The organism is Acinetobacter sp. UBA2581, from assembly GCF_002339435.1.
Classification (GTDB): domain Bacteria; phylum Pseudomonadota; class Gammaproteobacteria; order Pseudomonadales; family Moraxellaceae; genus Acinetobacter; species Acinetobacter variabilis.
On the sequence record NZ_DDLD01000097.1, the window covers coordinates 1 to 54626 of the forward strand.

General features: G+C 42.0%; 48 protein-coding genes and 5 pseudogenes. 21 read left to right on the plus strand and 32 right to left on the minus strand.

All coding sequences use genetic code 11. From position 1 onward, the window contains the following. The first annotated feature begins 237 nt into the window (after positions 1–237). On the plus strand, positions 238–402 hold the full coding sequence (locus tag B3Q46_RS12205) for a hypothetical protein (RefSeq protein ID WP_004784140.1): 165 nt from the start codon (positions 238–240) through the stop codon (positions 400–402). Between the two features lie 677 nt (positions 403–1079). Here the strand turns inward: B3Q46_RS12205 and B3Q46_RS12210 are convergent. Together B3Q46_RS12210 and B3Q46_RS16455 are read right to left on the minus strand one after the other, a co-directional pair. Beyond that, on the minus strand, positions 1080–1265 hold the full coding sequence (locus tag B3Q46_RS12210) for a hypothetical protein (RefSeq protein WP_004784145.1): 186 nt from the start codon (positions 1263–1265) through the stop codon (positions 1080–1082). Between the two features lie 247 nt (positions 1266–1512). After that, on the minus strand, positions 1513–1653 hold the full coding sequence (locus B3Q46_RS16455; protein WP_004784147.1) for a hypothetical protein: 141 nt from the start codon (positions 1651–1653) through the stop codon (positions 1513–1515). A gap of 479 nt (positions 1654–2132) precedes the next feature. Here B3Q46_RS16455 and B3Q46_RS12215 point away from each other — a divergent pair, with 479 nt between their 5' ends. After that, entirely contained in the window at positions 2133–2915 is a 783-nt protein-coding gene (locus B3Q46_RS12215; protein ID WP_004784150.1) for an rRNA large subunit pseudouridine synthase E, read from the plus strand. Positions 2916–2923: 8 nt separating this feature from the next. Here B3Q46_RS12215 and B3Q46_RS12220 read toward each other — a convergent pair. Then, positions 2924–4285, minus strand: a pseudogene (locus B3Q46_RS12220) (heavy metal sensor histidine kinase). After that, positions 4282–4953 (minus strand): annotated as a pseudogene (locus B3Q46_RS12225) (heavy metal response regulator transcription factor). Before B3Q46_RS12225 ends, B3Q46_RS12220 begins: the two co-directional pseudogenes overlap by 4 nt. Before the next feature lie 174 nt (positions 4954–5127). Here B3Q46_RS12225 and B3Q46_RS12230 point away from each other — a divergent pair. The 3 genes from B3Q46_RS12230 to paaI all read left to right on the plus strand — a co-directional run bounded on the left by B3Q46_RS12230 (position 5128) and on the right by paaI (position 6563). Further along, a complete protein-coding gene (locus B3Q46_RS12230; protein WP_004784161.1) occupies positions 5128–5571 on the plus strand; it encodes a GlcG/HbpS family heme-binding protein in 444 nt (147 codons plus the stop codon). A gap of 31 nt (positions 5572–5602) precedes the next feature. Beyond that, positions 5603–6001, plus strand: coding sequence for a hydroxyisourate hydrolase (gene uraH / locus B3Q46_RS12235; RefSeq protein ID WP_004784162.1), 399 nt, complete (start codon positions 5603–5605; stop codon positions 5999–6001). A 169-nt stretch (positions 6002–6170) separates the two neighbouring features. Further along, positions 6171–6563 (plus strand): hydroxyphenylacetyl-CoA thioesterase PaaI, encoded by a 393-nt coding sequence (gene paaI, locus B3Q46_RS12240; protein WP_004784165.1) that lies wholly within the window; start codon positions 6171–6173, stop codon positions 6561–6563. Between the two features lie 66 nt (positions 6564–6629). Here the strand turns inward: paaI and B3Q46_RS12245 are convergent, their stop codons facing one another. Further along, entirely contained in the window at positions 6630–8333 is a 1704-nt protein-coding gene (locus B3Q46_RS12245) for a M61 family metallopeptidase (protein WP_004784167.1), read from the minus strand. Positions 8334–8508: 175 nt separating this feature from the next. On the opposite strand from B3Q46_RS12245, the gene B3Q46_RS12250 reads away from it, so the two are divergent. The 3 genes from B3Q46_RS12250 to slyD all read left to right on the plus strand — a co-directional run bounded on the left by B3Q46_RS12250 (position 8509) and on the right by slyD (position 11942). Then, complete coding sequence (locus B3Q46_RS12250; RefSeq protein ID WP_004784169.1) at positions 8509–9822, plus strand: D-alanyl-D-alanine carboxypeptidase PBP6B; 1314 nt, start codon at positions 8509–8511, stop codon at positions 9820–9822. Between the two features lie 214 nt (positions 9823–10036). Further along, the gene (locus B3Q46_RS12255) at positions 10037–11323 is read left to right on the plus strand and encodes an NAD(P)/FAD-dependent oxidoreductase (RefSeq protein WP_004784170.1); all 1287 of its coding nucleotides are present in this window, start codon (positions 10037–10039) and stop codon (positions 11321–11323) included. Between the two features lie 136 nt (positions 11324–11459). Continuing rightward, positions 11460–11942 carry a peptidylprolyl isomerase gene (gene slyD / locus B3Q46_RS12260; RefSeq protein WP_004784172.1) on the plus strand — a complete coding sequence of 161 codons (483 nt, stop codon included), beginning with the start codon at positions 11460–11462 and terminating at the stop codon, positions 11940–11942. A gap of 139 nt (positions 11943–12081) precedes the next feature. Here the strand turns inward: slyD and B3Q46_RS12265 are convergent, their stop codons facing one another. The 5 genes and pseudogenes from B3Q46_RS12265 to B3Q46_RS12285 all read right to left on the minus strand — a co-directional run bounded on the left by B3Q46_RS12265 (position 12082) and on the right by B3Q46_RS12285 (position 16856). Continuing rightward, complete coding sequence (locus B3Q46_RS12265; protein WP_004784174.1) at positions 12082–12855, minus strand: M48 family metallopeptidase; 774 nt, start codon at positions 12853–12855, stop codon at positions 12082–12084. Positions 12856–12967: 112 nt separating this feature from the next. After that, positions 12968–13276 (minus strand): hypothetical protein, encoded by a 309-nt coding sequence (locus tag B3Q46_RS12270; protein WP_286716041.1) that lies wholly within the window; start codon positions 13274–13276, stop codon positions 12968–12970. Positions 13277–13369: 93 nt separating this feature from the next. After that, a pseudogene (locus B3Q46_RS12275) lies at positions 13370–14160 on the minus strand (M48 family metallopeptidase). A 130-nt stretch (positions 14161–14290) separates the two neighbouring features. After that, positions 14291–15610, minus strand: a complete 1320-nt coding sequence (locus B3Q46_RS12280; RefSeq protein WP_004784184.1) for an adenylosuccinate synthase — start codon at positions 15608–15610, stop codon at positions 14291–14293. Between the two features lie 79 nt (positions 15611–15689). After that, positions 15690–16856, minus strand: a complete 1167-nt coding sequence (locus B3Q46_RS12285) for an ATP phosphoribosyltransferase regulatory subunit (protein ID WP_004784187.1) — start codon at positions 16854–16856, stop codon at positions 15690–15692. Positions 16857–17329: 473 nt separating this feature from the next. On the opposite strand from B3Q46_RS12285, the pseudogene B3Q46_RS12290 reads away from it, so the two are divergent. After that, positions 17330–18076 (plus strand): annotated as a pseudogene (locus tag B3Q46_RS12290) (AzlC family ABC transporter permease). Beyond that, positions 18073–18372: an AzlD family protein gene (locus tag B3Q46_RS12295; RefSeq protein ID WP_262736262.1), complete on the plus strand. Its 300-nt coding sequence runs from the start codon at positions 18073–18075 to the stop codon at positions 18370–18372. Before B3Q46_RS12290 ends, B3Q46_RS12295 begins: the two are co-directional and overlap by 4 nt. Positions 18373–18408: 36 nt before the next feature. Here B3Q46_RS12295 and B3Q46_RS12300 read toward each other — a convergent pair whose 3' ends face one another. Then, complete coding sequence (locus B3Q46_RS12300; protein WP_004784195.1) at positions 18409–18705, minus strand: hypothetical protein; 297 nt, start codon at positions 18703–18705, stop codon at positions 18409–18411. A 179-nt stretch (positions 18706–18884) separates the two neighbouring features. Next, a complete protein-coding gene (locus B3Q46_RS12305; protein WP_034170713.1) occupies positions 18885–19913 on the minus strand; it encodes a type I glyceraldehyde-3-phosphate dehydrogenase in 1029 nt (342 codons plus the stop codon). Positions 19914–20322: 409 nt separating this feature from the next. On the opposite strand from B3Q46_RS12305, the gene alaS reads away from it, so the two are divergent. The 3 genes from alaS to csrA all read left to right on the plus strand — a co-directional run bounded on the left by alaS (position 20323) and on the right by csrA (position 24867). Beyond that, positions 20323–23016: an alanine--tRNA ligase gene (alaS, locus tag B3Q46_RS12310; RefSeq protein WP_171064812.1), complete on the plus strand. Its 2694-nt coding sequence runs from the start codon at positions 20323–20325 to the stop codon at positions 23014–23016. A gap of 64 nt (positions 23017–23080) precedes the next feature. Next, positions 23081–24361, plus strand: coding sequence for an aspartate kinase (locus tag B3Q46_RS12315; RefSeq protein ID WP_004784201.1), 1281 nt, complete (start codon positions 23081–23083; stop codon positions 24359–24361). A 248-nt stretch (positions 24362–24609) separates the two neighbouring features. Beyond that, a complete protein-coding gene (csrA, locus tag B3Q46_RS12320; protein ID WP_004784202.1) occupies positions 24610–24867 on the plus strand; it encodes a carbon storage regulator CsrA in 258 nt (85 codons plus the stop codon). A gap of 79 nt (positions 24868–24946) precedes the next feature. Here the strand turns inward: csrA and rnhB are convergent, their stop codons facing one another. The 6 genes from rnhB to yaaA form a co-directional block, all read right to left on the minus strand. Then, positions 24947–25537 (minus strand): ribonuclease HII, encoded by a 591-nt coding sequence (gene rnhB / locus B3Q46_RS12325; RefSeq protein ID WP_004784204.1) that lies wholly within the window; start codon positions 25535–25537, stop codon positions 24947–24949. Positions 25538–25594: 57 nt separating this feature from the next. Further along, positions 25595–25975 carry a hypothetical protein gene (locus B3Q46_RS12330; RefSeq protein ID WP_004784206.1) on the minus strand — a complete coding sequence of 127 codons (381 nt, stop codon included), beginning with the start codon at positions 25973–25975 and terminating at the stop codon, positions 25595–25597. Positions 25976–26158: 183 nt separating this feature from the next. Next, entirely contained in the window at positions 26159–26503 is a 345-nt protein-coding gene (locus B3Q46_RS12335) for a hypothetical protein (RefSeq protein ID WP_004784208.1), read from the minus strand. A 79-nt stretch (positions 26504–26582) separates the two neighbouring features. After that, on the minus strand, positions 26583–27584 hold the full coding sequence (locus tag B3Q46_RS12340) for an adenosine deaminase (protein WP_004784210.1): 1002 nt from the start codon (positions 27582–27584) through the stop codon (positions 26583–26585). A gap of 77 nt (positions 27585–27661) precedes the next feature. Next, positions 27662–28984 (minus strand): NCS2 family permease, encoded by a 1323-nt coding sequence (locus B3Q46_RS12345; RefSeq protein ID WP_004784213.1) that lies wholly within the window; start codon positions 28982–28984, stop codon positions 27662–27664. A 1108-nt stretch (positions 28985–30092) separates the two neighbouring features. Beyond that, positions 30093–30875 (minus strand): peroxide stress protein YaaA, encoded by a 783-nt coding sequence (yaaA, locus tag B3Q46_RS12350; protein WP_004784218.1) that lies wholly within the window; start codon positions 30873–30875, stop codon positions 30093–30095. 122 nt (positions 30876–30997) lie between these two features. Here yaaA and B3Q46_RS12355 point away from each other — a divergent pair, with 122 nt between their 5' ends. Next, positions 30998–31630 carry an alpha/beta hydrolase gene (locus B3Q46_RS12355; RefSeq protein WP_034590098.1) on the plus strand — a complete coding sequence of 211 codons (633 nt, stop codon included), beginning with the start codon at positions 30998–31000 and terminating at the stop codon, positions 31628–31630. 32 nt (positions 31631–31662) lie between these two features. Here B3Q46_RS12355 and B3Q46_RS12360 read toward each other — a convergent pair whose 3' ends face one another. The 5 genes from B3Q46_RS12360 to pheA form a co-directional block, all read right to left on the minus strand. Next, positions 31663–32208, minus strand: a complete 546-nt coding sequence (locus B3Q46_RS12360; protein WP_004784222.1) for a GNAT family N-acetyltransferase — start codon at positions 32206–32208, stop codon at positions 31663–31665. Beyond that, positions 32196–32561, minus strand: a complete 366-nt coding sequence (locus B3Q46_RS12365) for a hypothetical protein (protein ID WP_004784223.1) — start codon at positions 32559–32561, stop codon at positions 32196–32198. Before B3Q46_RS12365 ends, B3Q46_RS12360 begins: the two co-directional genes overlap by 13 nt. Before the next feature lie 100 nt (positions 32562–32661). Then, complete coding sequence (locus B3Q46_RS12370; protein ID WP_004784225.1) at positions 32662–34908, minus strand: bifunctional prephenate dehydrogenase/3-phosphoshikimate 1-carboxyvinyltransferase; 2247 nt, start codon at positions 34906–34908, stop codon at positions 32662–32664. Between the two features lie 3 nt (positions 34909–34911). Next, positions 34912–36003 carry a histidinol-phosphate transaminase gene (gene hisC / locus B3Q46_RS12375; protein ID WP_004784227.1) on the minus strand — a complete coding sequence of 364 codons (1092 nt, stop codon included), beginning with the start codon at positions 36001–36003 and terminating at the stop codon, positions 34912–34914. 66 nt (positions 36004–36069) lie between these two features. Continuing rightward, positions 36070–37179: a prephenate dehydratase gene (pheA, locus tag B3Q46_RS12380; RefSeq protein WP_004784230.1), complete on the minus strand. Its 1110-nt coding sequence runs from the start codon at positions 37177–37179 to the stop codon at positions 36070–36072. 487 nt (positions 37180–37666) lie between these two features. On the opposite strand from pheA, the gene B3Q46_RS12385 reads away from it, so the two are divergent. Then, the gene (locus B3Q46_RS12385; protein ID WP_004784232.1) at positions 37667–38185 is read left to right on the plus strand and encodes a DJ-1/PfpI family protein; all 519 of its coding nucleotides are present in this window, start codon (positions 37667–37669) and stop codon (positions 38183–38185) included. 83 nt (positions 38186–38268) lie between these two features. Here the strand turns inward: B3Q46_RS12385 and B3Q46_RS12390 are convergent, their stop codons facing one another. Together B3Q46_RS12390 and B3Q46_RS12395 are read right to left on the minus strand one after the other, a co-directional pair. Continuing rightward, positions 38269–39411, minus strand: coding sequence for an acyl-CoA dehydrogenase family protein (locus tag B3Q46_RS12390; protein ID WP_004784233.1), 1143 nt, complete (start codon positions 39409–39411; stop codon positions 38269–38271). A gap of 165 nt (positions 39412–39576) precedes the next feature. Further along, positions 39577–40920 carry a dicarboxylate/amino acid:cation symporter gene (locus B3Q46_RS12395; protein ID WP_004784235.1) on the minus strand — a complete coding sequence of 448 codons (1344 nt, stop codon included), beginning with the start codon at positions 40918–40920 and terminating at the stop codon, positions 39577–39579. A gap of 414 nt (positions 40921–41334) precedes the next feature. On the opposite strand from B3Q46_RS12395, the gene B3Q46_RS12400 reads away from it, so the two are divergent. Next, on the plus strand, positions 41335–42336 hold the full coding sequence (locus B3Q46_RS12400) for a glycosyl transferase family protein (protein WP_004784237.1): 1002 nt from the start codon (positions 41335–41337) through the stop codon (positions 42334–42336). A gap of 60 nt (positions 42337–42396) precedes the next feature. Here B3Q46_RS12400 and B3Q46_RS12405 read toward each other — a convergent pair whose 3' ends face one another. Both B3Q46_RS12405 and B3Q46_RS12410 read right to left on the minus strand, forming a co-directional pair. Beyond that, a complete protein-coding gene (locus B3Q46_RS12405; protein WP_004784238.1) occupies positions 42397–42669 on the minus strand; it encodes a YeaC family protein in 273 nt (90 codons plus the stop codon). Positions 42670–42671: 2 nt separating this feature from the next. Further along, positions 42672–43610 carry an NAD(+) kinase gene (locus B3Q46_RS12410; protein WP_004784240.1) on the minus strand — a complete coding sequence of 313 codons (939 nt, stop codon included), beginning with the start codon at positions 43608–43610 and terminating at the stop codon, positions 42672–42674. 191 nt (positions 43611–43801) lie between these two features. Here B3Q46_RS12410 and mrcB point away from each other — a divergent pair, with 191 nt between their 5' ends. Together mrcB and B3Q46_RS12420 are read left to right on the plus strand one after the other, a co-directional pair. Further along, positions 43802–46192: a penicillin-binding protein 1B gene (gene mrcB / locus B3Q46_RS12415; protein WP_004784242.1), complete on the plus strand. Its 2391-nt coding sequence runs from the start codon at positions 43802–43804 to the stop codon at positions 46190–46192. Positions 46193–46206: 14 nt separating this feature from the next. Continuing rightward, positions 46207–46755, plus strand: a complete 549-nt coding sequence (locus B3Q46_RS12420) for a hypothetical protein (protein WP_004784244.1) — start codon at positions 46207–46209, stop codon at positions 46753–46755. A 41-nt stretch (positions 46756–46796) separates the two neighbouring features. Here B3Q46_RS12420 and B3Q46_RS12425 read toward each other — a convergent pair whose 3' ends face one another. After that, positions 46797–47696, minus strand: coding sequence for an NUDIX domain-containing protein (locus B3Q46_RS12425; RefSeq protein ID WP_286716054.1), 900 nt, complete (start codon positions 47694–47696; stop codon positions 46797–46799). Positions 47697–47834: 138 nt separating this feature from the next. Between B3Q46_RS12425 and hemP the strand changes: the two genes are divergently transcribed. After that, entirely contained in the window at positions 47835–48005 is a 171-nt protein-coding gene (hemP, locus tag B3Q46_RS12430) for a hemin uptake protein HemP (RefSeq protein ID WP_004784247.1), read from the plus strand. Positions 48006–48093: 88 nt separating this feature from the next. Here hemP and B3Q46_RS12435 read toward each other — a convergent pair whose 3' ends face one another. The 4 genes from B3Q46_RS12435 to B3Q46_RS12450 all read right to left on the minus strand — a co-directional run bounded on the left by B3Q46_RS12435 (position 48094) and on the right by B3Q46_RS12450 (position 52439). Next, positions 48094–49416, minus strand: coding sequence for a sensor histidine kinase (locus B3Q46_RS12435; protein ID WP_004784249.1), 1323 nt, complete (start codon positions 49414–49416; stop codon positions 48094–48096). Then, positions 49413–50084 carry a response regulator transcription factor gene (locus B3Q46_RS12440; protein WP_104425906.1) on the minus strand — a complete coding sequence of 224 codons (672 nt, stop codon included), beginning with the start codon at positions 50082–50084 and terminating at the stop codon, positions 49413–49415. Before B3Q46_RS12440 ends, B3Q46_RS12435 begins: the two co-directional genes overlap by 4 nt. A gap of 136 nt (positions 50085–50220) precedes the next feature. Next, the gene (locus B3Q46_RS12445) at positions 50221–50586 is read right to left on the minus strand and encodes a NirD/YgiW/YdeI family stress tolerance protein (RefSeq protein ID WP_004784252.1); all 366 of its coding nucleotides are present in this window, start codon (positions 50584–50586) and stop codon (positions 50221–50223) included. Positions 50587–50681: 95 nt separating this feature from the next. Further along, entirely contained in the window at positions 50682–52439 is a 1758-nt protein-coding gene (locus B3Q46_RS12450) for a GspE/PulE family protein (protein WP_004784255.1), read from the minus strand. 213 nt (positions 52440–52652) lie between these two features. On the opposite strand from B3Q46_RS12450, the gene B3Q46_RS12455 reads away from it, so the two are divergent. Beyond that, entirely contained in the window at positions 52653–53918 is a 1266-nt protein-coding gene (locus tag B3Q46_RS12455; protein ID WP_286716057.1) for an MgtC/SapB family protein, read from the plus strand. A gap of 129 nt (positions 53919–54047) precedes the next feature. Beyond that, positions 54048–54626 (plus strand): annotated as a pseudogene (locus B3Q46_RS12460) (hypothetical protein); the annotation flags it as partial.

The window sequence follows — 54626 nt, forward strand, 5'->3', positions numbered from 1 at the left end:
ACTAACGCAAGAAGTCTAATTTATATCTTTCTAATTATAAATTTAATATTTTCAATTTCTAAAACATTTCTTTAATTAATTCTACAAAATAATTCATAAGATAATTGTTCTTACATAAGGTGAAAGGGTTTTCACGCTAAGCCCGAATATCTTACATAAGCAGACACCGCTCATACATGTGCAGAGAGTTTTATCCCCTATACTGAAATCAAGTTTTAGAAAATTAGAGGATTTTGTATGAAACAGTTTTCGAAAATTCTAATACTCATTACGATGGGCTTTTATGGTACTTCTACTATTGCAGCAGATGCTATTCCTTTGGAAGCTAAAGCTGCCGCAGAAGCACAAAAAGCTGCGCTAGAATATTCTGAAAATCAGAAGAATGATTCAGACTCAGACTGAAAACAAAATAAAGCCCACGAAGGGCTTTATTTACATACGGGAATCATTAGGAAAAGTTATTTTAATAACTCAATGATTGTCCTACTCCATAAACCATCAAGGTAATAAGGAATACGACCAATGCGGAGACAGCTAATTCTGCTTTAGTCATGTGTTTTTCCCTCATGGAGAGCTGTATATTATTTATACACTACATAAGCATAAAACCAAATAACAAAATATTACATAATCTTGAATATTTAAACTAAAGTAAAACACAATATAAGAGAGTAAAACTATAAATTAAACCTTAATTATCAATAAATATATTCTTAATTTTCATTTACTTAATGGATTTTATTTAAAAAATTAATAGATTATTTCTTTGAAATCATAAAATAATCTTTGTTTATAAAAAAATTTTCTATGTAATATATTGCCATTCCAAAATTTAAGCTTTTGAACTTAATGTCTTTTTAAGTTATTTCATAGCTTCTAATTTTACTATTTCATAATTTATTTTCCTTATTTGATATCAAATTAAAACTAAACAACTAATAAGTATTTTTAATTAATCAACAACTGCTATTTTATTTTCAATAAAATTCTCTTTTATCGTAAAGATATTTTTTATTATTTTTAAAACCTCAATATAAATTTAAAGATCCTAAATAGAAGGATCTTTAAATTTTAAATTACTACATAGATTTGAGTACTTCTAACTCGAAATCAAGCTCCATCATCTTTTCCAGATTTGGTACAATCGCATTCACCCAAGTGCCACTATTCCAGACTTTCAGAATTCCATTTTCTTCCTTATAGAATGCACAGTCCTGAGCTGATATATGATGAATAACCTGGGTTCCTTCTGGTATATTTCTCATACAAACCTCCACACATTTGGTTTATTTTTAATTTAGCAGAAGATTTGAATTTTTCGTTTACATTGCTTTATAGAGTTGTATTAATTGACTATTTAATAGATTAATCATGTAACTTTCATTTTGATATAAATTTTCTTACTTATCTTATCTAAAAATATTCAAATGATAAAAATAAAAAATCCCAACAATATATGTTGAGATTTTCTATTTATAATCAAATTAAACTAGCAGTAAATATAAGTAATGCTCAGGCTATAAAATCTCGTAAAATGTGTTGATTAATCACTTCATCAAAACTTAGATTCGAAAGATTTTGCTTGTTATGTTTGATGATTTTATAACAATAACTTGCTGCAATACCCATACTAATTAAAGTCAACAATTTCATTGTTCACCTCAAAATTAAAAATATTAGAAACTGTGAAATTAAAATATCAGCTTGTTTTGTAGTGGTCTAAGTCAATTTGGAAAGCTTTTTGTATGGTATGTAAATTCATCAAAGCCATTTCAGGTCTATAAAAATCATTATCAATTTTTTGCTTTGCCTTGAATTGCCTTATTTTCCCTTAACTAAATCGACAAGTGCAGTCGAAAATGTAGATTATCGATGATTAACATTCTTAAACGGAAGATCATATTTGAATACAAAAAGTACATCATTTTAAAGCGGCATGGTCGCAATCAAACGCAATCAAATTTGATGCAAAACATAAATTCGAGGAAGATAAATCAGAATCTGCTATGATAGCTTCCACTTAGTGGACTCTTTTATGTCTTCCCTTATCTCCTATTTATAAGTAAAGGAGTATTACAATGGGCAACATGACTGCCACATCAGAATTATTTTATATATTTTAGTAGGTTAAAGTGAAAATTGTCATTCTTAACAAGCCTTATGACGTCCTCTCCCAATTTCGTCCAGATGAAAAACATCAGACTATGGCGGATTTCGTAGACGATCCGGATCTGCGTATTGCCGGTCGTCTGGATATGGATTCTGAAGGTTTGATGTTCCTGACCGATCATGGTGGTTTAAACCAATATATTACTAATCCAGCCAGCAAAAAATTCAAAACTTATCTGGTTCAGGTCGATGGTGATATAACCGAAGAAGCTCTAGAACAGCTTCGTAAAGGCGTTGAACTGAATGACGGTATTACGCTGCCAGCCAAAGCAATTAAAGTCACTGAACCGGAATGGTTATGGGAACGCAATCCTCCTGTACGTTTCCGTGTTTCTGTTCCAACTTCATGGGTCGAAATTTCAATCTGTGAAGGTCGTAACCGTCAGGTTCGTCGTATGACTGCAGCAGTCGGCTTTCCTACCTTACGTTTGATCCGCACCAAAATCGGTTCGATTGATCTGGTTCAATTAGGTTTACAGCCAGGTGAAACTAAAGAAATTGAACCCCTACTTTATCCAGACTTTAAAGATGTGCCTGCTCAAGAACCTTACCGCTCGCGCTCTTATGTGAAAAAGCCGGGTGGTACCGGTGGTAAACCGATTAACAAGAAAGTAACGAAAGACGGCACCAAGAAAAAAACCGGTACACCGCGTATCTGGCAAATGGAAGAAGGTGAAAAACCACGTCGCAAGACTAATGGTACTACCCGTCCAAATACTAAGAGTCGTGGCCGTCGTACCCGTTAAGCCACTGCTCAGGTCGGGAAGATCAAACTAAAGACCACACCTTGAGGATGGTTATTCACCTGAACTTCCCCCTGATGCAACTGCATAATCGACTGCACAATCGCCAAGCCCAAACCACCCGTTTGGGCTTTTTGATGCCGGCTGCTTTCAATCTGGTAAAAACGTTCAAACAGATGGGCTAAATACTGCTCGGGGATCTGTACACCTGCTGTCAGCACATCAATCCGACAGCTATTTTCTGTAGTCATCGCCGTGATTCTGATCTCTCCATTTTCCTTTCCATACTGCACTGCGTTGCTGAGTAAATTGGCAAGCGCACGTTGCAGATATTCTGGATGCGCAGCTATATTCAGTTGAGCCGGAATATCCGTATAAATAGATATATTTTTTTCTTCTGCCAGAAGCTCAAAATATGCCAGCAAATCTTCTATGATCTGGCTCAGTTCTAGTGTCTGTTTTTCTATCTGATAATGACCATGTTCTACCCGGGCGATAAACAGCATGTTTTCAATCATCTGGGTCAGACGTTCATATTCTTCCAGATGAGAATACAGCAGATTTTCTAATTCATCGCGACTACGTGACTTCGACAAGGCAATCTGGGTTTGCCCCATCAAGTTATTCAGGGGCGTTCGTAATTCATGAGAAATATCTTCAGAAAATCGGACCAGCTGTTCATAGCCTTGCTGTATTCGGTCCAGCATGGCATTTATGGCCTCTGTTAGTTGCTGCACCTCAATAGTTCGGGATGGCAACTCGATGCGTTGATCCAGCTGCTGTACATTAATCTGCTGAGTGGCATAAATTAATTGACGCATGGATCGTAGCAGATAGTGTTCCATCAGCCAGGCTAACAAGGTGGATAAAATAATACCAAGCAGAGTGTAGATCACTAATTTTATCAGGTAATGCTTTAAAACCTGTTGCCCTGCTATGAGTTGCTTACCGGCAATCAGTTGATAAGTCTGTCCATTAAAGTCCACTTGCTTAAATGCCAAACGGGTCGTGGGTTGTTCAATTTTTATTATTTTGATAATTTAGCTTGGTGTGATAATCCAATAGAGGAATAGTAATATTTAAAGGATTAATATCAATTAATGTATTCTGCGCGTTTTTAAGGATCAGTAAGTTGTCTTCCTGTCCAAGCATATTCTCATAAAGCTCTGGATGTTCGATCAGCACCTGAAAGCTTTGCTGATCAGCCAGAAATATTTCAATCCTGGAAATCCGCAAGGCCAAAGCTTCATCCTGCTGTTGTTGCACTATCTGCTGCATATTGTGATAGGACACAATCCACCGATGCTTAGAAAAACGATACAGGAAATGAGGCCAAAAGCGATGCCGAGACGTGTGCCCAAATGCATTTTCATGCTTGCGCATCCAGCTTATAGCCCATACCACGTACCGTATGAATAAGTTTTGGACTGAAATGGTCATCAATTTTAGAACGTAATCGGCGTACAGCAACATCAACGACATTGGTATCGGTATTAAAATTAATATTCCAGACCAGTGAAGCAATTTGTGTCCGGGTTAACACTTCGGACTGGTGTTCCATCAGCAACTGCAAAAGTGCAAACTCTTTTTGGGTAAGCTCAATTTTTTGCTGGTCTCGAAATACTTCCCGGGTTAAACGATTCAGCTCTAAATTGGCCACTTGATACATTTCATGTTGTGTTTTGGGTACACCGCGCAGCAGACTCTTGATACGGGCCAAGAGTTCGATATAAGAGAAAGGCTTGATTAAATAGTCATCTGCACCTAGTTCCAATCCTTTGACCCGGTCAAGCACATGATCTTTGGCCGTCAGCATGAGTACGGGAACTTTAGAGAAAGTACGCAAAGTTTTGAGGACTTGCTAGCCGTCCAGGTCGGGCAGCATCACATCCAGCAATACCAGATCAATCTGTTGCTGTTCCAGCACCGATAAGGCATGCAGGCCATTACCTAGCTGTGTAGTCTGGTAGCCGGATTCATTTAAGCCTGTAGCCAAAAAGCCGGCAATTTTGGTTCCATCTTCTACAATTAAAATATGCATGGGCTGAGTTTAATCAATTTCATACAGCGCAAAGATTACAAATTGGTAATCTGATTGTCATCCATGGGCCTCAATTATTTGATTATGATCTTCTCAATTTCTATATGATTGAACATTATCATGATAAGCAGATTGAATCAGAGAAAAATATTGTTATATCTAGCGAGCTTGGCGATGGTCAGCTTAAGCCATGCTGAATTAAAAACGGCCTATATTATGGACTTGAACACAGCAAACCAACTTGCTGAGAATGTCATGCAAGCTTGTCAGAAAGCCAGCAAACCCGCTGCAGTCACGGTACTGGATCAAGGCGGCAATGTTCTGGCCAGTCAACGGTATGAATCTGTCGGAATTCACAATTTAACTGCATCACAGCGTAAAGCCTTTACTGCATACTCGACTAAGACAAGTACATTGGATTTTATGCGTCATGCACAAAAGAACCCGGATGCACAGAATTTAAATACCTTGGGTGAATTGTTATTACTGGGCGGCGGGGTGCCTGTGGTTTATAAAAACCAGCTCATTGGCGCTGTTGGTGTTGCAGGCTCTGGTGGCTCTGAACAGGATCATCAGTGTGCCGTACAAGGCATTCAACATACTTTAAAACAACTTTAATTTTATCCATCTATTGAATAGGATCAAACCCATGAAAAAAATTATTTTTGGTGCTCTTCTAGCGGTGACAGCAAGCTTTTCTTTTGCACAGAATCCTTTAAGTGTGCATGTGCTGAATCAGGAAACTGGGCTGCCTTCCGCCAATGTCGCGGTGATTTTGGAAGCTCAGCAAGGTGACAAGTGGATAAAACTGAATGAGTTAAAAACAGATGCTAATGGCCGTATTAAAGAGTTTTATCCTAAAGATACTGCTTTACAGAAAGGCATCTATAAAGTGACCTTCAAAACCGGTGACTGGTTTAAGGCCAATAATCAACGCACCTTCTTCCCTGAAGTGCCTGTGGTATTTACGATTGACGGTACTCTAGAGCACTATCATATTCCCTTATTACTGAGCTCTTATGGTTATTCAACCTATCGTGGCAACTAATCCTTATTATCTATAAGCGTCATTTTCATGGCGCTTTATTTTGATGTGTAAAACAGCTGCATTTTATCATTCATCTGGCTTTCGCTTGTTATTTATCTCCTGAAATGCTATTTATGATTCACATAATTATTATTTTTAAAATAAAGTGTATCTAAAAAGGAGTTTTGCAATGGATCAGCAAGTGAATCAAATGTTTAACCAGGACCGATTAATTCAGTATCTCGGTGCACATCTAATTTCCTATAACCACAATCATGCGAAGATTGAACTTAAAGTGACTGAACAACATTTACAGGGACATCAAACCTGTAACGGCGCTGTGATTTTTGCATTAGCTGATGCTGCATTTGCCATTGCCTGCAATACCGGCGAACACCCAGCAGTCGGCCAACATTGCGGGATTCATTATTTAAAACCAGCTTTGTTAGGTGATACCCTTATCGCCATAGCTGAACATAAGGCCAGTAGCGGTCGTAGTGGTATTTACGATATTCAGATCCTGAATCAGAAAGATCAAATCGTGGCTGAATTCCGTGGAACTTCACGACTGATCATTAAATAAATCATCTAAAAAACCCAATAAAAAACCGCTGTCTTAACAGCGGTTTTTTTAATAGCAACATTCTGATTAAGCTTTCAACCATTTCTCGGCTTTAGCTTGATCTTCAACTTTTAACTCAACCTCAGTCAGTTCAGAACCACCATTTTGAACTTCAAAAGTCATCAGCTCATCACGACGGAATGCATGGACAGTATACGTACCTTCCTGTTTCGCATATTTCTCGACAAGTTTCGTCGTTGCTTTAAGGCCATCAATCGCTACAATTACATCATTCGCTGAAAGGCCCGCTTTCACCCCTGCTCCATCACGACGTGCAGACTGAACCAGCACACCTTCAGGCTTATCTGCAAGTTTCAAACCAAATGGTAATGACTTGTCATTTTTCAGCGTATAGCTCACGCCAAATTCAGGTAGTAACTGATCTAAAGGCAATTCATCTGTGGTATTGATCAAATGATTGATCTGTTCTAACCAGTTATCACCTGTCAATTCCTGACATAACTCAAAGATAGTCCGTTCATTGACCTGAATGCCATTTTGCGTATTTTCATAAAGCTTACGCATCAAAGCGTCCAGACTTGAGCCACGCAGACGGAGACCTAGATCAAGACACAATGCGACTAAACAGCCTTTATTGTAGTAGCTTGTACCGGCATTGTTTGAGTTTTCATCCTGACGATAGAATTTCACCCAGGCATCAAAGCTAGACTCAGATACTGACTGGATAAAACGTCCCGGGTTTTGCAAATAGCGATCAATCTGCGCTTTCAGCAATGCAATATAAGATTCCTGATTGATCACACCACTACGTAGCAGAATCAGGTCGTCATAATAAGACGTAAACCCTTCAAAGATCCAAAGCAAAGAGGTATAGCCTTCTTTGTTCAGGTCATAATTCACGAAGTTTTCTGGACGAATAAATTTAACTAACCATGAATGGAAATACTCATGACTACATAGACCAAGGAAACGCTGATAATCTTTCGATGGCTCTTCAGGCTCATCTGCTTTAGGAAAGTCATCACGCGGTGTAATCAGACTGGTTGAGTTCGGATGCTCCAGACCACCATAGCTGTTACCGGTTGCCATAGTCATAAAGGTATAATCATTGAATGGTGCAGAACCGAACATGGAAATTTCTGTCGCACAGATTTTCTCAATATCCTGCTTCATACGCTGTTCATTCATCGCATGTTTGCCTGACACCACAAACTCATGCGGAATGCCATTGGCTTCAAAACTGAAACGGGTCTGCTCTGCCAGTTCAAACGGTGCATCAATCAGTTCAGCATAGTTTTTTGCTTTTAAGGTATAGCGACCTTTGACCAGACTTTTGGCCTGCATACCCGTCGCAAGCTGGAAATGTTTCAGCTCATCCGGCAGGAATACTTCAACTTCAATTTCTTTACGTTCCTGACCTTCCAGCCCCAAACATGCACAAGCCGGGTTCACATAGAGACGGTTTTGATCCACATATGCACCACGAACAGACAGGTCATACGCGTAGACATCGTATTCCACAGTAATCAGTTCATGATCCGTATTGAATAAACGCCATTTATTCTTTTCAAACTTCTGGATTTGTAGCTGGCGTCCATCCTCATCATAAGCCTTGACCGCCTCAATATGCTTTGAGAACTCACGAATCAAGTAACTGCCCGGAATCCAGGTCGGTAAAGAAAGGACTTGCGTTGGGTCTGCTAAAAAGCGAAGAGTTACGTGAATAAGGTGCTGACGATAATCGTCAAATTCGATTTGATAATGCAACATAATGGGCGATATAAAATACAAATAAATGAGTTATAGCTTAGCTTAGCATTTTTTAGGCCAGTATTGCTTAGCTGTCGCATTTGTCTACATTTCTGACTAGCTATCCTTTAAAAAAAGGCATAGCATGCGTGAAAATTAAATCGTTCATCGACCGGTTGGTTATTAAGGAACATCTTTGAAATACATCATCTCACTGCTTGCAGTTCTCAGCCTGTTTGTGCCTGCAATTTCATATGCTGCCCTTCTGAATATTTTGCCTGAAAGCGTTGAAGCAGAAGCCTGGACCATTCTTGACTCACAATCAGGTCAGGTCATTGCCGAACACAATGCCGATGTTCAACGTGCACCTGCTTCCCTCACCAAAATGATGGTCGCTTATATTGCACTCAAGGAAATTCAGGCAGGTAAATTGGATAAAAGTGAAGTATTAACTGCAACGCCGATTGTGAAAACAGTGATGTGGGATGAGTCACAAATGTACCTGAAAGAAGGTGAGCAGATTTCGATTGATCAGCTTCTAGCAGGCCTGATTATCATGTCGGCGAATGATGCTGCTGTGACATTGGCAGAAAAAATTTCAGGTGATATTCCAAGCTTTGTCGAGCGAATGAATCGGGAAGCAAAAGCTTTGGGCATGGTACATACCCATTTCCAGAATCCGGCCGGCATTACCATGCCTGAGCACTATTCTACTGTAGCCGATCTGGCGCGTTTGTCGGCAGCTGTGGTCAACCAGACTCCAGACTATCTGTATTATTCCAAGCAGCCAAGTTTTAGCTATAACAACCATTTTCACCGCGCCACTAACCGCGTGTTGCAAGTGGACCCAAGCGTGGACGGTTTAAAAACGGGCTTCACTCGCGCAGCCGGCTATAACCTGGCGCTTACCGCCAATCGTCCGACTTATGATATGGAACTGCCCCATCGTCGTTTGATTGTGGTAGTTCTAGGGACTAAAAGTGCTGCCAAACGTGCTGAAGTGTCGCATAAGTTGATGAATCTGGCGTATACCTATACTCGTAATGAAGTCGCCATTAAAGACAAACAGTTACTGGCTGAATTACCGGTGATCAAATCGACTTTAAAAATGTTTAAGGTAGAGACCAAACAGCCGCAGATTATTACGACCTCTTTATATGATCAGAATTATGCCATTGACCTGAACCAGTTCGATCAAAACCATCAACGAGTGATGTTGAATACAGGTGATGGTGTAATGCAAAGCATTGAACCGCTACATGAAACCCAGACCCATATTAATGTAGAAATGAATGCTTCTGAACTGATTGCACCTATGGCCAAAGTGATGCCATTGGCGACGATTCATGTCTATCAGAATAATCAGCTTATTCGTACCATCCAGATTGAAGATATGGTTGAGCTTGAAGAAGCAGGTTTCTTCCAGAAATTCTTAAGCTGGTTATCCAGCTTCTTTGGCATCTTTGCAGAAAGTGCACCAAGTGCCAAACTCTATCCAATCCAGAAATAAGCGCTGAATACAGTTAGAAGGCCTCTCATTTGTCTTCTAACTCCCTCCATAGATTTCTTCCTTTCCTCTCGTCAATTTTACCTCCCCTGACATAATTGCTACGTTTTGTAATTTGTATAACAATTCTAATCAAGACGGCCTGCTGCCCATGCCATAGTATATTTGGTCTAAATTTCTCTTATTTTTATTAGAAAAATAAATAGGTTAATAATATATGACAGCACATCGAATCGTAATTGTAGGTGGTGGCGCAGGTGGATTGGAGCTGGCTACTCAATTGGGCGAAACCTTAGGCAAGAGTGGCAAAGCACATATCACCCTAGTAGATCAGAAACTGACGCATATCTGGAAACCCTTATTGCATGAAATTGCTGCAGGTACGCTTAATCCGCATGCAGAAGAAACCAATTATTTTAGTCATGCTGCAGCTCATCATTATCACTTTGTGCTGGGAACATTTATTGATCTGGATCGTGAGGCTAAAGAAATTATTCTGGAAACAGATTATTTTTCTAAAAAAGCTCAGCCTAAACAGAAGAAACAGATCAGCTATGACACGCTAGTGTTAGCACTAGGTTCCACTTCCAATGATTTTAATACGGAAGGTGTTGCCCAATACTGTCATTTTCTCGACAGCCGCCAGCAGGCCGATGTCTTCCAGCAGGATCTGCTACATCTTTATCTCAATGCTCAAAATCAAACCTCTTCCCGTGAGCTTAAAATTGCCATCATTGGGGCTGGTGCGACTGGTGTAGAACTGGCTGCCGAGCTGGTGATCGCCAAACAAAACTTTTTTAAATATGGTCTGAACAAAATTGATCCAAATAAAGTCAAAATCACTTTGATTGAAGCCGCTGATCGGATCTTACCTGCACTGTCTGAGAAAATGGCTGAACACACCATGGAGCAACTCGATCGTCTAGGTATTGAGGTATTAACCAGTCATAGGGTCGCTAAAGTCGATGAAGACCAGATTTACTTTGCTGATGATTCAAGCCTCGAAGCAGAAATTAAAGTCTGGGCTGCTGGAATTAAAGCACCTGAAGTTCTGGCAAAACTTAAAGAGCTGGAAAAAGACAACATTAATCGCCTAAAAGTTTATGCAACTCTGCAAACTCTGTCAGACCCGGATATTTTCGTTTTTGGTGATTGTGCTCACTGTCAGCCTGAAGCAGATCAACCAGCTTTAGGCCCTCGTGCACAGGTCGCCAGCCAGCAGGCCGCTTTTCTGGTCAGAGCCTTAAAAGCACGCATTAATGGCGAAAGCTATTTACCGATGTTCAAGTTTTCTGACAAAGGCTCATTAGTGTCTTTAAGTCAAAACAGTGCTGTCGGTGAATTATTGGGTCAGGTCAATGTTCAAGGCTTTGTCGCGAAATCCATGTATGTATCCCTGTACCGGATTCATCAGGCCACCATTCATGGCTATGCCCATGCTGGCCTGTTAACTGCCAAAGACTTTGTTACACGAAAAATTGCACCCAAGCTGAAATTGCATTGAAATTGTAAATATTGTCCTCATATATGAAAAAATCATCATTAAACATGTCAAATTGCATTTTTTTGCTATTTTTAGTCTACAAAAATACAATTTCACTTTATGATGTACCCTTAAAAAATTGAATGGATCAATTAATATGACTGCTATTGCAAATAACCTCGTGGTTTCTTTCCACTACACATTGACTAACGCAGAGGGCGAAACTCTCGACAAATCTCAAGGTGAACCACTTGCCTATTTGCACGGTGCAGGTAACATCATCCCTGGTTTAGAAAAAGCTTTAGAAGGCAAAACTGTTGGTGAAAAATTCACTGTAAATGTTCCTGCTGCTGAAGGTTATGGCGAATATAACCCAGAGCTAGTGCAAGAAGTGCCTAAACAAATGTTCCAAGGCGTAGACAACATCCAGGCAGGCATGCAGTTCCAAGCACAAACTGATGACGGCGTTCAAATCGTAACTGTTAAAGCAGTTGAAGGTGACAACGTAGTTGTTGATGCTAACTTCCCGCTTGCTGGTCAAGATTTAACTTTCGAAGTTGAAATCGTGTCTATCCGTGAACCTTCTCAAGAAGAACTTGATCACGGTCACGTACACGGTGCAGGTGGTCACCACCACTAAGACTTCCCGGTCTTTAGTATAAAAAGGCAAAGTGAAAACTTTGCCTTTTTTATTGCCTTAAGATTTTAAATATAAAAAAGCAGGACTACTACCCTGCTTTTCATCATTAAAATCGCGAATCACTCAAATTACGCAATCATTAACGTTTGTTATAGATCTGCATTGCTGCTGGCAGATTTTGACGCATTGCTGCGATACGTTGACTGTTCGATGGGTGAGTAGACAGGAAAGTCACGCCAGTGCTACCACCTTCAAGCTTGTTCATTTTTTCCCAAAGAGTAATCGCTGCATTCGGATTATAGCCAGCACGCGCCATTAAGGTTAAACCACCTTGGTCCGCACGACTTTCCAGGTTACGTGAGTAAGGCAAGCCGATACCAATCTGGCTACCCAATTGTGCTACTGCAGCACCACCTTGTCCTACGCCCGCTGCATTTAAACCAATACCCAATGCCAGATCAGTCAGGGCTTGTGCACCAAGTTTCTGTTTCGCATGCTCTTCCAGGGCATGGACCATTTCATGACCCATAATGGCTGCAATTTCAGCATCGGTCAGATTCAGCTTGTTCACGATACCGGTATAGAACACCACTTTACCACCAGGTGCCACAAAAGCGTTGACCTGATCAGATTTCAATACAGCCAACTGCCATTGGAATGCAGTACCTGTCTGGTTCAGCTGGTTGGCATAAGGTTTTAAACGGTTAAAAACAGCATTAATACGACTATATGTCGCTGAACTGGTATCCAGCTGGCCTTTCGCTTTAGCGTCTGCCACCATGGCATTGTAGCTTTGGCTGGCTGAAGCATTTAAAGTCGCTGTATCTGCACCTGCAATATCGGCAATAGTTGTACAACCAGACAAAGTAATGGCTGCGGCTGCACCCATACCTAACAAGAATTTATTTTTCATTATAGTGACTCCACCATAAGCAAAAGGTTAATTTACATTGTAAAAAATTATAAGTTAAAGGCCGGAGCAACTAAATGTACAATTACTTCATCTTGTTATATTTTATGTAATTTTAACCCCAATACTGTATCGCAAGCCAATAAATCAGACAGACAATATTTAAACCTAAATATAAATGACACAAAGGTTTAATTTTTTCTTCTAAAATTTCACTTTTACGCTTAAAAAATAGAAAAGCATTCTGCAGCAAGATGACCGGTACCAATACACAGGCAATGATCACGCTCAAGCCAATGAATGCCCCACAAATAATGTCAGGATCCTGAGTTTGGGCACGGATGATCAGCATCGCAATGGTCGGTGCGCCACCCATCGCGAATAACAAGGAATAGAACATCGTTCCCGATATATTTTTATGCATCCTGCATACTCATATTTTATTTTGTTTTATTCTAACAAGCGCTATGCCACTGCACAGCACTTGCCGTTAAGACTTTAGTCCTGAATTTCGAAATTATTTCTTAGTCTTGTATACCGTCATCGCTTCAGGCATCAGCTGTTGCAAGGCTGCAATTCGGTCATCATTCGTTGGATGCGTAGAAGTAAATTTATTCAGGACACTATTACCACGGCTGTCTTGTGCATTCATTTTTTGCCACAACGTAATCGCTGCATTCGGGTTATAGCCTGCTCGTGCCATTAGCATGAGACCGCCTTTATCGGCACGGCTTTCCAGATTACGTGAGAACGGCAAGCCCACACCAAATTGAGCCCCTATATCCAGCAGTAGCCCACCATAACCACCAGCAGACTGCCCGACGTACTTGCTACCGATACTTACTGCCAGATCAGTAAGTGCTTGCCTTGCGCTCCTACCTTATTCTTAGAATGTTCCTCAAGCGCATGTACCATTTCATGCCCCATGATGGCAGCAACTTCATCATCTGTGAGTTTTAGTGTATCGACAATGCCCGTATAGAACACCACCTTGCCACCTGGTGCAACATAAGCATTAATCTCGTTGGATTTAATCACCGCCACTTGCCAGTCAAACTTCTGACCAGTCTGATTCAGTTGATCTGCATACGGCTTCATTTTCAGAAAAACCCGATTTACTTTTTTATAGGTGGCAGAAGTCATATCCAGAATCTGTTTCTGCTTGGCCTCTGTCAGCATCTGATTATAGCTTTGTGCTGCACTCAGATTTAATGTGGCTGAATCAGCCCCCATCAGATCTGCAACCGTAGTACACCCCGTTAATGTGGTCGCAATGACCATCCCCACCAATAATTTTTTATATTTCATGACCTTCTCAAATATATAAGGTCAAAACATCATAAAGAATCCAAACAGGTTTTCAATCATTTTTATAAGTTCGTTCAAATAAAAAAACCCTGTGAAATCACAGGGTTTTTATCATTTTTAGCTTAAGCGATTAAGCATCAAACGGATGGCGAAGAATAATGGTTTCTTCACGGTCTGGGCCAGTTGAAATGATGTCGATTGGACATTCAATCAATTGTTCAAGACGTTTCACATAGTTAATCGCCGCTTGTGGCAATTGATCTAGTGATTTCGCCCCAAAAGTAGATTCTTTCCAGCCTGGCATAGTTTCGTAGATCGGTTTTAAAGTTTCGAATGCAAGCGCATCAGAAGAACCAACACAGCCAGAATCAGCAGCTTCGTAACCTACACAGATTTTCACTTCTTCTAAACCGTCAAGAACGTCAAGTTTAGTCAAGCAAATACCAGACAGTGAGTTCACTTCTACTGAACGACGCAGGATTTCAGCATCGAACCAACCACAACGGCGTTGACGGCCAGTAGACGCACCAAATTCTGAACCTACAGTACCCAGGTGTTTACCAATTGCATCACCTGTATCTGTTGCAGCGTCATACACCAACTCAGTTGGGAATGGACCTGAACCTACACGAGTGGTATATGCTTTAGTAATACCAAGAACATAGTCAAGGTGTAATGGACCAAGACCTGAACCTGAACTTACGCCACCAGCAGTTGTGTTTGAAGAAGTCACGTACGGGTATGTACCGTGGTCAACGTCAAGCAATGAACCTTGCGCACCTTCGAACATGATTTTCTTGCCAGCTTTACGGTAAGCGTGAAGTTCACCAGTTACGTCCATAACCATAGGCTCGATCACTTTGCGCCATTCGTCGCAAAGCGCAAGTACGTCTTCAACTTTAACTGCTTCAACACCGAAGAATTGAGTCAATTGGAAGTTGTGGTATTCAAGCAATTCTTCAAGCTGAGCTTTCAGATGTTCGCCACCACGCACCAGGTCAGCAACACGGATTGCACGACGCGCCACTTTATCTTCATAAGCAGGCCCGATCCCACGACCAGTTGTACCAATTTTCGCATTACCACGTTTTTTCTCACGAGCTTGGTCAAGTGCGATGTGGTGCGGAAGAATCAATGGACAGTTTGGAGAAATGCGTAGACGTTCACGTACTGGCACGCCTTCTTTTTCAAGAATATCCATCTCTTTGATGAGCGCTTCAGGTGAAAGAACCACACCATTACCAATTAAGCACAATACGTTTTCACGTAAAATACCTGATGGAATGAGGTGTAATACAGTTTTCTTACCACCAACCACGAGAGTATGACCTGCGTTATGTCCGCCTTGATAACGAACTACTGCAGCCGCTTGATCTGTGAGCAGGTCGACGATCTTACCCTTACCTTCGTCGCCCCATTGGGTACCAAGTACCACAACATTCTTGCCCATAATAGCCTCATTACATCATGCTGTTAAAGTTGAAAGTCCCACTCAGCGACATGAACACTGAGTAAAACAATTAAAGCGATTAAATCGTTTTGATGGTCCACTCACCGTCCACATTCACCAGCTGGTGAGTTGCATACGGTACCGAGTTTAAATCATCATTACCTAATAACTGAATTACACTTAAGCCTTGTGCACGGGTTGCCTGAATCGCATTTAATAATGCAGCATCTGTACCCTTTGGTGCTACCACAACTTTAGCTGTAGCAAACTTGCCTGCACTTAAAGCATATAAGTCACAGGAGAAACCGGTTGCCGGACGTGCACGACCGAAATGCTCACCAATACCATCATAACGGCCACCTTGTGCCAGTGCAGCAGCACGGTTCGGTGCATAAACGGCATACATCAGGCCGGTGTGATAATGGTATGAACGTAACTCGACGACATCAATCCCAATATGCAGATTCGGCCAACGTGCCTGAACTTCATTTTTGGTGGTTTGCAGTGCATCAAATGCCTGTTTGAAGGCTGGATTTTCTAATACTTCAGTACTTAAATTCGTTTTTAAGGCATCCAGGTCACTTGCAAAACGGCCAAGCGTATAGAAGTCTGATCCAAACTTAAGATTTGCAGTAAATTCAGCCAGTTCTGGCAATGCTTTACGTTGATAAAGATCAGACAATTGGCGTTCGGTTGCTTTACTTAAACCGGCTTGTACAATCAGACTACGGAACAGCCCCACATGACCTAAGTCAAGGTGGATACTGTCGGCCAGACCTGCTTCCTGAATCAGGCTGATCATCAGGTCAACCATTTCCACGTCAGCATCAATGCTGTCAGAACCAAATAATTCTGCACCCAATTGCAATGGTGCACGTGTGGTATTAAATCCTTGAGGTTTCGTATGTAAAACCGTACCCGCATAACAATAACGAGCCACACCTTCCACTGGATGTACATGCGCATCGATACGAGCCACTTGTGGTGTCATATCGGCACGCACACCAAGCAAACGGCCAGACAGCTGATCGATCACTTTAAAAGTGGCTAAGTCTAAATCCTGATTCGATTCTGAGAGAGAAGATAGAGATTCAATGTATTCAATAAATGGCGTGTACACCAGCTGATAACCTCGAGATGCGAGGAAATCCAGTGATTGACGGCGCAGGCTTTCGATGACTTGCGCTTGTTCTGGTAATACATCAGCTACACCATCAGGTAATAACCATGTCTCTGAAATGGGCATGTTGTAAACCTAAATTCTTGTCAGCGCGGAATAAACCGCATAAAAAAATCGGGAGCACACCCGATTTCTCCTAGTCTAGCACGATCGTTTAGGCTGTGCATCGCAATTTTGATAATTTTCTCTGACTGAACAAAGGACTTAGATAGATAAACCAAATCATCTCCCTCTTATCAAGAGAAAATAGGCTGAATAAAATTTAATAACCAACATATCAAATTGATTTTCTAATATATTTCCCCAACCAAAACAATGACGAAAAATTTATTCTTGATTCAATCCTCATCTATCCAAGGGTAAAAATTTATAAAATATCAGTACTAGATGCTTAAAAATAATCCTATACAAAAACCCAATGTGGAGACTTAAATGACCAAGAAAACAGCATCATTCTGGTAGAGTTTAAAGGGACTGCAAAGACTCCGGTATTTCTTATAAACTTTCTTTCTCCTTCTAGAATAAAACCCGATCATCTCATGCCTCCCTTTCAGCCACGTATAACGCCTTCTGATGCCACTCCTCTGAGTGAGTTTCAGCGTGGTGTGAAAGACTGCATACCTTTATTATTGGGTGTAATTCCTCTGGCACTGGTCTTGGGTGCAACAGCAGCACAAAAAGATTTTAGCCTGCTTGAGTTTCCCTTGCTGACCGGGCTGAACTTTGCGGGTGGTTCCGAGTTTGCAGTTTTAGAAGCTTGGACTGATTCACCGCATCTTCTTACCTTGATCTTTATTACTTTTCTCATTAACAGCCGCTATATTCTGCTCGGTGCCAGTCTGGTGCCTTATTTAAGACATCATCCAAATCGAAAAGTCTTTCCGGCATTATTCTTTATGGTCGATGAAAGCTGGGCCTTAAGCCTGACAGATGCACAGCTTCGACTGGCATAGTTTGGATATCAACATGCTTTTAGTCTGCCTTATTATGCCGGGCTATGTATTGTTCTTTATCTGGCTTGGGTCGGCTTTACCACTTTAGGTGCTTTGGTTGGGCCGGTGTTAAGAGATATTCACTATTTTGGTTTTGATATGGCTTTCCCAGCCATTATGCTGATCTTACTGAAAGGTATGTGGAAAGGTTTTACTGAAGCCAGACCTTGGCTAATCAGTTTAATTTTTGCTGCTCTGACTTATAGCTATCTGCCAGGCAACTGGTATGTGCTGATTGGTGCGCTTGCTGGCATTGCCGCTGCCTTCTGGCTAATTCAGGAGAATGAAGCATGATCCAGATGAGCACTTTTATCGCAATCTTATTGGTGGCGCTAACGACTTACTGCACCCGGATACTTGGCTATGTCCTACTCAAAAATAAAACTTTGAGCAAACGTCAGCGTAAAATTCTGGAAGTGATTCCAGGCTGTGTACTGATTTCGATGATCACCCCATATTTTTTACGAGATGATCCGGCTGATCTGGTAGCCATAATGGTGACACTATTCGTTGCATCACGCTTTGGCATGCTGCCGACCATTTTGATTAGCATGGCCTCGGCAGCTATTTTAAGAACCTTACTGGTTTAAATCCTTTATATAAGGCTAAACCAGCATGAAAAGGTCTTATGACTTTGGTTCTATTACTTTAGCGAGCAGATTTACCAGTTCTGCATTTTGCAGCTCAACTTTTTGCAGTTTAGCCGTAGTCTGATCCAGTACTTCCTGCTGAACATGCATTTTTTTCGCCAGATCCTGCATAATTTCCAAGGTCTTTTTTAAATTTTCTTCCAGATACGCCACTTTTTCCTCAACTGGCACGCCTTCCACACTTTGTGAACTCTCATTATTATTAAATTGCAGCCAGATCAAAAAAATCACAGCCAAGGTCAGTAATATTATAAATCCCCAGATCAACATCATGTGCTTGCTCTTATTCCATTTAATTATCTTTATCTTAACGAAAAAATATCCAGATCACAGAAATATTCGGCATAAATCCAGAGCTTTTCGATCAATTACGTTCAAGTTCTTATTCATTTTCTTCTAATTTTTTAATCTTGCATAAAAAAGCACCCCATTTGGGATGCTTTCAAAATAGCTTAATCTGTATAAAAGGATTCACAGAGATCCAGCAAACGGTTGGCATAACCCCATTCATTATCATACCAGGCAAATACTTTGGCCTGATGCCCCACTACCAAGGTTTGGGTCAGATCCACAATCAATGAATAAGGCGAATGATTAAAGTCTGAAGATACTAGAGGCTCATCTGTCACAGACATGATTTCAGCAAAATCCTGACGTGCAGCGTTCATTAATACTTCATTCAACTGATGATCAGTAATGGGTGACTGGGAGATAAAGGTTAAATCAATGGCCGCTACATTAATGGTTGGCACGCGAATCGAATAACCATCAATCCGGTTTTCCATCTTCGGCATTACGCGTTTTAAAGCACCCAAAGCCGAAGATGTGGTTGGAATAATATTTTGCCCAGAAGCTCGGGCACGTCTTAAATCACGATGGGCATGATCCAGTACTGACTGATCCGCTGTCACTGCGTGAATTTCAGTCATCAGTGCAGTCTCAATACCAAAGGCATCATCAATGATTTTGACTAGAGGTACCAATGCTTGCGTAGTACAAGAGACACTGGAAATAATCTGGTCACTTTCTTTGACATCACGATGGTTGACGCCATAGACAATTGCGGCATCCACTGTATCAAACGGTGCAGCACCGATAATGACCCGTTTTGCCCCGGCAGTAATATGCTGAGTCGCAGCCTCACGCGAACGGAACAGGCCGGTACATTCCAATACCACATCAATATTCAGTTCATGCCATGGCATTTCCACCGGATTCGCCTGTCTTAACACCTGAACTTTCTGATAGGCATCGCGATAAGTGACATGCAGGTAGGCATACTCATCTTCATAAGTCAGATCAACCTGCCCCGGGAAACGACCATGAGTAGAATCATATTTAAATAGATGCAATAAGGTTTCAACGTCGGCAACGTCATTAATGGCAACGATGTCAAAATTAAAATCTTTCGGATTTTCAAACCATGCACGCAACACATTGCGTCCGATTCGTCCAAAACCATTAATTGCGATACGTTGCATCGACATTCCCTACTGCGGCATAAAACTTTGTGCGCCTATATTAATGGAATTATCCAGCTGACTGATAACTATTCAGCTAAATCCACTAAAAATTACACAGAATGTCCAATATTTCATCGAAAAATTCATACTTTACTTGAAGCAATCCAGTCTTTCTATCAGCGAGAATTAAGATAAATTGCTGTAATGACAATAGCTTTTGATTTTGCAGGGCATTTTTCTGATTTTTCCAATATTCATTCCTTATAGTTTTATGATCTATAAATATGAAAATCATTGGTTGAACAGGCATTTTCCGTTATAATTTGGCGTTTTTAAATATTTAAGCCCCGCATTGCAGCAGAGAACCAACCTTCTTGTCAGACTGTGATGTTTTTAGCCAAATCGGAAATTATGGAGTGACTTGGTTGTGAGTACTCGTTTTATGACATCAGCTGAAATTCGCGAAGCTTTTTTAAGCTACTTTGAATCGCAAGGGCATACACGTGTCGCGTCGAGTTCTCTGGTTCCTGCCAACGACCCAACATTATTGTTTACCAATGCTGGTATGAACCAGTTTAAAGACTGCTTCCTGGGTCTGGAAAAACGTGACTACGTTCGTGCAACATCTTCACAAAAATGTGTACGTGCAGGTGGTAAACACAACGACTTAGATAACGTTGGCTACACAGCTCGTCACCACACATTCTTTGAAATGCTGGGCAACTTCTCGTTTGGTGATTACTTCAAACGTGATGCAATTAAATTTGCCTGGGAATTCCTGACCGGCGACAAATGGCTGGCTCTGCCTAAAGACAAATTGTACGTAACTGTGTATCACACTGATGACGAAGCGTTTGATATCTGGAATAAAGAAGTTGGTCTAGATGCCAGCCGCATTATCCGCATTGGTGATAACAAAGGCGAGAAATATGCTTCTGATAACTTCTGGGCAATGGGTGACACTGGTCCTTGTGGTCCATGTTCTGAAATCTTCTATGACCACGGTGATCATATCTGGGGTGGCCTGCCTGGTACGCCTGAAGAAGATGGCGACCGTTTCATTGAAATCTGGAACAACGTCTTCATGCAGTTCAACCGAACTGCAGATGGCGTACTGCACCCTCTTCCAGCACCTTCTGTTGATACAGGTATGGGCCTTGAGCGTATTTCTGCGGTTCTACAACACGTCAATTCTAACTATGAAATCGACCTGTTTCAAAATCTATTGAAAGCTGCTGCTGAAATCATCGGTCTAGATACTTCAGACATTGAAGCGAAAGCACAAGCTGAAAACAAACCGGTTGAATACCCTGCTTCACTTAAAGTGGTTGCTGACCATGCACGTTCATGCTGCTTCCTGATTGCGGATGGCGTGAACCCTTCAAATGAAGGTCGTGGTTATGTACTGCGCCGTATTATCCGTCGTGCAGTTCGTCATGGTAACAAACTGGGTGCGACTGGTTCATTCTTCCACAAAATGCTTCAGCCTTTAATTGATGTGATGGGCGCAGCTTATCCTGAACTTGAAGCAAACAAAGCACGTATCGAAGCCGCTTTGCTGAAAGAAGAAGAACAGTTTGCTAAAACACTTGAGCAAGGTCTGAAATTGCTTGAAGGCGAATTGTCAAATCTGAAAGGTTCAGTGATTCCAGGTGAAATCGTATTCAAACTTTATGATACTTATGGCTTCCCAACTGATCTTACAGCAGATATCGCACGTGAACGTGATTTAACCATTGACGAAGCGGGCTTTGAAAAAGAAATGGCGGCTCAACGTCAACGTGCACGTGATGCAGGTAAATTCGCAATCGACTATAACAGCGTTGTTAAAGTTGAAGGCGAAACTCAGTTTGAAGGTTATGACGCAACAGCAGGCGAAGGTCGAATCATCGCGATCTACAAAGATGGCGAGCAAGTTGACGAAGTGGTTGAAGGCGACGAAGCACTGATTGTTCTGAACCAAACTCCTTTCTATGCAGAAAGCGGTGGTCAGATCGGTGATACAGGGCTCTTCAAAAACGATACTGGTATTTTCGAAGTTCAAGATACCAAAAAATCTGGTGGTGCATTCGTTCACCAAGGTATCGTGACTATGGGTAACCTTAAAGTTACTCAAAACGTTGAAGCAACGGTTAAAGCCGAGATTCGTGCTGCAACTGCTCGTAACCACTCTGCAACTCACTTGCTCCACGCTGCCCTACGTCAAATCCTGGGTTCACACGTACAGCAAAAAGGTTCATTGGTTGCTTCTGACGTATTACGTTTCGACTTTGCCAATGATCAGCCTGTAACTTTTGAACAGCTGCAAGAAATTGAACGTCTGGTAAATGCTGAAGTAATTGCCAATACGCCTGTTACGACTGAACTGCTCGACATCGAATCTGCGAAAGCCAAAGGTGCGATGATGCTGTTCGGTGAGAAATACGGTGAAGAAGTTCGCGTATTGTCTATGGGTTCAGTGATTGACGAGAAAAACTTCTCGATCGAATTGTGTGGCGGTATTCACGTTAAACGTACAGGTGACATCGGTCTGTTTAAAATCACGTCTGAAGGTGGTGTCGCAGCAGGTGTACGTCGTATTGAAGCCGTAACCGGTACTAAAGCGGTTGAAGCCGTACAGAAAGTCGATCGTGATGTTCAATATATCAATGGTTTGTTAAAAGCACAGAACCATCAAACAGTCGAAAAAGTTGAAGCTGTGGTGGACACTGCGCATCAATTGCAAAAACAGATCGAACAACTGAATCAAAAATTAGCAAGCCTACAAGCCGGTGAACTTTTAAGTCAGGTTCAAGAGCTTGCTGGTCGTAAAACACTAATCACGACTGTTCAGGGTATGGATGCGAAAGCATTGCGTAATCTGCACGACGGTGTGAAATCAAAATTAGAAAATGCAGTCATTGTTCTTGCAGGTGTAGAGGGTGACAAGGTGAGCTTGATTGCATCTGTGGCGAAAGACTTTACTGCTTCTATTAAAGCGGGTGACATCATCAAACACTTGGCTGCAGAGCTAGGTGGTAAAGGTGGTGGTAAACCTGACTTGGCACAAGGTGGCGCGCCACTTAACGAGAAGTTTGCTCCAGTGATGGCTGATTTAGCAGCTTGGCTTGAAGCAAAATAAAAACTTCATTTTGTGTAACTGACCCTGATCGGAAAATCAGGGTCATGGTTTATATGGAACAACTATGGCATTAATCGTTCAAAAATATGGCGGTACCTCAATGGGTACTCCCGAGCGTATTCTCAATGTTGCTCGTCGTGTGAAGCGCTGGCATGACCATGGCCACAAGGTGGTTGTAGTCGTATCTGCTATGAGTGGTGAAACCAACCGCTTGCTTGCTCTCGCGAAAGCCATTACCGAAACCCCTGACCCACGTGAACTTGACCAAATGGTTTCTACGGGTGAACAGGTAACGATTTCCATGTTAGCTATGGCGCTGAATTCAATTGGCGTTGAAGCTAAATCTTTAACTGGTCGCCAGGTTGGTATTAAAACTGACAGCGCATTCACCAAAGCACGTATCGAATCTATTGATACTGATGTATTGACTGAAAACCTAGATGCAGGCCGCGTGATTGTGGTTGCAGGTTTCCAGGGCTTTGATGCTGATGGCAATACCACAACTTTAGGTCGTGGTGGTTCTGATACCTCAGGTGTTGCCCTTGCTGCAGCGCTAAAAGCGGATGAATGTCAGATTTACACAGATGTTGATGGCGTATATACGACTGACCCTCGTGTTGCTCCTAAAGCGAAAAAAGTAGACCGTATCTCTTTCGAAGAAATGCTGGAAATGGCATCTTTAGGTTCTAAAGTTCTTCAAATTCGCTCTGTAGAATTTGCAGGCAAGTACCAAGTGCCTTTACGCGTACTCTCAAGCTTCGATAATGACACTGATGGCGCATTTGACGAAGACTTCAAAAACAACGTCGGAACTCTTATTACTACTGAACTGGAAGACAACATGGAACAGCCAATTATCTCTGGTATCGCGTTCAACCGCGACGAAGCTAAACTGACTATTCTGGGTGTTCCAGATGAGCCAGGTATTGCATCTAAAATTCTTAAACCAATTGGTGATGCCAATATCGAAGTGGATATGATTATCCAGAACGTTGAAGAAGATGGTACAACTGATTTCACGTTTACTGTAAACCGCGGTGAACTTGCTAAAGCCAAAAAAATCCTTGAAGAGACAGCTCAAGCGATTGGCGCACGTGAAGTTGCAACTCGTGATGACATCGTAAAAGTGTCTATCGTCGGTGTAGGTATGCGCTCTCACGCAGGTGTAGCAAGCAAAATGTTCACTGCTCTTGCTGATGAAGGTATCAACATCCTGATGATCTCTACTTCTGAAATCAAGATTTCTGTGATTATCGAAGAGAATTATCTTGAGCTTGCAGTTCGCTCACTTCACACTGCGTTCGGTTTAGACCGTGAACATGGTGAATCTAGCGCACGCGCTTAAGAGAACTACAAAATACCGTTATTGTCTGACAGTATTTCATTAAATCTCTACAAAAATGCAGGGCCACTATAGTTTTTTTTATAGTGGCTCTGTTATATTAAGCCTAAGGATTTTCAACAGTCTGGATAGTTAACCTCTTCATTTCATGGATAGGACTTTCTATTCAAACTTTAATTATATAATTTTAGGTTGTGTTTTTTTATTACATTCAATAGATTGCAGGTTTTGCATTTTGCAAGGAGAGAAACATGCTGATTTTGACTCGACGCGTCGGGGAAACTTTAATGATCGGAGACCAAGTCAGCGTGACTGTACTTGGCGTAAAAGGCAACCAGGTTCGTATTGGGGTAAATGCTCCGAAAGAAGTCTCTGTACACCGTGAAGAGATTTACCAGCGTATCCAGCATGAACGTGCAATGCATGAACATCTTCAGCATATTGACCAGGATTATCAACCTTCTTCTTATGAAGATGATAACCAGACACAAAATAACTTTAACCGTTAATTTTGTATGAATATAAAAGCGGCTTTTAAGCCGCTTTTAATTTGCCTAATTTTCAACTGCATAGCAAAATAATCAAACTTTATCCCGCCTGCTGCTGATCAAGCAACGCTGCCAGCACTTTTTTCACTGGTCCAAAACTACGACGATGTTCATCAATCACCCCGTGTAAGGCAATCGCTTCAAAATGTGCTTTGGTCGGATAGCCCTTATGCTTGGCAAAGCCAAATTGCGGATATTTTTGATCCATCTCCACCATCTGGCGATCACGGGTCACTTTAGCCAGAATACTGGCTGCTGAAATCTCAGGATGCAAGGCATCCCCACCTACGACCGCATCACAACTCATCGCAAGGCCCTGAGGAATCTTGTTGCCATCGACCAGTACATGTTCCGGCTGAATGCTTAATGCTTCCACAGCGCGGCGCATTGCCAGTAAAGAGGCCTGCAAAATATTATGCTCGTCGATTTCTGCTGCAGAGGCCTCAGCAATCGCCCAAGCCAATGCTTTTTCCTGAATCTCAATAAAAAGTTTTTCGCGCTTCTTCTCGCTTAGCTTCTTGGAATCATTTAAACCCTCAATCGGGTTATTCGGATCCAATATCACAGCCGCAGCGACCACCGATCCTACTAATGGCCCACGCCCTGCTTCATCTACACCAGCAATATTCATTTTATTTCCCATAAAAAATAGGCTGAACCAGTCAGCCTATTCAAATTTGATTTTGACTTAGTTTACAGCTTCAGCCACACAAGCGTTAATAGTATTTGCAACGACATTGCCTACAATAGTCGCACGTGCTGCTGGGTCAATTGCTGCAGTTGCCAAATCCACCGCAGTCACGTTTTGTGGTGCTTTTTCACTCACACAACCACAGATTTCAGACTGGATATTCTGTTTTTGTGTTTCTGTCATTAAACGTGTTGCAGTTTGCCAAGCCGGAATATTATTCAGTTCAGTGACACATTTTGCATTGATGGCAATTTTAATGGCTGCAGAACCGAGTTGCTGACCTGTACTTGCTTGAGTTGTGGTGCTGGCACCTTGTGGTGCTACACATGCAGAAAGAACAAGTGTTAATGGTACAACAACAGCCAATAATTTTTTCACGGATTTTATCCTTTTTTCAGCTTTTAAAATATGCGCTATTGTGCCGAAGTTTATCGCAATAAGAAATCTAAAAATGAGTCATGATGTTTAATCTGCGCGCAGCCAGACTCATAGCCATCACAGGAAAGAAGACTCACTATTAATCTAAAGGTAAAGTCTGGATAATCCAGCACCCAAAAATCCTTAATTGATAAACTCACCCATACAGCCTTTTAAGCTATTGGCAATTGCTTTACGGGTCAGCTCTTTTTTAGTTTCTTCATCAATGGTTGCTTTTAACAGGGTTTTGGCCGGCACACCTTCCAAAGCATGCTCACCCACACAGCCACACACTTTTTGCTGTAAATGCTGTTTATTGGCTTCAGCCATGAAATAAGTACCCATTTTCCAGACTTTGGAATCTTTCAGCTCTTGGCCACACTGATACTCAATCACAGGTTTCAGGGCTTTCTGAGTCATTGAGGTATCTGCACAAGCAGGATTGATTAAGCTAACAGCAAGAACAGGCCACAGGAATTTTAATTTCATCTTTGGTTCACAAATCAAATTATAAAAGGCAGAGCGAACTCTACCCTCTTTGGGCTAACAAATTTACTGGAATGATATTTTAAACAAGTGCCTGAATCAGGCTGATCCATTTCTGTTTTTCAGTATCAGAAATAAATGAAGCTTCAAAAGAATTAATTGCGAGCTGTTTAAGTTCTTCGTTGCTTAGATCTAAAGCTTCAGCAATGGCAATGAAATTGTCATTCATATAACCACCAAAATACGAAGGATCATCTGAATTCACTGTCACATGCACACCCTGCTGCAACAGGCGACGGATATTATGCTGCTGCATATCATCCACAACACACAGCTTTAGGTTTGAAAGTGGACATACTGTGAGCGGCATCTTCTCTGCAATCAAACGCTGCATCAATTCTGGATCTTCCTCAGAACGTACGCCATGGTCAATACGGTTAACTTTTAATAAATCCAAAGCTTCCCAGACATATTCTGCCGGACCTTCTTCACCCGCATGTGCGACTACCAGAAAACCGGCTTCACGTGCTTTAGCGAAAACACATTCAAACTTAGACGGTGGATGGCCGACTTCACTTGAATCCAGCCCCACTCCAATGATCCGATCTTTATAAGGCAGCGCTTGTTCTAATGTTTCAAATGCTGCTTCTTCACTAAGATGACGCAGGAAACACATGATCAGATGTGAAGTAATGCCTAACTTAGCTTTCGCATCATCACAGGCTTTCTGCAAGCCATTAATTACGGTTTCAAAGGCAATGCCACGATCGGTATGCGTCTGCGGATCAAAGAACATTTCAGTATGCACGACATTATCATCCGCACATTTTTCAAAATATGCCCAAGCCAGATCATAAAAGTCCTGTTCATGAATCAGAACATTGGCACCCGCGTAGTAGATATCCAGGAAAGATTGCAGATTATGGAAATTATAAGCCTGCTTCACTTCCTCAACTGATTTATAAGGAATGCTAATTTCATTACGCTGTGCAATCGCAAACATTAACTCAGGTTCAAAGGTACCTTCGATATGCACATGCAGCTCAGCCTTTGGCAAAGCCTGAATCAATTCAAGACGGTTCATCGCTACTCCTGATTAAACCTGAGAAAAATAAAAAAGGGTGCAAACTGAGTTTACACCCTTTTGATATTCGACAAAAATTAGCCGCCAAACATCCAGAACTTCAATGCCCATAGTACTGCGATGATCCATACCATGTATGGAACAGTTTTCGCTTTACCTGTCAGCAGTTTAATCAGCGCATAGCTGATAAAACCCATTGCGATACCATCTGCAATTGAATACGTAAATGGCATGAATACAATGGTCAGGAACGCCGGAACCGCTTCAGTAATATCATCCCATTCAATATGGACAATACCCTGAATCATCAATACACCGACAAATAGCAATGCTGGTGCAGTTGCAAAGCCTGGTACAGATTGAGCCAATGGAGCCAGGAACAGGCAGGCAATGAACAGCAAGCCAACCACAACTGCAGTCAGACCGGTACGACCACCTGCTGCAACACCCGCTGATGACTCAATATAAGGTGTAGTTGAAGAAGTACCCAAAGCGGCACCTGCAACAATCGCAGAAGAATCGGCAAATAATGCTTTTTTCAGACGCGGCAATTTACCATCTTTTAACAAACCTGCACGATGTGAAACACCTACTAGCGTACCAGTAGAGTCAAACAGATCGACCAAGAAGAATACGAAGATCACACCGATCAGGCTAGCTGTAAACAGACCTTGAAAGTCCATCTGCAAGAAGGTTGGTGCCAGTGAAGGAATTTGACCCACTACACCCTGGAACTGGTTATAACCTAAAGCAGTAGAAATCGCAGTGATTACCAAAATACTGATAATGATCGCACCACGTACTTTGAAGTGATGCATTACCACCACTAACAGGAAGCCAAGTAGCGCAAGCATAACAGTTGGCTGTTTCAAATCACCCAGACCCACCAGGGTCGCTTGATTATCAACAATGATGCCAGCATTTTTCAGTGCTACCAGAGCCAGGAACAGGCCAATACCACCACCAATCGCCAGTTTGAGAGACATTGGAATGGCATTGACAATCGCCTCACGTATTTTGAACATACTAATGGCAATGAAAACCAAACCTGATACAAATACTGCACCTAATGCAGTTTGCCAAGGCACACCCATTCCCAGACAGACTGAATAGGTAAAGAAGGCATTCAGCCCCATACCCGGCGCAAGTGCAATTGGATAATTGGCAATTAGCCCCATTACCAGACAGCCAATTGCGGCTGCAAGACAGGTGGCTACAAAGACAGCCCCATGATCCATCCCGGTTTCGGATAAAATCATCGGATTAACAATAATGATGTAACACATTGTCAAGAACGTGGTTACACCTGCCACAACTTCTGTACGGAAACTGGTTTTGTTTTCACTCAGTTTGAACAGACGTTCCAGCATATTTTCTGAAGATGGATTAGGAGTCGTCATGACCTAGCCCCTATTGAGTAAACTTTATGCTTTAAGCATGCCGCCGAATCCAGGAAATTTTATAGTAAAACTTCATGAATTTTAAGGATCTGTTAGCAACGAATATGCCAGCTTCGCCATTTAGCGGGTCAAAATGTTTCAATAGCGAACAGTAAGAAAACTGCGCTAGAAAAACTCAAAAAACAATCTAAACAAAAAAGCTGCATAACCCCTATGCAGCTTTTTTCATCATTAGAATCAAATACTTAATTAAAGTAAATTTGATCTAACTTTATCTTTTGCAAATTATAACACATTGATTTCTGATTGCTTCTTAGAATTTATATTTTATTAAAAATTAATATAAGTCAGTTTTATTATTATTAAATTTTCTTTTATTTATTATGATTTTATTTTTATCTTTTTACCTGACCCCCCTAATTAAAAAGCTTATGCAAATCTATTAAGGTCGGGGCCGATTTGCATTCAGCAATTTAGTTGAATGTTGTACTTCTTTCAAAATCTGATGAAGCTCTTCATGTTTTCTTGTTTCGGCCTGTTGGTGAACACAATAACCGAGTAAACCTACCATCAGCACAAAAATAGGAATCGTATAAATTTTCATTTTTGTAGTTGAGTTATGTAACAGCATTGAAATTATGCTAACAAAATAACAATAAAATTGTGACATAGTTTACAAGTAACCCGATAAAATGCAGTTTTTTCAATTATTTAGAGTTTTTATATTCTTCATTTTTTTATACTTCTTATTCAATTAATCATAATTTTTTGAGTCATATTTTTTTATTTTTTAGTCATTTTTTGAATATTAAAAGAAATTAATTGATTGATTCTATTTTTTATTTTTTTAGAAATTTGTTTTTACTATATAAATTTATCGAGTGAAAAATATCTTTTAAAGCTCACTATAGCTTTCATTATTTTATTTAGCTTTTCTTCTAAAAAATTCATCCATTTCCTGTTAAAAATTCTTCTAAATAAATGATATTTTGAAAGTTCCTTCCCTATTTTTTAATTTTTATTCAATTCAACCTAATATTGCTAAACTTAAATTTACCCAAGACTTTTAAGAAAATTTCTTCATTCAGTCTTGGGTGAATCTTTTACCTTAAGCAGCCAGCTGCTCATCACGTTTAAATACCAACTCACCTTTTAGTGAACTTTCAGCATCAAAATAATACCCATCGATATTAAAGGCTTTTAAGTCTTCAGTTCGTTTAATCTGGTTTTCAATGATAAAGCGCGCCATTAAACCACGAGCTTTCTTGGCATAGAAGCTGATGACTTTATATTTGCCATTTTTCTGATCTAAAAATACCGGCTTGATGATTTCAGCCTGAATTTTGCTTTCTTTCACTGCCTTGTAATATTCATCCGAAGCAATATTGACCAGAATTTCAGACTCTGCTGCTGCCAGATCATGATTGATCAGGTCAGTGATGGTATGTCCCCAGAACTCGTAGAGATGAGCACCACGTGGGTTAGTCAATTTGGTTCCCATCTCCAGACGGTAAGGCATCATCAGATCCAGCGGACGCAATAAGCCATAGAGGCCGGATAACATACGCAGATGGTTCTGTGCGTAATGAATCTGATCCTGCTTTAATTGGTAAGCATCCAGACCGGTATAAACATCCCCTTTAAAGGCAAAGATTGCCTGACGAGCATTGGAAAAATCAAAATCCGGCTGCCAGTCTCTGAAGCGTTCCGCATTCAAATTGGCAATTTTTTCACTGACGCTCATTAAGCTGGAAATTTCAGTTGCTGATAACTTGCGGGCAACTTCTATCAATTCCTGGGAATGTTCCAGCAATCTTGCCCGAGTAAATTGATCGGTAGGTAAAGGTGTTTCGTAATCTAGAGTCTTGGCTGGAGAAATTAAAGCAAGCATAGCGACCTGGTTAAAAAATGATTAATCAAACTATATCAGTAGACTTATTTTAATTCCAATTCATGTTTTTATTTATCATAATCGTTAAAATAGAAAATTCTCCTGCAATTTATCGGTTTGCTATGTCCGAACCAATCTACCTCCAAGGCCCTGCTGGCCAACTTGAGGTTTTTGTGGATTATCCTCAGGGTGAAGTGAAAGGATTCGCGATTGTTTGTCATCCCCATCCATTACAAGGTGGCACACCACAACATAAAGTTCCGGTGTTACTGGCGCAAATGTTTTTAGAGCGTGGTTGTGTTGTCTATCGTCCAAGTTTCCGTGGTTCTGGTCAAAGTGCCGGTCTGCATGATGAAGGCTTTGGCGAAACGGATGATATACTTGAAGTCATTAAATATGCGCGTCGCCAACATATTGACCTGCCTTTCTTTGCGGGCGGTTTCAGTTTTGGCGCACATGTTATGGCCAAGTGTTACGCCGCCCTGCCAGTTGAACTGCAACCTTCAAAAGTGATTTTGTGTGGTCTACCGACTGCAACCGTAGCTGGCCTACGTCACTATGTTACACCACAGATCAAAGGTGATATTTTATTTATTCATGGTGAAGCGGATGATGTCACGCTTTTATCCGACATGATTGAATGGGCCAAGCCTCAACGTCATCTGGTCACGATCTTGCCTGGCGCAAATCATTTCTTTACCGGTTATTTAAAACAGCTTCGGATTGCGATGAGCCGTTTCCTCGCATTAAGCTGATCAAAAAAACCTCATCGAATGATGAGGTTTTTTTATTCAGAAATAAAATCTTTAGCATGAATTTCATAAATTACAGCCCGATATTTAGGTTTATCTAGGTGGTTGGTAATTTTTCCACCTACACGTTCTGCAATTTTTCGGCTAGCCCAGTTTTCTTCGGCTACCGGATAGCTCAAAGCTTTGATCCCTAATGTATTAAAAGCATAGCCCACAATACAACGTACTGCCTCATGTCCATAATAATGACCATGCGCCGTTTCACGAATCCAGATACCCACTTCAGGTATTTCATCATGCAGTCGATGCAAACCACATAATCCGATAAATTCATGTCTTTCAATATGGCGAATCACAAAAATATATTCTTTATGATCAGCCATATTGTTTAGCCAGTTTTGCCAGACTGTTGCAAATACCTGTTCAGATTCCGGTGCATCCCATGCCATAAAACGGGTCAAACTCGGGGTAATCGAGGCATAGGCTTCCGCAGCATCGGATGACTTAAAATAATCTAAAACAAGACGTTTACTTTGCAATATAGGCGAAAGACTTTGCATTTGTTGAACTAGTTCTTCCACTCAAACTCACTAAAACTTTCTTGTTCTTTCAACGATGCTTCAACAGCTTGTGCCAACTGATTTAATAAACTTTGTTCTGTAATCCGGTCCAGCCAGTCCTGTTCTTCATCCGGGTAAGAGGCGATTTCACAAATCAGGTGCCCTTCCTGGTCTCGTGTCTCACAGCTCACTGATAATGGCAACTCGTGTTCATCGACACTTACGGCCACTTGTGCGCCACTTTGCGCCAAGGTTTTAAAGCCATATTTACCGAGCTCTTCCGTCAGCAGATGTGCCACATATTCCTGAGCCTGCTGACTGCCCTGTAATTGTTCCTGGCTCTGAGGATTGGCCATAAATTTTAATTTTCGCATTGCTACATCCAAATGGCTTTTTTGTTGTATGGTTTTAGCATAAGCCAATATAAACAAAACAGCCAAGCAAAAGCTTGGCTGTTTCATGTAAATTTTAGAATTATTCTGTCACTTCAATCGCCAGACCAGCTTGAGAAGTCAGTTCAGTGAAGGTTGGGAAACTGGTTGCGACGGTTTCAGTCCCAACAATCTTGATTTCACCTGAGTTACGCAGACCTGCAATAGAGAAGCTCATGGCAATACGATGATCATGATGCGATTCAATTTCACCGCCAGTAAAGATTGGTGACCAGTCGCCTGTCTTACCTTTACCTTCGATAATGATGCCATCATCAGTTGGTGTACAGTCAATGCCCATGGTTTTCAAACCATCTGCCATCACTTGAATACGATCAGATTCTTTGACACGCAGCTCAGCAGCACCAGTTAGAATCGTTTGGCCTTCTGCACATGCAGCAGCAATGAATAATGCCGGGAATTCATCAATTGCTAGTGGCACTTGGTCTTCCGGCATATGAATGCCTTTTAACGTACGTGTACCGCGAATACGAATGTCTGCAATCGGTTCACCGCCTGCAATACGTTCATTTTCAACAGTGATGTCCGCACCCATCTGTTTCAAGATTTCAATCACACCAGTACGGGTCGGGTTAATGCCTACCGCTTCCAAAGTCACGTCTGAATTTTCAGTAATCGCTGCACCGACCATAAAGAAAGCTGCAGATGAAATATCAGAAGGCACCTGAATGTTAGTACCCACCAGCTTGCCGCCACCTTGCAGGGAAATACGGTTGCCTTCAGTTTTTACTTCATAACCAAAAGCACGCAACATACGTTCAGTATGGTCACGGGTTGGTTCAGGTTCAGTCACTGAAGTTTCACCTTCCGCCCAAAGACCTGCCAGCAGAATACCTGATTTCACCTGAGCAGATGCCATTGGCAAGTCGTATTGAATACCTTTCAGGTTTTGATTACCCGTAATCGATACTGGTGGTGTACCACGTTCACCCGTAGTTTGAATCTGCGCGCCCATCAAACGTAATGGTTTTGCAATACGCTCCATTGGACGTTTAGACAGGGATGCATCACCCGTCATCACCGAATCAAATTTCTGAGCTGACAGCATGCCAGCCAGCAGGCGCATCGAAGTACCCGAGTTGCCCATGTAAAGCGCAGACTTCGGTGCTTTCAGACCTTGCATACCCACGCCATGAATGGTCACTTCACCATTTTTAGGGCCTTCAATGCTTACGCCCATATCACGGAATGCCTGTAAAGTTGCAAGTGCATCTTCACCCTCAAGGAAACCCGTCACATGCGTTGTGCCTTCAGCGATGGCACCAAACATGATGGAACGGTGTGACACAGATTTGTCACCTGGCACGGTAAATTTACCTTGGAACGTCTTGGCACCTGGTTGAATGGTAAATTGTTGTGTCACTTTATTTTTCTCCATGAGAGGTTTCTTGGCGAGCATATGATTGAAGTGCTGACGCGCGGCTTGCGCATGCCCCAATAAGCCCATTAAAGCTTGTGAATCTTCATCTTCAATCAGCTTGCGGATAATCGCGAGTTGAGCTTCAAAGCCGTCCACGGCATTGAGAATCGCCTTTTTATTGGCAAAAAAGATGTCATGCCACATTTGTGGATCACTGGCGGCAATACGCGAGAAGTCGCGGAAGCCACCGGCAGCATAACGAAAAATATCCAGATTGTCTTCGCGCTTGGCCAGTTGTTCGACCAGGTTGAAGGCCATCAGATGCGGAAGATGACTGGTATGGGCCAGCACTTCATCGTGCTTTTCCACATCCATACAAATCACTTCCGCTTTGGCCACCTGCCACAGTTGAATCAGTTTATCGACCGCCCATTGTCCGCTGCTTGGTAACGGCGTCAAAATCACCTTGTGATTGGCAAATAGATCGACCTTACCTGCATGCACGCCGGTATGTTCAGCACCCGCAATTGGATGCCCCGGCACAAAACCGGCTGGCAGATTTTCACCAAACACAGCTTTGGCTGCTTCTACCACATTGCCTTTGGTACTGCCAACATCGGTCAGAATGGCATTTTCCAACAAATAAGGTTTGATCGTTTCTAGCACTTTCTGGGTAGCACGAACAGGTAATGCCAGTACCACCAGATCTGCCCCTTTGACGGCTTCTACAGGATCTGCATATCCGTTGGAAATCAGACCAAGTGCCTTGGCATCTTCCAAGGTTTTTTGTGAGCGGGTCGATGCCACGATGTCATTGGCTAAATGCTCGGCCTGAATGACACGCGCCAGACTTGAACCAATCAATCCAAGTCCGATAAAGGCAACTTTTTCAAACAGTGGCTGCGACATAACTTAAGCTTTCGCCTCTAAGCCAAGCACTTTGCCTAATGCAGCAAGGAATTTGGCATTTTCAGCTTCAGTACCAATCGATACGCGCAAGTGGTTTGGAATACCCACTGGACGCACGATCACACCTTCTTTCAACAACTTGTTAAATGTTTCTGCTGGATCAGCCTGTACATCGACCAAGATGAAATTCGCGCGTGAAGGTACATAGTTCAGGCCCAAAGCTTTGAAGCCAGCTTCAAGCTGTGCCATACCTGCTTTATTCACTTCACGAGATTTCTCGATGAAGGCTTCATCTTTCAGTGCAGCAACTGCAGCAACCATGGCTAAATGGTTCACGTTGAATGGCTGACGGATACGATTTAAATAGTCAGTTACTTCAACCGATGCCAATGCAAAACCAACACGCAGTGCAGCCAGACCATAACACTTAGACAAAGTACGGCTGACAATCAGATTAGGATACTGCTTCAGGAATTTCAGGCTGTTGAAGTTTTCCGGGAAATATTCCACATAAGCTTCGTCCAGTACCACGATGACATTCGCTGGCACTTTCTGCATGAATGCTTCAAATTCAGCTTCTTCAAACCAGGTGCCTGTCGGGTTGTTTGGGTTCGCAATAAAGATCAGCTTGGTGTTGTCTTTAATTGCAGCCGCCATCGCCTCAAGATCATGCGAGAAGCCTTTTGCTGGTACTTCAATCGCTTCAGCATGGATCGCTTGAGTTACCAGAGCATATACTGCAAATGCATGCTGGCTGTAAATCACAGAATCGCTTGAAGAAACGAATGCGCGGGCAAACATTTCCAGTAAGTCGTTTGAACCGTTGCCCAAAGTAATCTGGTCATGATTAAAACCAAATTGTGCTTTGATCTGGTCTTTCAGGATAAAACCACCACCATCTGGATAACGACCAATTTCTGCCAGTTCTGCAGCGACTGCTTCTTTGACTTTATCTGAACAGCCCAGCGGGTTTTCATTTGAAGCCAGTTTTACGATATCAGTGATGCCCAACTCACGCTCAAGCTCATTGATCGGTTTACCTGGTTGATATGGCTTTAATTTAGAGATGCCTTCATTGGCTGGGACAAACGACATTTTATACTTCCGATTTACAGATGAACCAGTGGTTAGCACCCTCGCACTAACCACGAAAGGCTGCTTTTATAAAACAGCTGCAGGATATGAACCAAGCACGCGGACTTCTTTCACAAGCGGACGAATTTCTTCGATCGCAGCTTTAACATTTTCCTGCTCAATATGACCTTCAAGATCGATAAAGAATACATAAGCCCATTTTTCAGGAAGTGCAGGTCGAGTTTCAATACTGGTTAGACTAATGTTGTGTTTGGCAAATGGAGCCAGAATCTCTAGCAATGCACCGGCACGGTCATGTGCAGAAACCAGTAATGAAGTTTTATCATTACCACTTTGTGGCACTTTTTCACGGCCAATTACCAGGAAGCGTGTAGTGTTTTCTGGATTGTCCTCAATATTGCTGTGCATAATCTCAAGATTATAAATATTCGCAGCAATTTCAGAAGCAATCGCAGCAGAATGCCATTCATTCTGAATACGGCGCGCAGCTTCAGCATTTGAACTGAGTGCCACACGTTCTACACCTGGATAATGAGCATCCAGCCATTTACGGCACTGAGCCAGAGTTTGCTGATGTGCATAGATCTGTTTAATACTGTCTTTACGGGTATTTTCAGAGATCAGGAACTGATGATGAATGGGTAATTCTACTTCGCCAATCACATTCAGATGCGAAGTCTTGAAACAGTCTAAAGTGTGGTTCACTACCCCTTCAGAGGAGTTTTCAACCGGTACCAGACCATAATGTGCACTGCCCGCTTCTACTTCACGGAACACTTCATCAATGGTGGGTAATGGACGAACTACAGCATCATGACCAAAATGTTTCAATACTGCTGAGTGTGTGTAGGTACCAGCAGGTCCCAAGAATGCAATACTTTGCGGTGCTTCAAGCGCCAAACAAGCCGACATGATCTCGCGGAACAGACGTGCCATCGTCGTATCTGACAATGGTCCTTCATTGCGCTCCATAACATTGCGCAAAACCTGTGCTTCACGTTCCGGACGGTAAAACAGCGGATTTTCTTCAGATGCGAATTTTGCTTTTGCTACAGCCTCAGCCAAACGTGCACGACGGTTAATCAATTGCTGGATTTGTTGATCAACTGAATCGATATCTTCACGAATTTTAGCCAAGTCTAAAGAAGCCGTTGTGTTTTGATCGTCGTTGATCATCGTGATGTCGCCCTTCATAAACCTTATCTGTGCAGTATAACAATTAGTGCGCTGCAAATGTTACACAATATAACTTTAGTAGATTAATTCTTAAAAACAGGGAGTTGATTTTAACCGTTCATCGCTTTAGTCACATCTGGTAACATTTCTTTCAGCATTTTCGCATGTTTTACATTATCAAATTGTAAACTTTGCCCGCTCATCTTAACTGATTTCTATCAAGATGAAATATCACTATTTCTTAATCTACATAACGATTTTAAGCATAAGAAAATAAAAATAAAGCCATCTCGATACTTCTAGTTTGACTACTTAAAATCTGAGTGACAGTTCACAATAAAATGCACATAGAAAACTGTTTTTTTAATCATTTTCCTTTGATTTAATTTGATTTTTTACACTAAATCACTATTTGGTTACAAAGCAGAGACGTTTTTTAAACCTTAAATCGCTAGTCTAATTTAAAACTATATTGGGGGTGCCTATAATGCCAAAAAGAATAGCGGTACTTGTAACGAATAATTTTGAAGATCTTGAATATACTGAGCCTGTTGCGGCCTTACTCGCTGCAGAGCATAGTGTCTGTAATATTGAACTACATGCCGGAAAAGTCGTACATGGATTACATGGTCAGTCGAGTGTAACGATTGATTGGGGAATTGATCATATCAGTATTGATGATTTTGATGGCCTACTCATTCCGGGCGGTGAATCGCCTGTATCCCTCGCCAACGATACGCGAGTCTTACATTTCATTCAGGCTTTTAATGAGACCAAAAAGACCATCTTCAGTCTTTGCGACGCATCTTTATTACTCAGTGAAGCTGATGTTTTAAAGAACCGCATCATTACCAGTATCCGTGCGCATGCACCTCGAGTACAACATGCAGGTGCGACGTATTATGATGTCGAACTAGTCAATGACAATAATCAGCTGATTTCATCTCGAGTACCCAATGATTTGCCAATTTTTATTCATGAATGTCTGGATGTATTAAAATCTTAAAATAATAAAATATCTAGATTTCAAGAATATTCTTTCCATAAAAAAAGAGTCCATTTCGGACTCTTTTTTTTATCTGTTAAGTTTTAACGTCCAAGCAGACCGCGAGCGACAATTTCTTTCATGATTTCATTGGTACCGCCATAGATCCGTTGAATGCGGGCATCAACAAAGAAACGCGAAATCGGGTATTCAGTCATATAGCCATAACCACCAAAGAGCTGAAGCAGATTGTCAGCAACTTTCATCTGCATATCTGTCGAGAAGCTCTTTAGCGCTGCTGCAGTTTCAACATCCAGCTTGCCTTGCATATACAACTCAACATTCTGGTTATAGAAAGCTGCTGTTGCCAGCTCGTCAATCTTGGCCTGTGCCAGTACAAAACGGGTATTCTGGAACTGACCAATCGCCTGACCAAAGGCCTGACGCTCTTTGACATATTGAGTCGTTAGATCAATCGAGCCACGAATGGCGCCCAGTGCAGTAGCAGCAATAGCGGTACGTTCACGTGGGAGTTCCTGCATTAGATATACAAAGCCCTGACCTAGCTGACCCAGCAACTGATCTTTCGGTACTTTGACATTATCGAAGAACAGCTCTGAAGTATCCTGTGAATGCAGACCAATCTTGTCCAGATTCTTACCTTTTTTAAAGCCTTCCAGATGCGTATCCACCAGCATCAAAGACACACCTTTGGCGCGTGCTTGCGGATCGGTTTTCACGGCTAATACGACTAAGTCAGCATGCTGACCATTGGAGATAAAAGTTTTAGAACCATTCAATAAATAATGGTCATCCTGCAAGATGGCATTGGTTCGCATGGCTTGCAGATCAGAACCAGCACCCGGCTCAGTCATGCCAATCGCACCGACCACTTCACCAGACACCATTTTCGGTAACCAGTATTTTTTCTGTTCTTCAGTACCAATATGCAGGATATACGGCGCTGCGATATCCGAATGGCAAGACAGACCAGTTGAAATTGCGCTATAGCCTGCTCTTGCCGACTCTTCGATTAACATCAGGGAATAGTGGGTCGGAACACCGTAGCCACCATATTCTTCCGGAACATCGACACATAAGAAGCCATTTTCACCCATCGCATTCCAGACTGAACGCGGCATCATGCCTTCACGCTCCCACTCTTCATAGTAAGGCGCTACGTGTTCATTCATAAAGCGTTTGAAATTGTCGCGGAAAAGTTCCAGGTCAGCATCGTAAGCCAGCATTCTTTTATCCTTATCGTGTTTATCGTTTTATTTCCTGTGCACAGGCTAACTATTTTTAGAAAGGCTGTCATGTGCCTGACTTATTTTTTCGCTAACTTCACAGTCAGATAAAAATAAAAAGGAAGCCGAAGCTTCCTTTTTATGACCTACAAGACGAACTCGAATTTAATGAGCGTTGTTGCCTTCCTGCGCCATTTTTTCATCAATTTCAGCCGGATTTGCTAATGCATAGTTCAGCTTGTCCATGTCTAACTGACCGACCCATTTTGCTACAACCAGAGTTGCCAAAGAGTTACCGACTAGATTGGTCAAGGCACGAGCTTCAGACATGAAGCGGTCAATACCGAGAATCAAGGCCAGACCTGCAACCGGAATATTACCTACAGCCGCTAAGGTTGCTGCCATCACGATAAAGCCTGAACCAGTTACACCCGCTGCACCTTTAGAAGAAATGAGCAATACGAGAAGCAAGGTAATCTGGTGAGACAAATCAAGTTGCGTATTGGTCGCCTGTGCAATGAAGATTGCCGCCATTGTCAGGTAAATCGAAGTACCATCCAGGTTGAATGAATAACCTGTTGGAATGACCAAACCTACCACTGACTTTTCAGCACCTGCAAGCTCAAGTTTTTTCAGCATACGTGGCAATACAGATTCAGACGATGAAGTACCCAGTACAATCAACAGCTCTTCACGAATCAGGCGAATCATCTTGACAATGCTAAAGCCGGTAAAACGAGCAATTGAACCCAGCACAATAAAGATGAACAGCAAACAGGTGATATAGAAGCAGATGATCAACTGGGCCAATTGCGCCAGAGAACCGATCCCATATTTACCGATCGTGAAAGCCATCGCACCAAATGCACCAATAGGCGCAAGTTTCATGATCATGTTCACGATGTTAAAGAACACATGTGAAATCTGATCTACCAGTTTGAGGACTGGCTTACCTTGTGCACCCAGTTTGTGTAATGCAAAACCGAACAGGATCGCAAATAAAAGGACTTGCAGGATTTCGCCTTCAGCAAATGCTCCAACCACCGTATTTGGAATGATATTCATAAAGAAATCAACGGTAGACTGAGAAGCACCCGACTCTACATATTTAGAAATCCCGGCCGTGTCCAGCGATGCCGGATCAACATTCATCCCAACGCCTGGCTTGGCAATATTAATTACCAGAAGACCAATGATCAGCGCTATCGTTGACACGATTTCGAAGTAAAGTAGAGCGACACCACCAGTTTTACCAACTGATTTCATACTCTCCATGCCTGCGATCCCACTAACCACGGTACAGAAAATCACAGGTGCGATGATCATTTTAATTAAACGGATAAATGCATCACCCAGCGGCTTCAGTTGTTCGCCCAAACCTGGAACATATTGTTCTGCACCATTAATGATTTGTGTACCACTTGGCGAGAAATGTCCGACGAGGATACCCGCAATAATGGCTACAATCACTTGAAAATAAAGCGACTTATAAATTGGTTTTTTAGCCATAACCTTACTTCACGATATACTTCTAACCAGAAGCAATATTCAGTTTTCACTTATTTTTAAAAAACAAGCGTCCAATACTTCATTGTCTGAAACAAAAAAGTGCCTATGTATCAAAAAATTAATCTGATACTGAAATTAGAATGTGTATGTACATTTAACAATCACAGGAACACTGATCCTTAAGAAAAATCAGTGCATTGATCAGGAGATAAAGCAAACACAAGAATTGCGTGAAATTTTAACCGTTTTTTAGACTTTTGTTTAACCCGAAATGTTAAATTTGCCTAAATACTAAACAATACCTCTTAGACTATAGTCTTATAAAACTATAATAATTCTGCAAAATAAGAAGGTGAAATACCAATATCAGCGTAAAATATGCCAATACTTGATGAACATGATTGATCTATGCCCATGACCACAAAGCGAAATATTTATAAAGATGCCGAACATCCTTTTGCCCAGTTTATTCGTATTATTGGCAAGGGAAAAAATGGTGCACGTTCTTTAAGCTATGAAGAAGCCTATCAGGCTTTTAGCATGATCCTGAAAAATGAGGTGCTGAACGTACAACTGGGCGCTTTTCTGATGCTATTACGTGTCAAGGAAGAATCTGTTGATGAACTCGCAGGCTTTGTGCAGGCGACCCGGGACCAGCTGAATTTTAAGGCACTGGATGTTGATCTGGACTGGTCCTCTTATGCAGGCAAACGCAAACATTATCCTTGGTTCATTCTGGCTGCGCTTACCCTTGCCAAGCATGGCTATAATATCGTGATGCATGGTGCTTCAGGTCATACCTTGAATCGGGTCTATACCGAACAGGTACTTAACTACTTAGGCTATCCAATCTGCCAGAATGATGCTGACGTGGAACAGCAGCTTAAAGACAAACATTTTGCTTACCTGCCTCTGGAGGTGATCTCTCCAATTCTGGCTGAGCTGATCGGGCTACGTAATGTTATGGGTCTACGCTCCCCGATTCATACGCTGGCACGTCTGATTAATCCATTTAATGCCAAAGCGACTTTACAGGCTATTTTCCACCCTGCTTATCGTAGTTCACATCAGCAGTCCGCTTATAAGTTAGGTTATCAAAATAGTGCAGTCATTAAAGGTGAAGGTGGCGAATTTGAACGTAACCCGGATGCCAAAACTTTAATCTGCGGGATTAAGAATGGCGAACTTTATGAGCACGAATTACCAAAACTGACCGACAACCGTAGTCCGATTGAAGAAGAGCTGGATCTGGCTGTATTTAAACAAGTATGGGAAGGTCAACGCTCACATGAATATGGTGAGATCGCAGTTGTCGAAACTATGGGCATTGCACTGTATACCATGGGCAAATGTGACAGCTATGAAGTAGCGATGCAAAAAGCCAGAGGGCTCTGGAATAGCCGCCTTTCAGTTTGATCAAGCCAAAAAAACAGACATTAAAAAAGACCACATTTGTGGTCTTTTTTTCGGTTTCGATTAAACGAAACGGATTGGCTTGAATTCCGGCTCATTTTTGTGATGATCATCATCACACTGTTCACCTTCTTCTTTAGTGCCACGATCGATATAACCACTACGTTCGGTTTCTGGCAGGTTTTTCATTTCCCAGGCATAGACAGCCTGCATACAGGTCTGACGCTGCTCCTGGGTCAGTGCCACACCATTCGGCCACTTGCCAATTTCAATGGCTGTTCTTAAGCGTTCTACAATCTCAGGATTGAGTACGGCAAGCATTTGTTCAATATTCATATTTAATCCTGCTTAAGATAGTCGAAGTCCTGATTCCAGCCCAGTTTGGTTCGACATGCATTATAGAAGTCATAACCTGGCGGATGCAGAAGATTCAGTTTAAAGGGATGCTTACGAATATGGACGCTATCGCCAACATTCAAAGACACACTGTGTTGTCCATCCGCACTCACCATCGGCAGTACGCGATTTTCACGAATCATTAGTTTAATTTCACTATGCCCTCCGACCACAATCGGACGTGAAGACAAGGTATGCGGATGCATCGGCACCAGCACAATTGCATCCATACTTGGATGCACAATCGGTCCACCACCGGACAGTGCATAGGCTGTTGAACCGGTCGGTGTAGATACAATCAGGCCATCACTATGCTGGCGATAGACATATTGTCCATCAATATTCAGCTCGAAATCAATCATGTGTACCGATTTACCTGAGTGCAAGACCACATCATTCAAAGCAATCGCGTCATAGATGATTTCACCTTTAGAGCGAACTTCCATTTCCAATAAGAAACGGCGTTCTGCCTGAAAATCACCTTTTAATACCTGATCCAGTTTGAAGATGACTTCGGTTGGCTTGATATCGGTCAGGAAGCCCAAACGACCACGGTTCACCCCGATCACTGGCGTATTGTATTTTACCAATGCCCGCGCTGCATGTAACAGTGAACCATCCCCACCTACCACAATCACCAGATCAACCACTTCGCCCAACAAGGCGCGGCTAACTGTTTGGGTATTCTGATAAGGAACCAGTTCAGCTGTATCTGCATCAAAAACAGGATGTAGACCTAAATTGAGCAGATGATCGTGGATCAGGCATAAGGTTTCAACCACTGAAGATTTATCCGGGCGTCCAATCAACCCGATATTTCGAAATGTCTTGTGGGAAATTTGCACCAGTGTCGTCGCTCCGCTTCGAATCTTGCTTATCATAACATTAAGCTTAAATAGGATGACAATTTATAACATGACAAAGCTGTGCAGGATTGAATTGAAATAGATTGAAATTAAGGAGAAAATGTGAAGTTTAATTTTAATTTTAATCTCAATAATTGATTAAATATTGCAAAATAATGAAAAGCTTCGCATGATTAGCACAATTTCACAGGGTCTTATCGTCATTTATGAAATCTGAACGAGGTATGGGGTTCATTGCCTTAATCTTCTCCATTCTAGTCATTTCTGCATTTGTAGCATTTAGTATCTATTTGATTAAATTAGATAATATTGTACGTGAAAAATTTGAAGGCCAACGCTGGGATATTCCGGCCAAGGTTTTCGCACGCCCGATGGAAGTGTATGTAAATGCCCCTGTCAGCCAGCAGGATTTCCAACAAGAATTAAAATTACTGGGTTATAAAGGTTCAGACAGCTATACCAAATCGGGCAGCTTTGTCAGCACTGGCAATACCATGTATGTGCATACCCGTGGCTTTGATTTTGGCGATCGCGTTGAACCTGAACAGGTATTGAAAGTCAGCTTTAATGGCGATCAGATTGCTGAAGTAAGTGCGACCAAGCCCTCTTCTAGCGGGATTGCCCGTCTGGAACCTTTATTGATTGGCGGTATTTATCCACAGCATAATGAAGACCGTGTGCTAATTAAGCTCAATAAAGTGCCTAAACCGTTAATTGATGCTTTAATTGCTACTGAAGACCGCAATTTCTACAATCACCATGGCGTATCTCCACGCGGGATTGCACGTGCAGTGGTGAGCAATATTACTGGTGGTAAGCGTCAAGGTGGTTCAACCCTCACCCAGCAGCTGGTCAAGAATTTCTACTTAACACCAGAACGTACCTTAAAGCGTAAGGTAAATGAAGCCTTTATGGCGATGCTGATTGAATTGCATTATGGCAAAGATGAGATTCTGGAAGCCTATTTAAATGAAGTGAATCTGGGCCAGAACGGCAACTATTCTGTAAATGGTTATGGTCTGGCTTCACAATTTTATTTTGGCCTCCCGTTACGTGAACTGAATATTTCTCAACAGGCCTTTTTAGTCGGTCTGGTTCAAGGTCCAAGCCTGTATAACCCATGGCGTAATCCCGAACTTGCGAAAAAACGTCGTGATGTGGTTCTGAATAATATGCTGGTAATGGGTAATCTGACCCAAGATCAGTATGAAACAGAAACTGCCCGTCCGCTGAACGTCATTTCCAAGCCAACTTTGGGCCCTGCCCGCTTCCCGGATTTTCTGGACATTGTTCGCCGTCAATTGCGTACCGAATATCAGGAAACTGATTTAACCAACCAGGGTCTGCGTATTTTCACCACCTTAGATCCATTGGCACAAACCCGAATTCAAGACAGCTTTAAGAAAAGTGTAGCCCGTTTAAGCAAAGCCAATCCAGGCCGTCTAAAAGATTTGCAAGGCGCTGTTCTGGTCGCACACCCTGAGAATGGCGAACTGGTTGCAGCAGTAGGCTCTACTCAGGACTTTACCGGTTTTAACCGTGCTTTAGATGCCAAACGTCAGGTTGGATCTTTACTCAAACCGGTGATTTATCTGACAGCGCTAGAATCAAATCGTTACCACTGGGCCAGTCCAATTGAAGACAGTCAGATCACCATTCAAAGTGATGGCAAACCATGGACTCCGAAAAACTATAGCGGTAGTGTACATGGTGTAGTACCGATGTCTCTTGCCCTATCACAATCCTATAACCTGTCTGCGGTGCGTTTGGCACAGGAATTTGGCCTGTCGACCTTTATTAACCATTTGAAAAAATTTGGTGTGACTTCTGACATACCAAATTATCCATCTATTTATTTAGGTGCGGTAGATATGTCACCGATGGAAGTGATGAATATTTACGGCAACTTCGCAACAGGTGGCTTTAAATATCCGGTGAAATCGATTCGTTCTGTAGTCGATGCGAATGGCCACTCGCTTGAACGTTACAGCTTAAGTGTTCAGCCGACGATTGATCCAGCATCAGCCTATGCTCTGAATTATGGTTTACAACAGGTCATGTCGAGTGGTACTGGTCGTTCTGCTTATAACAGTTTGCCACGTAACCTGAATCTGGCGGGTAAATCGGGTACGACAAACGATACCCGTGATTCATGGTTTGCAGGTTATTCTGGCAACTATATGACAGTGGTCTGGTTAGGTCTGGATGACAACAAAGTCACTGGATTAACCGGTTCTTCAGGTGCCCTTCCGGTCTGGACCAATGTCATGAAACAGCTACGTCAGAAGCCGGTGAATCTGGCTCAGCCTAATGAAATTGAATGGCACTGGCTGGACCGTTATACAGGTAAACTGACTGCCCAAGGCTGTGATGGTGCCATGTATATTCCGATTTCACGCCATGCTCTACCAAATCAGGCGACTGCTTGTGGCATCTCACATTACGCCACCGAGCCTTATACGATTGATTCAGAACCTTCACCAGAAGATGAGGAAGAAGATGATCTCAGTCGTTATATACAAGAAAGTGAAACAGAAATAGAACGCGAAGTTGCTAAACAAACCCGTATTATCGCGAGTGGAAGTTATAGCCAATAATTGAGCCTATGTTTATGTTAAGAAAATTGATTCCTGGTCTGCTCATCCTCGGTCTGGTGGGCTGCCAAAGCATGTCGGAACCAGAACAGCCTGCGGCTCCGTCCAAACCTCCGGTTCAGCAAAAACCGAAGTCCTCTACACCTGATGGTGTAGTGATTACACCCTATGATCGACCAGAGATTAAACGTCAAAAAATTGTGATCCCTGAGCAAAAGCCCCAGTCACAAAAATTTGATGACGGACGTAACTTACCTGCATTTAAAAAATTGATGCAGCAAACTCAGCAGGCTTATAGCAAGCAGCAATATAATCAAGCTGAAACTTCTGCCGTACAGGCTCAGCGTTTGGCGCCTCAAGCTTCAGAAACTTATCTGTATCTTGGCTTGATCGCAAACCGTAAAAACCAGCCGGCCCGTGCAGATGCTTTTGCCCTACGTGGTTTGAGCTATGCGCAGACTAATGCAATGAAAAAGCAGCTCTGGCAGGTACGCCTGAAAGCAGCTCAACTGCAAAAAAACACCAAAGCCATTCAGCAAGCTCAGCAGGCCTTAAAGAAATTTTAAGGCCCTGGCGTGAGCCCAGTTATTTATAATAAGTTTTTGACTTAAACATAACGGATCCCTGCAATCCCATAAGCATGCTGGTTTTGAGCATAGTCTAGATCTTCAGCCTTCATACCACCTAAGGCAAATACAGGAATCTGTACCTGTTTAGCCATCTGTTTAAATTTTTCCCAACCTAAAGCTGCGGTATCAGGATGTGTTTCTGTTGCCAGTACCGGGCTGAGTAAAGCTGCTTCACAGCCTATATTTTCTGCATGTTTTAATGCTTTCAGATCATGACAGGCTGCAAGATAACGATAGCCACCAGCTAACTCCCCTTTTTGTAGTTGCATCAATTGAGACTGTTTCAGGTGAATGGTACGAATGGTTTGCTGCTGCAATTCATTCAGTTGTGACCAAAGTCTCTGATTGATGATCAATCTGGATAACTGATCGACTGGAATCTGCTGTAACTGGCTGATGTATTCAGGGCTGGCCATTACTCGCCAATATAGCATCTGGTCTTTTTCCAGATTATTCAGGTGACTTAAGTCGTCAGAAATTTTGATCTTCCGCGGCCATTGTAGCTTTTGAATCATGGCCTGATTGGCTTTAGGAAAGTTCAGCTCACTGAGTTCATCCCGGCTATAGCAGCGCCAAGGCTGCTTGATCTCAGCTAATTGTTCTGGCTGAACCGAAGCATGGAAAATATGCAGATTGACGATGACATCTTCATATTCATGCGAAATAAAATCAAAGGTATGCCATTGCTCAATATCAATTCCGACTTCTTCAATCACTTCACGTCGACATGCCTCTACAGGCAATTCGCCCTGTTCTACTTTTCCGCCTGGAAACTCATATTTATTGCCCTGATGCTGTTTGGCTTCACGCCAACCGACCAGAACCTGATTTTGATGAAATAAAATAGCGATTGCGACATGAATTGTGGCTTTGGACATAATGTTCTGAACCATTGAAGTTTTACAGATTGTAAGCAAATTAGAGTTTTTTATAAATGAAGCAATTATTCGTTGACAGATCTATTCGATAATGATTATCATTTAAATCAATCCAAAACACACCACGGAGTCGACGGAATGAACGCACCATTTAGCCTATTTACCCGTAATAATGATACTCAGCATGCGCTACCGATGTTGCATTCGAACAATTTATTTGCGCTAGGACGAGAAATCCGGATCATGCATGCGGGTGAAGAATACCGTCTACGTTTGACTCGTAACAATCGTCTCATCCTGACTAAGTAATTTAAATACTCCAAAAATAATAAACGTGGGAACAGGCAGTATGAATCAGCGCATACTGCTTTTTTAATTGCTAGATCCAATAACTATATTATTTAGATTGAAAAATTAATGAAACTTTAAGTCCACCCAAAACTGACGGCGCATAATCAATCTTGGCCGTATGTAACTGCATAATCTTTTGACAAATGGACAGTCCCAAACCTGAACCTTGTGTTCGCGTACCCAAGGCTCGGTAAAAACGCTCACCTAAACGTTGCAATACGTCGGCCTGAATCCCCTCTCCAGAGTTTTCAATCATGAGTTGTGGATTCTGACTTTCAACTATCGTCCTGATTTCGACCTGTCCCTGCACAGGCGTATAACGAATGGCATTATCAACCAGATTGCGGATACAGCTAAAAATCAGCTCTGCATTTGCTTCAATCACTGCATCTTCAAGTTTTAAGTTCCAGTGAATCTCTTTTTCCTGAGCAAAAGGTTGTAAAGCTTGTAAGACCTCATGAACCAATACTTTAAGATTAACCTGTTGTTTGGGCAGCTGCTCTGCATGTTCTGGATCAAGCCGAGCCAATAGCAATAAGTTTTCCAGAATCTGCGTTCCGCGGTTGACGTCATTCTGAATCATCTGTAACGCTTGCCCAAGTTGGGCATCTTCCTGATATTTACGTTTCAGCACCTGTAAACGCATCTGAATGGCAGACAATGGGGAACGCAACTCATGTGAAGCGTCGGCAGTAAAACGTTGCTCGGCAGCCAATGATTTTTCTAAACGGCTCAACATGGCATTCAGCTGACGGACAATCGGTTGCAATTCATTAATCTCAGGATCAGGACTTTGAACCGGAGTGAGATCCTGTGCAGATTTAGAACCGATTTCTCGGGAAATTTTATTTAAAGGTCTTAATTGCCGCTTAATGGCAAAACGTAAAATCAGCCACTGTAATATCCATAGGATAAATAAAATCCCGGCGAAACCTAAAGTCGTTTGCCAAAGCTCATCAAAGCGTACTGAAAGCGGTTGTACCACTTTCACTTTCAAGTCTTGATCTTCAGCAATCAGGATGCGAATAAAATGGCCATTTTCATAATCAAAGTGAAACCCGTTTTTCTGTGCAACTGGTATCTCATTAATCAGTTCATCATCAATTGAAGTGGTCAGTACCTGCTGATTCAGTAGTAAGGCATATTGAATATCAAACTGCTCACTGATTTCATCGACCTGCGTATTTTTGGCCTGGTTCACATCTCCCAGAAGTAACTCTGAAATTTCTTCCATTAGGTCATCATGCAGATCAATCGCCTGATAACTGGAAATTCCCAACAACAGCAGCCACGCCAGAAATCCTGCCAGTATGGAACTGAACATGGCATGTTGAATCAGCCGACTTTGCAGGGAAATAGGTGCCTTCATATGGAGGCCTCGGGTTTATGCATCCGGTAGCCCAAGCCACGAATGGTTTTAATCATCTGACTGCCGATTTTTTTACGTAGCTGATAAATAAAGACTTCAATCGCATTGCTTTCGATTTCATCTCCCCAGGCATAGAGTGATTCTTCCAACTGTTCTCGGGTAATGATATGTTCTGGTTTTTGCATCAGCTTATATAAAATCTGGAATTCTTTTGCAGTCAGATTAATGCTCTGCCCCGCCTTCATTACAGTCTTGGCTTGAGTGTCCAGACTAAGATCCTGCCATTGCAGGATATGATGTGGCATTTGCTGTTTTTGTCTGAGCTGGGCACGCACGCGAGCGGAAAGTTCTTCCAGACTAAAGGGTTTTACCAGATAATCATTGGCCCCTAGATCGAGTCCTGCAACCCGGTCATGAATACTGTCCTTGGCGGTAATAAATATAACGGGCGTATCTTTCTGTTTATTACGCAAGCTTTTAAGAATGTCGTCTCCGGTTGCATTCGGCAGGCCACGGTCCAGCAAAATACAGTCATACTGATGCTGTTCAATCGCCAGAATCGCATGATCCCCACGATCAACCCGATCAATCACATAACCGTCCATTTCCAGCCAGGTTTGAATACTTTCCGCCTGAGATTCATCATCCTCTGCCAAAAGAATACGCATGTTATGCTCCGCTTGTTTTATCTTTCTATCTTGCCTTGAAAAAGTTCCAGACTCAAAAAAACCACATGCTTTTTGGTAACTTGCATGTGGTTTTTTGTTGCTGTCTTCAGATTCAGTTCAGGAAATCATGCTGAAATTAAAACTGAACTTGGTCGACATCAATTTCAACACGTTTCGCAGGTTTATAGTCAATGTCCACTTCACCAATGATTACCATAGGTGTTTTAGCTGATACTGGTTTACCCTGCCAAAGTTCATCATCAATTTCGACAGTAATGGTGCCGGTATTGTCACGGAACTGGTATTTTTCATCACCGACAGCTTTCACCACATAACCTTTCAGCTGAACCTTGCTGTCATCTTTCATGGTCAACGCTTGCTTAACTGTAGTCGTTTTAGCAAATGCAGCCTGATTCACCGCAGTTTCACTACTCGCAACTGCGGCAGTCCCAATTGAACCCATTAATGTAGCTGCTAAAACAGTATTCATCATCATTTTCATTGCAGTTACCTCTTTTTAAAGTCTTGCCCTGTTTCGATAATGCTATTAAAACAGCCGAAGATGAATTGAATCTTAAGATCGCTTCATCTTCAGAATTAATTTAATGGCACAACTCTCAAAACTTCTTCAAGCGTGGTGACCCCTTCCAGAATCTTGCGAGCACCGGCAATCCGTAAAGGTTCTACCCCTTCTTTTTTTGCCTGCTGACGTAATTGATTCAGGTTAGCATCCACTCCGATCAACTGCTTGGTAGTCAGGCTAAGCGGCATAAACTCATAAATTCCGATTCGGCCTTTATAACCGGTATGGCGACACTCTTCACAACCGACTGCTTTAAAAACAAATTCCGGACGTGGTAAAGGATAGTCCACTGCCAGATGTTGCCATTCCTGCTCATCCAGGAAACTCTCCTGCTTGCAGTGCGGACATAGCTTACGTACCAGACGTTGAGCCAAAACGCCCAAGATGGTGGCTGCTGTTAAAAATGGTTGTACGCCCAGATCATGCAAACGGGTCAGACTCGACGGCGCATCATTGGTATGTAAGGTAGAAAGTACTAGGTGACCGGTTAATGCTGCCTGAATCGCCATATTGGCCGTATCTTGGTCACGAATCTCACCGACCATGATTATGTCTGGGTCCTGACGCATCAGCGCACGCACACCATCGGCAAATCCTAGTTCAATTCCGTTATTGACCTGCATCTGGTTAAAGCTCGGCTCGAGCATTTCAATCGGGTCTTCAATGGTACAGACATTGACTTCTTCGGTCGCCAGCTGTTTCAGTGTCGAATACAAGGTCGTAGTTTTACCTGAACCGGTCGGGCCTGTGACCAGAATAATACCGTGACTGTGACTGGTCAGATTATTCCAGTCATTGAGTAAATGTCCTTCGAAACCGAGCTGCTGAAAACTTCTGACTAGAACTTCTGGGTCAAAAATACGCATTACTAGCTTTTCACCCAATGCGGTAGGTAAGGTCGATAAACGCAGTTCAGTTTCCTGCCCTTTCGGAGTCCGGGTTTTTAGACGACCATCCTGTGGTTTACGTTTTTCTGCCACATTCATCCGGCCCAAGATTTTGATTCGGGAAATGACCGCAGTCAAGGTATTGGCTGGCATGTTATAGATGGTATGCAATACCCCATCAATCCGGAAACGGATTTTGCCGGTGTCTTTGCGCGGTTCCATATGGATATCACTGGCACCCTGCTCAAAGGCAAACTGCAGCACCCAGTCTACCAGTTTCACGATATGCTGGTCATTGGCATCCGGATTCTGGGAATCACCCAGTTGCAGCAAGGCTTCTACACCTTTATTTTCCCGCTCATAAGCAGATGATTTTTGCGAGCCACTGACTGCACGACTGACCTGATAATACTCAACAATATAACGCTGGAGCTGTTCCGGATTGAGCAATACCCGTTCAATTTTTTTCGGTGCAATATTCTGTTCGAGATTAGATACCCATTCAGTTTTATAAGGCTGATCTGTGGCAATCAGCACTTTATCTGGTTGAATTTCTACTGCCAGAATACGGTTACGCAATGCATATTCCTGTGACATGACATTGGTCAAGGCCTGCACATCAGCTTTGAGTGGGTCAATGATATAGAACATTAAACCGGTTTTTTCTGCCAGCCACTGACATAAACGGTTGAGTGTCAAAGTACTTTGAGGATGGGACTGATCAACCAGACTAAAGTTCGCGATCCATTGTAAAGGATGCCATTTTATTTGTTCACGTTGACGATGTGTGGTCTGAACTCGCATCCGGTCACGTTCAGTTATTTTTCCGTCTTTTAAAAGCTGATCCAAACACCAGCCTGTATCAATTTCAAAATCAAATTTCATGATTGATGATCCCCAAAACTGCCTCCACTATAACAAGTTTTTCGTGTTTTTCGCATTCCATAGCGACTTCAAAACTAGAAAGCGGATTTATCTTTCATGAATATTAAGCACATCATATTGGTTTGAGTTCATAATCTTTTTTCTGCTTGTCGATGTGTCAATTTTTCGCCTATATTTCAATCAGGATATTTTATTCAATCGCTGAGGCCAGGTATGGATTTAAGCGTGGTTCCCTTAAATGAAAGTAGTTCCTTTCATGAGTTGCTTACTATCCTGACTGCTGCCTTAGGATGTGGTTTGCTAATCGGACTGGAACGTGAACGGCACAAACAGCGTGAAGAACAGGCCAGTTTTGCCGGGCTACGCTCTTTTGCGATCTGTGCTTTATTAGGTGCATTGTGCTTTCTATTCGGAATGACAATGGGCCTAGCTGGTGCACTCATTATTGGCGGCATTGTCATTTTTTCTATCCGGAACCAGATAGAAGATCCGGGAATTACCACTGAATTGGCCTTTATCATGACCTATTTTATTGGGGCGATTTGTCTGTGGAATATTCCTCTGGCTGCAGGACTAGCAGTTCTGATCACGATAATTTTAATGGCCAAACACTCTATGCATAATATTGCCGGACAGTGGATTACTGAGGCTGAATTTAGGGATGGATTACTATTATTAGCCTTAATTCTGATTGGTTTACCACTAACCCCTGACCGGCCTTTATGGGGTGAAGTGCTGAACCCTTATCTGATTTTAAAATTAGTAACTCTCATACTGGTAGTTCAAGCTTTGGCACATATCGCTAAACGTTTCTTTTCGACTAAAAATGCCCTGATATTGTCTTCAATTGCCTCAGGTTTTGTTTCCAGTACAGCCACTATTGCTCAATTAGGCATACAGGTCCGTAAAGGTGAAATAGATACAAAATCCAATGCCGGTGCTGCCCTGATGTCCTGTATTTCGACACTAGTTCTATTATTCATTGTAGTCGGAGGAGTTTCCTGGGACTGGCTAAAAATTCTGCTCTTACCGTCGTTGGTTGCTATGCTTATTCTGGCTGCATGTGCATTTATATTATTACATAAAGCTGAACCTGCTAAAAATCAGGAGTCTCCGGAATCTTCTGACAGTAAAATGTTTAGTCTCAAGGAAGCTGTGATTATCGCTGCCGCATTAACCCTGATTCAGGCTGGAGTTTACGGGCTGGAGGTCTGGCTCGGGGATGCCGGCTTACTGGCCGGGACCTTACTTGCCTCTCTATTCGAGATTCATGCCGCGATGGCCAGTGTTGTCGTTCAAGGCGATCCCTCCAATATGCGTTTGATTTATGCCCTGCTTTTAGGTCTGGGTGCTCATGCCTTGGCCAAGTCAGCCAATGCCGCTTTGACCGGTGGCTGGAAGTTTGTCCTTTATTTTGCGCCTGTGCAGATTTTGCATATGGCGGTGTTAATTGCGATTGTTTGGTGGATGGTCTTTTAATTATTAAAAATTTCTAACTAATTAATTTTTATATTTTTACTCGGTTTTATTTCAATGATTTTATAGCTATAATCGGCTGGCTTTACTTTAAAAAAACAATTGAATTAATATAATTTTTATAGGGTATTTATGAAATTTAAGACTTTATCATTCGCAATTTTTAGTGCATTCATGTTAAGTGCTTGTGGTGGAGGTTCATCTTCTGAATCATCAAATGAAGGCACAGGCACAGGCACAGGCACAGGCACAGGCAGTCTTGAACTTAGCACGCCCTCATTTCAACAATGGACTACATTTTTCATTGATGAATATTCTGATTCAACTTTAGATTATGAAATTGAGCAAAGTACTTTTGATCAAGGAAATTTATACTTTAAAGTTGAAGAAACCACAGGTTGGGATGAAAGCGATACATTCTCTTTAACCGAGAATGGATTATATGATACAGGCAATATCCATACTAAATATGGACAGTTAAATGGAGCAATCAGAACAAATGCTACTACATGGCAACTAGCACCATACTCCTCTATTAATTCAAAAGATCTTCAAACGACCATTAAATTTAAAGAAATTGATATTAGTGGTAAAAATATTGCTCCACTACTTAGTCCTATTAATTATTTAACACTTAAATATAATTTACTTGATACCTATACAATGGGGGAATTAGGTGAAAAATTCTATACTAGGACTTACGCACTATTA

Bases quoted from the DNA above. Each gene is read 5' to 3' on its own strand.
- B3Q46_RS12445 (WP_004784252.1), bottom strand. From the start codon at position 50,586: ATGAAAATGATGATGAATACTGTTTTAGCAGCTACATTAATGGGTTCA.
- B3Q46_RS12300 (WP_004784195.1), bottom strand. From the start codon at position 18,705: ATGATGTTGATCTGGGGATTTATAATATTACTGACCTTGGCTGTGATT.
- B3Q46_RS12385 (WP_004784232.1), top strand. From the start codon at position 37,667: ATGCCAAAAAGAATAGCGGTACTTGTAACGAATAATTTTGAAGATCTT.
- B3Q46_RS12255 (WP_004784170.1), top strand. From the start codon at position 10,037: ATGACAGCACATCGAATCGTAATTGTAGGTGGTGGCGCAGGTGGATTG.
- B3Q46_RS12420 (WP_004784244.1), top strand. From the start codon at position 46,207: ATGTTAAGAAAATTGATTCCTGGTCTGCTCATCCTCGGTCTGGTGGGC.
- hisC (WP_004784227.1), bottom strand. From the start codon at position 36,003: ATGTCGTTTGTCCCAGCCAATGAAGGCATCTCTAAATTAAAGCCATAT.
- uraH (WP_004784162.1), top strand. From the start codon at position 5,603: ATGAAAAAAATTATTTTTGGTGCTCTTCTAGCGGTGACAGCAAGCTTT.
- hemP (WP_004784247.1), top strand. From the start codon at position 47,835: ATGAACGCACCATTTAGCCTATTTACCCGTAATAATGATACTCAGCAT.
- B3Q46_RS12345 (WP_004784213.1), bottom strand. From the start codon at position 28,984: ATGACGACTCCTAATCCATCTTCAGAAAATATGCTGGAACGTCTGTTC.
- B3Q46_RS12425 (WP_286716054.1), bottom strand. From the start codon at position 47,696: ATGTCCAAAGCCACAATTCATGTCGCAATCGCTATTTTATTTCATCAA.
- B3Q46_RS12230 (WP_004784161.1), top strand. From the start codon at position 5,128: ATGGTCAGCTTAAGCCATGCTGAATTAAAAACGGCCTATATTATGGAC.
- B3Q46_RS12210 (WP_004784145.1), bottom strand. From the start codon at position 1,265: ATGAGAAATATACCAGAAGGAACCCAGGTTATTCATCATATATCAGCT.
- B3Q46_RS12440 (WP_104425906.1), bottom strand. From the start codon at position 50,084: ATGCGTATTCTTTTGGCAGAGGATGATGAATCTCAGGCGGAAAGTATT.
- B3Q46_RS12245 (WP_004784167.1), bottom strand. From the start codon at position 8,333: ATGTTGCATTATCAAATCGAATTTGACGATTATCGTCAGCACCTTATT.
- B3Q46_RS12365 (WP_004784223.1), bottom strand. From the start codon at position 32,561: ATGCGAAAATTAAAATTTATGGCCAATCCTCAGAGCCAGGAACAATTA.
- B3Q46_RS12285 (WP_004784187.1), bottom strand. From the start codon at position 16,856: ATGCCCATTTCAGAGACATGGTTATTACCTGATGGTGTAGCTGATGTA.
- slyD (WP_004784172.1), top strand. From the start codon at position 11,460: ATGACTGCTATTGCAAATAACCTCGTGGTTTCTTTCCACTACACATTG.
- B3Q46_RS12340 (WP_004784210.1), bottom strand. From the start codon at position 27,584: ATGAACCGTCTTGAATTGATTCAGGCTTTGCCAAAGGCTGAGCTGCAT.
- B3Q46_RS12270 (WP_286716041.1), bottom strand. From the start codon at position 13,276: ATGCATAAAAATATATCGGGAACGATGTTCTATTCCTTGTTATTCGCG.
- mrcB (WP_004784242.1), top strand. From the start codon at position 43,802: ATGAAATCTGAACGAGGTATGGGGTTCATTGCCTTAATCTTCTCCATT.
- B3Q46_RS12280 (WP_004784184.1), bottom strand. From the start codon at position 15,610: ATGGGCAAGAATGTTGTGGTACTTGGTACCCAATGGGGCGACGAAGGT.
- B3Q46_RS12435 (WP_004784249.1), bottom strand. From the start codon at position 49,416: ATGAAGGCACCTATTTCCCTGCAAAGTCGGCTGATTCAACATGCCATG.
- B3Q46_RS12295 (WP_262736262.1), top strand. From the start codon at position 18,073: ATGATCCAGATGAGCACTTTTATCGCAATCTTATTGGTGGCGCTAACG.
- B3Q46_RS12395 (WP_004784235.1), bottom strand. From the start codon at position 40,920: ATGGCTAAAAAACCAATTTATAAGTCGCTTTATTTTCAAGTGATTGTA.
- rnhB (WP_004784204.1), bottom strand. From the start codon at position 25,537: ATGAATATTGCTGGTGTAGATGAAGCAGGGCGTGGGCCATTAGTAGGA.
- csrA (WP_004784202.1), top strand. From the start codon at position 24,610: ATGCTGATTTTGACTCGACGCGTCGGGGAAACTTTAATGATCGGAGAC.
- B3Q46_RS12405 (WP_004784238.1), bottom strand. From the start codon at position 42,669: ATGAATATTGAACAAATGCTTGCCGTACTCAATCCTGAGATTGTAGAA.
- yaaA (WP_004784218.1), bottom strand. From the start codon at position 30,875: ATGCTTGCTTTAATTTCTCCAGCCAAGACTCTAGATTACGAAACACCT.
- B3Q46_RS12305 (WP_034170713.1), bottom strand. From the start codon at position 19,913: ATGCAACGTATCGCAATTAATGGTTTTGGACGAATCGGACGCAATGTG.
- B3Q46_RS12390 (WP_004784233.1), bottom strand. From the start codon at position 39,411: ATGCTGGCTTACGATGCTGACCTGGAACTTTTCCGCGACAATTTCAAA.
- pheA (WP_004784230.1), bottom strand. From the start codon at position 37,179: ATGATCAACGACGATCAAAACACAACGGCTTCTTTAGACTTGGCTAAA.
- B3Q46_RS12335 (WP_004784208.1), bottom strand. From the start codon at position 26,503: ATGAAATTAAAATTCCTGTGGCCTGTTCTTGCTGTTAGCTTAATCAAT.
- paaI (WP_004784165.1), top strand. From the start codon at position 6,171: ATGGATCAGCAAGTGAATCAAATGTTTAACCAGGACCGATTAATTCAG.
- B3Q46_RS16455 (WP_004784147.1), bottom strand. From the start codon at position 1,653: ATGAAATTGTTGACTTTAATTAGTATGGGTATTGCAGCAAGTTATTGT.
- B3Q46_RS12355 (WP_034590098.1), top strand. From the start codon at position 30,998: ATGTCCGAACCAATCTACCTCCAAGGCCCTGCTGGCCAACTTGAGGTT.
- B3Q46_RS12450 (WP_004784255.1), bottom strand. From the start codon at position 52,439: ATGAAATTTGATTTTGAAATTGATACAGGCTGGTGTTTGGATCAGCTT.
- B3Q46_RS12455 (WP_286716057.1), top strand. From the start codon at position 52,653: ATGGATTTAAGCGTGGTTCCCTTAAATGAAAGTAGTTCCTTTCATGAG.
- B3Q46_RS12205 (WP_004784140.1), top strand. From the start codon at position 238: ATGAAACAGTTTTCGAAAATTCTAATACTCATTACGATGGGCTTTTAT.
- B3Q46_RS12315 (WP_004784201.1), top strand. From the start codon at position 23,081: ATGGCATTAATCGTTCAAAAATATGGCGGTACCTCAATGGGTACTCCC.
- B3Q46_RS12265 (WP_004784174.1), bottom strand. From the start codon at position 12,855: ATGAAAAATAAATTCTTGTTAGGTATGGGTGCAGCCGCAGCCATTACT.
- B3Q46_RS12400 (WP_004784237.1), top strand. From the start codon at position 41,335: ATGACCACAAAGCGAAATATTTATAAAGATGCCGAACATCCTTTTGCC.
- B3Q46_RS12370 (WP_004784225.1), bottom strand. From the start codon at position 34,908: ATGTCGCAGCCACTGTTTGAAAAAGTTGCCTTTATCGGACTTGGATTG.
- B3Q46_RS12410 (WP_004784240.1), bottom strand. From the start codon at position 43,610: ATGATAAGCAAGATTCGAAGCGGAGCGACGACACTGGTGCAAATTTCC.